Here is a 57,671-nt window from a genome sequence, read left to right as displayed (position 1 = left end):
AAGTTCTCTACTACGCTAACTAGACTTTACCTTGCAAATATTAAAGTTTCTTAGTGGTGGTAAAGAACTTTTTTAAACATAATATTCATAATTTTAAGAGGATTTAATTAATTATTTTTTGCTAGAGTAACAGTGGATAGGGGGTAGATTAATGGTTCTACTGGAAATGAAAGATGTCAGTAAATCATTTTCTGGTGTTCAAGTCTTGCATAATATTAACTTTGAAATTCAAAAAGGAGAAGTTCATGTACTTCTAGGAGAAAATGGTGCAGGTAAATCCACAATTATTAAAATTTTAACAGGAGCCTATCTGAAAGATACAGGAGAGATTACGTGGGAAGGGGAAAAAACTAACATCACCGAACCCAAAGATGCCATTAATATTGGTATTGCAACAATTTATCAAGAACTAAACCTTATACCTCAACTCTCGATAGCGGATAATATCTTCTTAGGTCACGAACGAAAGAGAGGAGGGCGTTTTTCTCTTCTCGATCGTGTCCAAATGAAAGAAAAAGCAAAACAACTAATGGAAAGACTCGGTCAAACGGTAGATCCAGATGAATTAGTAGGCAATTTGGGTGTCGGACAACAGCAATTAGTTGAAATTGCTAAGGCACTTTCGTTAAATGCTAAATTAATTATTATGGATGAACCTACTGCTAGTTTAAGTGGTCAAGAAGTTGAACAATTGTTATCTACTGTTGAAAAGTTACGGGAACAAGGAATGACGTTTGTATATATTTCTCATCGATTAGAAGAAATTAAACGTATTGGTGATCGGATTACAGTTTTAAGAGATGGGACTAAAATTACTACTGTACCTGTAAAAACGACCTCTGTAGATCAGATGATCGAATTAATGGTGGGACGGTCTCTTACTCAAAAATATCCAAAAAAAGTATTTAAGAAAGGGAAAGAAGGATTAAGAATAGAAAATCTAAAATTAAAACATTCCTCTAACAAACTAAACTTTACCGCTTATCAAGGTGAAATTCTTGGTATATCCGGATTAGTGGGAGCAGGACGAACAGAATTAATGAGAGGGATTTTTGGAGCTGATCAAATTGATTCTGGAAAAGTCTATGTATTTGGTGAACAAAAAATTATTCAAAAACCTCAAGATGCTATTAAAGCTGGAATTGCTTTTATTACAGAAGATCGAAAAGGAGAAGGACTTTTCCTGGATCAATCTCTTATTTTCAATAAAACAATATCTAAACTAAGAAGAGTCAAGGAGAAGGGGCTGATTAGTTATAAAAAACAAAAGGAAGTAGCAAATCAATATGTTAATGATTTGAAAATAAGACCCAATAATATCAATCTTATGGCTCGAAATTTAAGTGGAGGTAATCAACAAAAAGTTGTAATTGCCAAATGGTTGTTTACTGAAGCTAGAGTATTTATTTTTGATGAGCCCACGCGTGGTATTGATGTTGGTGCGAAGGTTGAAGTATATAATCTTATAAATAAATTGGTCGATTCTGGGGCCTGCGTTATTATTGTTTCTTCTGAGTTGCCCGAAATTCTTGGTATGTGTGACCGTATTTTGGTTATGCATGAAGGAACAATAACAGCTGATTTAGCACGTAGTAAAGCAAGCCAAGAAGTTATTATGAAAGCTGCGACGGGAGGATGATTAACGATGGAACAACGGTCGAGTTCAATAGAAATGGGAACAAAAACACATCCTGCGGTAAATACAAGAGGAAATAGGAAAGCTATTGTTAACAAGTTTGGGGCACTTTTGGGTTTGGTTGGCTTATGTTTAATTCTTTCAATTCTTACTCCTAGTTTCTTGAAAGAAGATAATTTAATGAATATTGCACGTCAATCATCCATAAACGCATTATTATCATTAGGAATGTTATTGCCTATTTTAACAGCAGGAATTGACCTGTCAGTAGGATCTGTTCTTGCATTTGCGATTATCAGCGCAGGGATGGTAACAGTAACTTGGGGAATGAGTCCGGTATTGGGTATTTTTGTATGTCTTGGAGTAGGGGCATTGGCAGGTTGGCTAAATGGTATCTTGTTAACGAAATTGCGTTTGCCGCATCCGTTTATTTCAACACTGGGAACAATGAATATTTACCGTGGCTTAGCACTAATTATTACGGGGGCTTCACCAATCTTTGGGTTCTCTTATACTATGAACTTTGTAGGCCAAGAAAATGTTGGAATTATCCCTGTCAGTTTCATACTGGTAATTATAGCTTGTATCTTTTTCCATATTTTCCTAACCAGGACATCAACTGGTAAATATATTTATGCGATTGGAGGTAATAAGGAAGCCGCACGGCTTTCAGGTATCCCTGTTGATCGGATGTTAATTCTTGTTTATACAATAAGTGGGTTTATGGCTTCTCTTGGAGGGCTTGTTCTAATTGGAAGAACAAATTCTGCATCTCCTATTGCTGGCTTATCGTATGAATTAGATGCAATTGCAGCAGTAATTATTGGTGGAGCAAGCTTCTTTGGAGGCGTTGGTACGGTATGGGGAACACTGATTGGAGCAATGATCATTGCAGTTCTACGTAACGGTCTAAATTTATTAGGTACCTCATCTGATTTGCAAACGATCATAATCGGATTAGTAATCATAGCTGCAGTATATGTCGATGTGCTTCGTCGTAAATCATCTAAGAAATAAAGATGACGAGTAAAATTTATGCTTAATCATTTTCGCTGAGGAATGTTATGTACGGCACGAATTACTCAAAATCAGTTATTACCGGCTTTTACACAGAAAGAAAATGCAGATGTAACAGCAATCGCAAGTTCTATTTAAAAAAAGGAGGTTATGGAGTGGAAAAGTTTAAAAGACTCTTTTTATTAAAGATACCGATTGTTGCTCTTCTTATATTAATGGCTGCTTGTGGAAAGCAAAGTACAGATCCAGCTAATTCATATAGTTCCGTTTCTGAAACTGACGACTGGGGGAGTAACAAAGGAAAGCCTAAAGTTGCAGTTGTTTTAAAAGCACTAAATAGTGAGTATTTCAAATTAATGGAATATGGAGCAGAAAAAGCATTTAAAGATCTTGATGTAGATGGTAAAGTAATGTCCCCTTCTAATGAAACTGAAGTTGAAAAACAAATTAATATGCTTGAAGATTTGCTGAACAACAAGAGCCTTGATGCATTAATAGTCATGCCAAGTCAGTCTGAAGCGGTTATTCCTGTCTTAAAAAAGTATAAGGAAAAAGATATCCCTGTACTTCTCGTTGATAGTGATGTGGATTGGGAAGGTAAAACAACCTATATTGGTACAGACAATTTCACAGCAGGCCAAAAGGCTGGTGAGTCATTAGTGACTAAGCTTGGTTCTGGAGATAAAGTTGCAATACTTGAAGGTGTTTCAGGTACTCCTAATAGTGAAGAACGTGTTAAAGGAGCTGAAGAGGCTATTAAAAAGGCGGGGCTGAAACTTGTAGCATCTCAGTCAGCTGATTTCAATAGGGTGAAAGCGGTTTCGACTATGGAAAATATATTAACTGCTAATCCTGATTTAAAGGGAGTTATTGCTGTAAATGATGAAATGGCTTTGGGTGCTTTAAGGGCAACTAAAGCTCGAAATATGGATATTCCTATTATAGGAATAGATGGGATTACTGAAGCAGTTGAATCAATTAATGATGGTGTATTGGAAGCTAGTGTTGCCCAAAAGCCAAATGAAATGGCTTATAAAAGTGTTGAAAATGCTTTGAAAGTCATAAAAGGAGAAAAGATTGATAAAAGAATTGACATTGGAATTGATATTATTACAAAAGAAAATAGTCAAGAAAAGCTGGAGGAGTTAAAGGGAATGTTAGGTAAATAGTTATCTTATTATCTAAAATCGAATGGAGAGAGATAATAAATCATGAAATAGTAGACTGATAAATAAAGTCACGGAAGTTTACTAATGATTATATTGTGAATCAGGCAGTAAAATAAGAATGAAAAGGTTGATAGAAATTTCTATGCCTTTCTTAAAACTTCGATTAGAACAGACAAATAGAGGAGGATTAATGAAGTTATGAGTGAAAATCGAATTCGTTGGGGAGTGTTAAGCACGGCTAGGATTGCTCAGAACACAATGATTCCAGCTATTATGCAAGCGAATAATGCAGAAATCATTGCGATTGCTAGCCAAAACCCTAAAGTTTCAGAAGTTGCAGCTAAATTTGCGATTCCAAACGTTTATAATTGCTATGAGGAATTGCTGGATGATCCAAACATAGATGCAGTTTATATTCCACTACCTAACAGTCTTCATATGGAATGGGTAATGAAAGCAGCCGATAAAGGGAAGCACATACTATGCGAGAAGCCGATCGCTCTCTCATCTTCTGAAACTAAGGAAATGATTGAGCATTGTCAAAGCAAACATGTGTTATTAATGGAGGCCTTCATGTACCAATTTCACCCACAGCATCAGGTAGTGAAGGATATTATCTCTTCCGGAGAAATTGGGCAACCCAAGCTCATGCGGGCTAACTTCTCTTTCATACTGGAAGATAGAGTCAACGATATTCGTCTTAATCCTAATTTAGGAGGAGGGAGTGTATACGACATAGGCTGTTACTGTATTCACTCGATTCGGAATATCCTAAATAGCGAGCCAATCAGAGTATATGTTCATGCACCGTCCGACCCCGATTATAAAGTAGATACAATAGCTATCGCCATGTTTGAAATGGATAACGGGATGATGGCCATATTTGATTGCAGCTTTGACATGGTACGTCGTGAAAGATATGAAATTGTTGGTACTCATGGGTCTATAGGCGTTCCGAAAGCGTATAATTTGCCTGAGTATTTTAAAGGTGAGGGCACAATTATAGTGGAAAAGGAGGATGGTACGGAAAGAATTGAAAAGGTATATGGAAATGAATATACCCTTGAAATTGAGCATTTTTCCCAATGTGTAATAAATGGAGTTCAGCCCCTCTATGATGGACAAAATATATTGCAGAACATGAAAGTCATCGAAGCATGCTATGAATCAATGAGGTTGGGGAAATGGGTAACGATAAACTATGAAATATAAGGTGAAATAAAATAATTAAAAATTTCATTCTGTGAGTAATAAGATACTGAAAATTAGTATGGAGAGTGGAATTTTTGCTTCACCACTTAACCTTTTCTTTATTTGTTAACAATTAGTTTATTGAATGGATATGGAGGAAAATGTATGAATAACAGCAGAGTGTATCCGCGTGCATTGGCACATATCGGAATAGGTGTTACTAATTTGGATAAAGCAATTGAATGGTATCAGAAAGTATTAGGTTTCAATCTCTTGTATGGTCCAATCGATACACTGACAGATGATAATTCATTACAAGGAAATATTGCTGCAGATCTAGTTGGGAAGGAAATTAAAAAATTTAGGATTGCACATATGAGTACTTCAAATCAAATTGGTATTGAATTATTCGAGTTTGTAGAACCTAGATCTTATAGACATGAAGGTATAGAACATTACAAAACTGGTCAAATAGGATATTTCCATATTTGTGTGATTGATCCTGATATTGAAGGACTAGTAGCTAGAATAAAGGAGAATAATGGGAGACAGCGAAGTGGGATTTGGGAAATGTTTCCTGAGTCAGGGGGAGGTTATAAAACAACATACTGTGAAGACCCTGACGGAAATATAATTGAAATCTATACTCATAGCCATGAACAAATATACAGTAATCAAAAAGTATAACTAGTGGTAACGGTACGTAAAGCTCCATTCGTACTGCCCTACGAATGGAGTTTTTATGAGAAGGAATCCTCCTTCACTAATGTGCTAAATTTATAAAAATATAAGATATTTACTAAATTTATGTTAAGCGCTTAATTTGGTAAATACCTGCTACAGGACAATTATGCAAGGGGGATAGTTATAAGAAATCAACTATGATGAAATGGTGTCTATGGAATTTTTTAGACCTACTGGTAGGGGATACCGAAAGAACGATAAGCTGGAATAGAAGCAAAAAAAATCATTAAGCAAGTGTTTTTGAAGTATCACAACAAGTTTTAATTAATCGGGCTAACAAATAGTGAAAAAAGGCACTGTATTAGAAGAGAACATTTACACTATTGTACTACTAAAATAAGTTTTAAAAGTATTTATATTAAACAAATGGGGAGAGAATGTAATGAAAAAATCCTGTAGTTTTCTTGTAATTGCACTGCTAACCATTATGTCGATTCTTTCTGGTTGTTCATCTTCTACTTCTGGTAAAGCTGCGAATGAAGGTGGAAAGAGTAAAAACGATCATTATAAATTTGGCATTGTATTAAAACAATTAAATACAGAATACTGGAAAATAGTTATGGCTGGTGCAAAAGATGCTGCAAAAAAGTATGATGTTGATATCGAATTTTTAGGTCCTACTTCTGAAAATCTGTACGAGGACCAGATTAAGATGATTGAAGACCAAATTGCTACAGGAGTTGACGCACTTATCGTAGCACCAAGTCAATCGGAAGCAGTATTACCTGTTCTTAATAGTGCGCAACAAAAGAATATACCTGTTCTTCTTGTAGATTCTGATGCTAATTTTAAGGATAAAGTTTCCTTTATTGGAACAGGTAATCTAAAAGCAGCAAAGTTAGGTGGGGAATTTCTAAGCGATAAGGTGAAAAATGGTGATAAAGTTGCAATTCTTCGTGGTCAAATGGGAAGTAAAACATTTGATGATCGTGTAGATGGTTTTAAATCTGCTTTAAAAGACAAAAACATTAAATTCATTATTCAAGACGCCCAACATGACCGAGAAAAATCAGTAAATGTAATGGAAAATATTTTGACTGCAAATCCAGATGTAAAAGCAGTTTTTGCTGCATCTGATGAAATGGCATTAGGAGCTGTGAAAGCGCTTAAAAACGAAGGCCGTACTGATATTCCAGTCATCGGATTTGATGGAACGCCAAACGGTTTAGCAGCATTACAGAAAGGAGACATGGTGGCGAATGTTGCACAAAATCCGTATATGATGGGTTATTTAAGTGTAGAAACAGCTTATAAAGCTAAGAAAGGAGAAACAGTTAAAAAGCGAATTAATTCAGGTGCAAAAGTTATTACAAAAGAGAATGTCACAGAAGAAATAGGAAAAATCAAAAAATATTTAGGTGAGAAATAATTTAAATTTCGTACCTATGGTGATTAACAATTAACACAAAATACTAATAAAAAACATAAAAAAGGGCACCTCTCTTATGAAATACAAGATGAGGTGTCTCTTTTTTCAATAGAAAACCATATTCATAAATTGGGCTTACAAACTCATTTTCAAGGACGAACTGAGAATAAAAAATCTTCAATTAAATGTGTTTTCAGTTTTTTTATGATTATGGAATAGGATATGGGGGAATTGTAATGAAAAGTAAAGGGTATCTCGCAATATTTTCTTCACTTACTCTTGTTTTATTATTATTGGCAGGATGTGGTCAAAGAAGCACAACCACTTCGAATGAAATTAGTAGTGGAGACAAGAAAGACAATCCTGGAAAACCGAAAGTTGCTGTTGTTTTAAAGTCATTGGAAGCGGAATATTTCAAGTTAATGGAGAGTGGAGCAAAGATAGGGTTTAAAGATTTCGATGTAGAGGGAACAATTTTAGCTCCTTCTAGTCAAACAGAGGTTGAGAAGCAGATTAATATACTCGAAGATTTATTGACTAAAGATCTTGATGCTTTAATTGTAATGCCGAGCCAATCTAAAGCAGTGATTCCTGTGCTTGAGAAATATAAAGCTAAAGGTATTCCTGTTCTTCTGGTAGACAGTGATATCGAATGGGATGGAAAAACAACATTCATTGGTACTGACAATTATACATCCGGCCATGAGGCAGGAAATGTATTAGCATCTCATCTAAAAAAGGGAGATGAAATTGCTATTATTGAAGGAGTTTTAGGAACACCAGTAAGTGAAGATAGAGTAAAAGGGGCGGAAGATGCACTTAAAGAAGCAGGTCTTAAGGTTGCTGCTACACAGACAGCTGATTTTGATCGAGTCAAAGCAGTCTCTGTAGTGGAAAATATTTTAACCGCTAATCCTAACATTAAAGGTATTTTTGCAGCGAATGATGAAATGGCATTAGGGGCTTTAAAGGCTACAACAGCCCGAAATATGTCTATTCCAATTATTGGTATTGATGGTACTAGTGAGGCAATCCAATCAATCAGTAAAGGTGGATTAACAGCTACTGTTGCTCAACAACCATATAACATGACGTACAAGAGTGTCGAAAATGCAATAAAAGTAATTGAAGGCGGGAAGATTGATAAAAAAATTAATAGCGGAAAGGATATTATTATTACGAAAAAAAATGCTTCAGAGAAACTAGAAGAAGTGAAAAACTTACTTAATAAATAAAGTATCGTATGGGATGAATCCATACATTCCCGTTAAAGTTATTTATTCACTAATAATAATTATCTAATTTTTGTTTAAATATGAATTAATTAGGATTATTTTCAGTGCATTACTAAAAATAATCCCTACTTTTATCTTGGATGTTATCGATTAATAACAAAAACGTCTAGCCAGAGCGTTTTATTAATGACTAGACGTTTTTTTTTGATACTGTATGTTATTGTGATTTGAAAGTACTCTATATAACTATGTTAAATAAGAGACTTATTTGAGTGAAGATTTGATACAATGTCCTCAATAAATTTTTTTGATTTTTTTGCATACTCAAAAGGATTACATATTAGAGGGTCTTGTTCACCTTCAATTAATGCCCAATCTTTGTACCCTTGGTCAAGTAATTCTTTAAAAATTGGTTTAAAATCTAAACATCCATCACCAGGAACAGTAAACATTCCTTTACTAATACATTCTCTAATGCTGTAACTATTCTGTTTTGCTTGATCTAATATTTCTTGTCGTACGTCCTTTAAATGAATATACTTTATTCTGTCGTAATATTTCTTTAATAAGGTTAATGGATCATTTCCGCCATAATATCCATGACCTGTGTCAAATAGCAGATAAACTAGATTCGGATCACTCATTTCCATTAATCGGTCAATTTCTTCGGGTTGTTCAACCACTGTACCTGCATGGTGATGGTAGACAAGGTACATGCCATTTTCACGGCAAATTTCACCTGCTTTATTTAGCCCCTCAACCATATATTTCCACCCATCCTCATCTAAACGGATAACCTCAGTTTCATCTTGACCTCTTCTAGGGTCCTGATTCAGAATGGAGCCACCAATTTCCGCAGTACTTACTACTTTACAACCAAATTGTTTCAAAAATTCTACATGGTTACGGTACTCTTGTAACTTACTTTTGTGATTATTCGAATCAGAAAACAATACAGATTTCCATTGAGTAGTTAATTGAAGATTAAAATCTAAAAGGGCCCTTTTTAGCTCTTGGGGATCTTTCGGGAACTTTCTGCTTACTTCGGTTCCTTTAAATCCCAGAGATGCAATTTCGGACATTACTTGTTGATATGAATAATGATCACCATGTTCTAACACATCTTCGCCAACCCAATTTATTGGATGAATACCTAAATTAAATGGAATGTGGGTCATTTTAATTTCCTCCTCTTTAAGTTGCATTTTAATAATTAGTTAAGATTATTTTCTAAGATGAAAATTGAAATCAATTCAAGAAAAAAACTAAGCGCTTAACATATATTATTTATTTTATACCAGTTGTAAAGGTTATTCAATAAAATAATGAATTTGAGATTAAAAAGGCGTAATAATAAGAAAAAGTAAGTAGTCAGTAAAGTTAGAAGGTGTAAGAAAATTAAGAAAAAGTTTAAGAAAACACTTTCAAAAGGAGATGATTTAGTCTATAATAAAAATCATCAAGAGAAGCGCTTAACTAAAAAGTAGCTGTTGTATTTAGAAAGGGGAGATCTCTAATGGAAAAAATCACGATTGGTATTATAGGTGCAGGTAGAATTGGACGAATGCATGCAGAAAATATTATTTCTATACCGAGCATTAAAATTAAAACCATCTCAGATTTATTTGTTGAAAATGCAATTAAATGGGCTGAGCAAATAGGAATTCAAAACGTTACGACAAATTACCAGGATATTTTGAATGATCCCGAAATTGATGCAATCTTTATTTGTTCACCGACAAATACACATGGTGAGATCATTAAAGAAGCTGCTCGAGCAGGGAAACACATTTTCTGTGAAAAACCAGTTAGTTTTTCAACAGAAGAAACAAAAGATGCTCTTGAGGTGGTAAAAGAGGCTGGAGTGAAATTACAAGTTGGTTTCAACCGCCGCTTTGATCCGCATTTCAAAAAGGTTCACGAAACTGTGAAAGAAGGGAAAATAGGAGATCCACATATTATAAAAATCACTTCACGTGATCCAGAGCCGCCTCCAGCTGAGTACATTAAAAATTCTGGAGGATTATTCTTCGATATGGCCATTCATGACTATGACATGGCTCGTTATGTAGCAGGTAGTGAGGTTGAGGAAGTTTATGTTCAAGGAGTAAATTTAGTAGATCCAATTTTTAAGGAACTTGGAGATATTGATACAGCTATGACTATCCTAAAGTTTGAAAATGGGGCTATTGGTATAATTGATAACAGTCGAAAAGCTGTATATGGTTATGATCAGCGTGTTGAAGTATTTGGATCAAAAGGATGCGTAACTGCTCAAAACGAACATCCAACAAATGTAGAAATTAGTACAGCAGATGGAGTTTATAAAGATAAATTAAAATATTTCTTTTTAGAACGCTATAAAGAAGCATATATGTTAGAAACCCATGCATTTATTGATTCAATTCTGAATGATAAACCGCTTGTTTGTAAAGGAAATGATGGGCTTCAGGCTGAATTAATTGCAAAAGCTGCAAAGGAATCTCATGAATTTGGTAAACCTGTCAAAATTAAGAGAGAAAAATTTTTAAAAGTTTAGCTCCCTAAATTAGAAAGTACGTGGGTTTGGATACGATTTAGAAGTGAATATTACAAATTTCACACTCCAAACCCATTAGCCTTTTTCAGATATCAATTTCTTTACTGTAGGTCGCTATAAGATAGCAATCTATAATTTTTTACATTTTTGGTTAAGCGCTTAAGTAAAAATACTCTTCATTTTATTAAGGAGGAATTCAAATGAGTCTATTACTTCAAGAAAAGGTGAAAATGTTAAACCGTAGAGCGACTGAGACAAGAAAACTTATCCTTGAAACAATTCATCACGCTGGAGCTGGCCATGTGGGGGGGCCATTGTCCGCTGTAGATGTGCTAGTTAGTTTATATTTTGAAGAAATGAATATTAATCCAGAAGATCCTCGTGGGGTAGACCGTGATCGTTTTGTCTTATCAAAAGGGCATTCAGCTATTGCGTTATATACTGTACTTGCACAACGTGGTTATTTTCCTATCGATGAATTAAAAACATTTGATGAGATTGACTCACGCTTGCAAGGACATCCAGATATGAAGATCTTGCCTGGTGTTGACATGTCTACAGGTTCTTTAGGGCAGGGGATCTCTGCTGCAGTGGGTATTGCGCTTGGTGGAAAATTGTGTAAAAAAACTTTTCGCACATACTGCATGATTGGAGATGGTGAATCACAAGAAGGGCAAGTATGGGAAGCTGCAGATGTGGCATCAAAGTATCAGTTGGATAATCTTGTTGTTATTATGGACCATAACAAACTTCAGCAGTATGGGTGGGCTGGCACAGTAACAGAGCGAGAAAACCCTGCTTTTTCTCCTGAAAAGCGTTGGGAGGCATTTGGTTGGAATGTAATCAGCTTGGATGGTCATGATATTGAACAAATCATTAAGGGATTTGAAGAAGCAAAGCAAATAAAAGGAAAGCCAACTATTATTATTTCTAACACGATTAAAGGGAAAGGTGTAAGTTTCATGGAAAATAGTTACTCATGGCATGCGCGTGTACCAAATGATAAAGAATTAGAAGCAGCTATTAAAGAAATCGAAATGGGGGTTTAAAAGGATGACAAGCTTAAAAACTGTAGAAAAAGTAGCAATGCGTGATGTGTTTGGTGAAACTTTACTTAAATTATCCTTTGACGATCCGAGGGTTTTTGCTTTGGACGGGGATTTAGCTACTTCAACAAAGGTAGATCGTATTGCAGAAAAAAATGCTCCAAAATTTTTACAAATGGGAATTGCTGAACAAAACATGATGAGTGTTGCGGCAGGTCTTGCCACGACGGGTTTACAGCCATGGGCAACAACTTTTGCGGCATTTTTGTCTAAACGTTCTATTGACCAAATTCAAGTACAAATTGCACAGCCTAATCTAGACGTAAAAATGGTTGGTGCATATAGCGGTTTATTAACCGGCTTAACAGGTAAGACGCACCAAGCCTTAGAAGATATTGCAATTTTCCGCAGTTTGGCTAACATGGTAGTACTGGCACCGGCTGACGGTGTTGAAACAAGGAAAATGATGGAGTTTGCAAATAATCATTATGGACCTGTTTATATCCGCCTTGCAAGGGATCCACTGCCAGTCGTTTTTTCTGAAGATTACAAGTTTGAACTTGGGAAAGCAATAAAGGTAAGAGAGGGGAAAGATGTGACCATTATTTCAACAGGCACACAAACGGGTCGCTCTCTTGAGGCTGCGGAACAACTTGCTGAAGAAGGAATTGAAGCAGCAGTCTTGCATATGCCTTCTATTAAACCACTTGATAAGGAAGCAATCATTAAAGCTGCAGATGAAACAGGTGCAATCGTAACATCAGAAGAACACAGCATTTATGGAGGTTTAGGAAGTGCTGTTGCAGAAGTCCTTGTGGAAGAAAATCCAGTGCCAATGCTTAGAGTTGGTGTCAAAGACCGTAATTCGGAGTCTGGCCCCAATGAGGCTCTACTTCAAAAGTATGAAATTTCAATAGATCATATTGCAGCTCGCGTAAAAGAAGTTTTAAAGAAGAAATAATTCTATGTGAGAACGCAGAAAATCTGCCCTCTATGTTAAGCGCTTAATAAAAAATATAAAATGATGTTAGGAGTGATAAGATGGTAAAAACAATCGAGAAAGAAAGGTTGTTTATTAATGGCGAATGGGTAGCTACAGAAGAATCATATAAAATTTATAATAAGTATACAGGGGAAATTTTTTCTGAAGTGTCTTTAGCAAGCCCAGAACTTGTGAATAAAGCAGTAGAATCCGCGGTTTATGCTCATAAGAAGGTTTCTTTTACACCGGAATCTCGTCATACAGTATTAGTACGTGTTGCTGAACTATTAAAACAGAACAGAAATGAATTCGCAAACACGATCGCGCAAGAGGGTGGGAAGCCTATCTCAGATGCAATTGGGGAAGTAAATAGATCTATAGCTACTTTTCAGATGGCTGCTGAGGAGACTAAAAAATTAGTTGGTGAAATTATCCCTAATTACAATGTTCAAGGTCGTTTTCTATACACCATAAAAAAACCAGTGGGAGTAGTTGCTGCAATTACACCGTTTAACTTTCCTTTAAATCTTGTAGTTCACAAAGTAGCACCTGCATTAGCAGCTGGGAATCCGGTAATTGTTAAACCTGCATCAGATACAGCAATTTCAGCTATTAAATTATGTGAATTATTAGAAGAAGCGGGTGTACCAAAAGGTTATATTCAGTGTTTAACCGGTGGTGGTAGTACAGTGGGAGAACAGCTATTAAACGATGAACGAATTGCACATTACACTTTTACTGGCTCGCCTTCTGTAGGAAAACATATTCAAAAAACAATTGGATTACGTAAGGCGACATTAGAATTGGGGTCTAACTCAGCTACAATCGTTCATGGTGATGCAGAAGTTGAAAAAGCAGCGGAGAAGTTAGCAAAAATGGCATTTGCTAATGCTGGGCAAATTTGTATCTCGGTTCAACGCATCTTAGTTCAGAGTTCGGTAAGGGAACGATTTATGGAAGCATTTTTACAAAATGTTTCAGAACTTAAAGTGGGTGACCCTCTAGATCCTGAAACAAATGTCGGACCAATGATCAGTGAAAAAGAAGCAATTCGTATAGAAGAATGGGTAAATGAAGCAAAACAAAATGGTGCATCTATTTTAACGGGTGGTAAGCGTATTGGTAATATTTATTTTCCAACCGTATTAACAAATGTGAAAAGAGGCATGAAGGTTTTAGACGAGGAAGTATTTGCACCAGTGGTATCTGTACTCTTCTATGATACCATTGAAGAAGCAATCGAACTCGTTAATGATTCGAAATACGGCTTGCAAGCAGGAATTTATACTAAGGATTTAAATTTGTCTTATAAAATTCCTCATTTACTTGAAGTTGGTGGGGTTATCGTCAATGATACATGCTGCTTCCGTACCGATCAAATGCCATATGGTGGTGTTAAAGAAAGTGGAAATGGTAAAGAAGGTCCTGCATATGCTATCCAGGAGCTTGTTGAAACGGTGACAGTGGTGATAAATATAGAAGATTGAATTATTGTCGGTATAAATTTTAGTGAAAACGGTGATTTTTACTAGATTGGACAGGAATGTTAAATGATTTCCTAAAGTTTCTAATTCGCTTTTATCTGCAAAGATTCATTGCAATTCATACAATAAGTCTTTCTATGTGCTACTTTTTTTCGTAAAGCGTTTAACTTTCAAGATGTATTATTCAAAAACTGCTATACTAAATAGTAGTTGATGAATATTGAAATGAGGAAAATATTATGCAACAACCAACGATTTATGATGTAGCCAAAAAAGCAGGTGTTTCAATTGCCACTGTTTCCGGTGTTATTAATAATAACGGAAAATATAGTAACAAAACGAAGGAAAAGGTATTGGATGTAATGGAAGAGTTGAAATATTATCCAAGTTCCGTTGCATCCTCACTTACGGCTAAACGTACCCAAACGATCGGTTTAATTATTCCTGATATTTCAAGCCCATTCTATGCAGAGTTTGCAAGGAGTCTTGAAGATTGGGGAGATGAAAAAGGGTACAGCATAATTATTTGTAGTACAGATTATAATGAGAAAAAAGAAAAAAAATACGTGTCTTTATTACTCCGAAGACGAGTGGACGGAATTATTATTTCTTCAGGTTTTAACAATGTTGATTTAATTAAAGATATAATACAACAAGAAATACCAGTAGTTTTAGTTGCTTATAATATAGATTCATTACAACTTAATACAGTTTCAGTGGATGACTATAGAGGTGGATATCAAGCAACAGCTTACTTAGCTGAACTTGGTCATAAGCGTATTGCAATCATTACAGAAACTGTTCAAAGTAGTGCTGAACGAATTCGCGGATATCAGAATGCGCTAAATGATTATCACTTAATTTATGATGAAAACCTTTTAACAGAGTCGAGAGCCACATTTGAAGAAGGTGAAATACAGGCAGAAAAACTTCTCAATCTAGAAGAACCTCCAACTGCTATTTTTGCTTTTAATGACATCTTAGCAATTGGTGCCATGCGAGCAGTTCTCAAAAGAGGTTTAAAGATTCCCGAAGATATTTCAATAGTTGGGTTTGATAATTCAGTTTTGGCTACTATATGTAATCCCACTTTAACTACAATGGCACAACCGCTCAATGATATGGGTAAAGAAGCAATAGGATCATTAATCTCAGAAATTGAAGGAACGGTAAAAAGAAAACAAAGAATACTATTATTACCTGAACTGGTTAAACGACATTCAACAGGACCTGCAAATTTAAAAAGTAATAAAAGAGAAGTCAAAAATTGAGTAAATTCAATTTTTGACTTCGATGAATCCTAAATTAACAGTAACCATTTCTTTTTATAGCGTAAATTAAAAAGAGGGAAAAAAATGAAAGTTACTATATATGACGTTGCAAAAAAAGCGGGTGTTTCAATAGCAACAGTTTCAAAAGTCATTAATAATAAAGGGAATATTAGTGAAAAGACAAGAAAAAAAGTCTTGGATGTGAAGAAAAAATTAGATTTTCATCCTAATGTAATGGCGTCTGCATTGACGGGCAAAAAAACAAAAACAATTGGATTGTTAATTCCAGATTTGGCTAACCCATTTTTTTCTGATCTTGCACGAAATATCGAAGATAGTGCGAATGAATTGGGATACAATTTAATTATGTGCAGTACAGACTATTTGGCGGAGAAAGAAAACAAATATTTATCACTATTAAAACAAAAAAACGTTGATGGTTTTATTCTGGCGTCCGGATTTGAGGATTTAAGAAAGATACAAGAATTAATGGAGGAAAATATTCCTGTATCAATCATTGCACGTGATTCTCCAATGATTCCTATTAATACAGTAGTAATTGATGACTTTATGGGAGGATATCAAGCTACGTCGTACTTAATTAGCTTAGGACATGAAAATATAGGGATAATCGCTCGTAATATATGGAGTAATAGAGAAAGATTAAGAGGTTATAAACAGGCTTTAGAAGATAACGGAATAAAAGCACCAGGACATATTGAATACGCAGAGGAGATAAGTATAGGTTGGGGGAAAAAAATTACACAAAATTATTTGAATAGTGATAATCCTCCGACGGCTGTTTTTACCTGCAATGACTTATTGGGGATCGGAGCAATCCATGCTGCAAGGGAATATGGTATTTCCGTTCCAGAACAATTATCTGTAATTGGCTTTGATGACACGATGATTGCAACAATAATTGCCCCTTCGTTAACTACTATGGCTCAACCTGTACAAATTATGGGGAAAGAAATAATGGAATTAATGGTAGGGATGATCGAGAGGAATGAGATAATTAAACAAATTATATTAATGCCTGAACTAGTAGTGAGAGAGTCAACGGCAAAAGTCATAAAAAAATATTTTTGAAGAATTTTTATCTTACTTTTTAGCAACGAGTTGATTTTCTGAATAGTTAGACATATAATATTGTTTGTTATTATAAAAACTATTTGTAAAAATTTATAATTCGATTTTATTAAAAAGTCTAATATAATATCAATAATAATTATTTATTTTTTTTTATTTGAAAGTGAAGCGCTTAACTCTCGTTGAAGGGAAAAATTATATGAATGGGAATTGTTTAATTGTTCAATCTGGAGGTCCCACTGCTGTTATAAATAACTCATTAATCGGAATTATTAATGGAGCGCTTGATTCATCTTTTAAGGGCCAGATTTATGGAGCTGTAGGAGGATTACATGGATTGCTCAATGAATCCTTTGTAAATTTAAATGATTTGTCTAACCAGGAGCGTTATCGTTTACGTTGGACACCTGGTGCTGCACTTGGATCATGGCGTTATAAGCTCACACCAACAGATATTGAAATAATATTAAAAGTTATGAAGAAAAGGGATATTCGATATTTCTTTTGTATCGGTGGAAATGGATCAATGAATGTTGCTCAAATGATTGATGAGCAAGCCAAAAAAATCGGATATGAATTAATTGTAATTGGAGTTCCAAAGTCAATAGACAATGATTTAATGGGAACAGATCATTCTCCCGGTTTTGGAAGCGCTGCAAAATTTTTAGCAACTTGTATGCTTGATATTAAGATGGATATGAAAAGTTATATGGTAAGTAATCGCATTACAATCATTGAAACAATGGGCCGTCATGCAGGTTGGTTAGCAGGAGCTTGTTCATTGGTCGGAGATGTAGGGGATAATTGTCAAGATTTAATTTATATTCCGGAAGTGCCATTTGATGTGAATGCCTTGATAAGAAAAATCCAATCTTTAAATTTGGAAAAAAAGAGTGCTGTGGTAGTGGTCTCCGAAGGGATTAAAGATCATCAGGGGAATCTATGTTCAGGAAATAACCTTAACTATGACATCCTTGGTCGACCTAAGCTTGGGGGAGTTTCTTCATATTTAAATAGTATTATTAAAGAGGAAACAGGTATACATTCACATCTTATTTTACCTAGTACCTGGCAGCGAAGTAGTATGTTATTTGCCGCAAAAACAGATGTATCGGAAGCCTATAATGCTGGAATAGAAGCCTGGTCTTTTGCAAAGAGAAATTATACGGGAGTTATGATTGGATTAAAGCGAAAAAATTTAAAAGAATATGAAATTTCTTACGAAACCGTACCGTTAAGTGAGATTGGAGGAAAGGAACGCTTTGTCCCAATAAATTGGTACAATCAAGAAAACTGTTCCATGTCTAAAGATTTTATTGACTATGTACGTCCGATTATCAAGGGCGAATTGATGCTTCCTTCGGATAATGGTCTTCCTGTTTATGGGCGTGTTATATAAATATTTATGTTTAAGGTGAAATAAATTACTTTATTTTTTGGGGTTATATACTCGCTAAATTGGGTTTTTCAGGAAAGTTAACAAAATATCTTATTAGATTTTGCATTATGTTTAACAATTTATTTTGACTTGACTAACATTGAAAGGATGATCAATTATGCCAGTTTCAGAAAACTCATTAGCACTAGGTTCAATTATTTGTGATAAGTGTGGACGCCTTTTGGATACATTTCGTTCAGAGAAAGTTGGATTTTACTATTCACGTTGTAATGAAAAAAAATGTATTGAGCAAGTTTCTAAACTTAAAAATTAGTACTATAAATTAGTTAAAAAACTGAGGTTGAGAAGGTGAAAAATAGTGTCCAATTTGGCTGTTATATTTGATATGGATGGGGTAATTGTCGATACGGAGCCAATTTATAGAAGATATAACCAGGAGATATTTAAGAAACTTGATATTCAGGTAGATGAAATTACACAACGTAGTTATATGGGTGGAACCGCCAAGAGAAAATGGTCAATTATAAAAGAAAAGTATTCTTTGCCGCAAAGTGTAGAAGAGCTTATTGCATTGCAACGTACAATATTTTCACAGAAAGAATGGGATTATAAGCAACTGTTGTTTCCGGAGGTATTACTCCTATTAATGTCTTTGAAAAAACATGGTATACCTACTGCTTTAGCATCTTCTTCCGAAATGAGGAGAATACAAACAGTAATAGATCAATGTGAATTAAGAGATTATTTTAATGAAATTATTTCAGGTGAAGACTTTGAAAGGGGAAAGCCCGATCCACAGATTTTTCTCCATGCAGCAGAAAAAATGGGGGTATCAGTATCAAATTGTATAGTTATTGAGGATTCTTACAATGGTGTAACAGCTGCGAAAACAGCCAATATGTATTGTATTGGGGTCAGACATAAACAAATAAGCATGGATCTATCACAAGCAGATAGGATTGTGACTTCTTTAGCTGAAGTAAACGTTGCTAAACTTAAAGAATTATTTGCCTTAAGGCATTTTTAACTTTACGAATATATAGGGGTCCAGACTATTTAAAATACATTTTATTTTTCAAATAGAAAATGAAATAGAAATTTTTGTTTAGTGTGTGACTTCCAAATTGGAAAAAGGAGATTAAGACTATGGTGTTAAGAACTGCATTGGAATGTCATAAACGTATAGTGAAGTATCGCCGGGATTTGTATAAGTTAGCAAAAGTCAAAGGAATTTCACATATAAATGTCATCGATCTTAGTAAAAAATTAGATAAAGAAATTATATTGCTACAAAAAATCATGCAAGAAGTACGTCCCATTTGGAACTGAGGGAATCAATCAAACACTAAGCTTCATTACTAATTTAGACCAAAAGAACAAAATTAGTCGTACCAGAGTGTCAAATATCTTTTTCGTAAGGCTATAATATTTTTCTAGAAATATAAAAACAAAAGTAATTTAGAAGCTATAAGCGAGGAAAGTTGTGGATTGAGAATCCAAGGACAAGTAATATCGGTGAAACCTAAAAATGGCATGATTGGAGTATTTTTTTACAGATAGTTATCTGACTTTTGCAAATGATTAAGTCTAGTGAAATGAAATGCACCTTATAACCAAAAGTTAAATTTAAACGCTTTAGAATTGAAAACTCCGAGGGAGTGATGAACATACAAATCTTCGCACGGAAAACCCTCGTTTCAACATAAAAATAAGTTTTAATGGTTAGGACTTCTTGTTCTTATTTCCAATGGAAATCAATATATGAAAGAGGTAATAATGTTGACATTACGGGAAGAATCACTAAAAATCCATAAGGAAAATAAAGGGAAACTGGGTATCTATTCAAAAATCGAAGTATGTAACAGGAGAGATTTAAGTCTTGCTTATTCACCTGGTGTGGCAGAGCCTTGTATTGAAATTCATCAAGATGAGGACAAGGTCTATGATTATACGATTAAAGGAAACCTTGTAGCCGTTGTTTCTAATGGTACAGCTGTACTGGGGCTTGGAAATATTGGGCCTAAAGCAGCCATGCCGGTGATGGAAGGGAAAGCATTACTGTTTAAAACATTCGCAGATGTAGACGCATTTCCAATTTGTATTAATACGACAGACACAGAAAAAATTATTGAGATGGTTCAATTATTAGAACCCACGTTTGGTGGAGTGAACTTAGAAGATATTGCTGCTCCTCAGTGCTTTGAAATCGAGGATCGCCTGAGGAAATCATGTAATATTCCGATTTTTCATGACGATCAGCATGGTACAGCTATTGTAACAGCTGCAGGATTAATCAATGCTCTTAAACTTGTAGGTAAGAAAATTGAAGATATTCGTGTTGTAGCAAATGGTGCTGGAGCCGCAGGTGTGGCAATTGTAAAATTGTTACTTAATATGGGTGTAAAAGATGCCATTTTATGTGATACAAAAGGAATTATTTATGAAGGTCGCCCTGTTGGAATGAATTCATTCAAAGAAGAAATGGCGCGGATAACTAACAAAGAAAATAAAAAAGGAACTTTAGCAGATGCACTTGTTGGAGCTGATGTTTTTATTGGCGTATCGGCTGCAGGTGCTGTCACTCAAGAAATGGTTCGTTCCATGAGTCAAAATCCCACAATTTTTGCAATGGCCAATCCGGTGCCAGAAATCATGCCACAAGATGCAAAAGATGCAGGAGCCTTTGTTGTAGGAACGGGTCGCTCTGATTTTCCAAATCAGATAAATAACGTATTAGCTTTCCCTGGAATTTTCCGTGGGGCATTGGATGTTCATGCAAAAGTAATCAATGAAGATATGAAACTGGCAGCTGTATATGCCATTGCTGGCTTGATTTCGGAGGAAGATCTCAACCCCGATTATGTAATTCCTGATCCTTTTGATCCCCGTGTGGTAGCGCATGTTGGAGCGGCAGTATCTCTAGCCGCGATAGAAACAGGTGTTTCACAACTGAATGTAAATAATAAAGAAATTAAAGAGCGCTTTCTAGCGGTAACGAAAGACAAAAACGTTTTCGTATAAAACAGACTACAGTTTTTCACTTGATTAGTAGTTTACAATTTTTATACTATTAATCATTTTTGTAAGAAGAGGATTGGAGGATAAATGATGAAAGTGGCCATTGCATCTGATCATGGCGGTATGTTTATTCGTAAAGAAATTATTTTATTAATGGAAGAAATGAAGATTCCCTATGTAGATTTAGGTTGTGAGAATAGCGAATCTGTTGACTATCCAGATTATGCAATACCAGTAGCTGAGAAAGTAGCTAATGGTGAAGTAGACCGTGGTATATTAATTTGCGGAACAGGCATTGGAATGAGCATTGCAGCCAACAAAGTAAAAGGAATTCGCTGTGCACTTGTCCATGATATGTTTAGTGCAAAGGCAACAAGAGAACATAACGATACAAACATATTAGCTATGGGAGAGCGTGTCATTGGCCCTGGTCTAGCTTGTGATATTGTGAAAATGTGGTTAACAACACCTTTTATAGGGGGGAGACACAAAAAACGTGTCAATAAAATCGTAACATATGAATCAACTCATGAGTTGAAAAGTAACGAAGTCTATATATTGAAAGCGGATTGATTTGCATAATGACTCTTACAAAGATTAAAAATTTGGGTCAATTACTAGGGGGATATGAAAATGGCTTTAACTTCAATGAAAGAGATGTTAAATAAGGCGTTAGCAGAAGGTTATGCGGTTGGGCAGTTTAACATCAACAACCTGGAATGGGCACAAGCAATTTTAGCAGCTGGAGAGGAAGAAAAATCACCAGTAATTCTTGGTGTTTCTGAAGGAGCAGCTCGGCATATGGGTGGTTTTACTGTGGTTACCTCCATGGTAAAAGCACTTATTGAAGAAATGAATATCATCGTACCAGTAGCAATCCATTTGGACCATGGGTCTAGCTTTGTAAAGTGTAAAGCTGCCATTGATGCTGGTTTTACTTCGGTTATGATTGACGCTTCCCATTATTCATTTGAAGAAAATGTAAAAATAACCCGGCAAGTTGTTCAATATGCACATGAATACGGGGTATCCGTTGAAGCTGAACTAGGAACAGTTGGCGGGCAAGAAGACGATGTAATCGCCGATGGTGTTATTTATGCAGATCCAAATGAATGTAGGGAGCTGGTAAAACTTACAGGTGTTGATTGCCTAGCCCCAGCATTAGGATCTGTTCATGGTCCTTACAAAGGGGAGCCTAACTTAGGTTTTAAGGAAATGGAGGATATATGTAAAACAATTGAGCTGCCGTTAGTCTTACATGGCGGTACTGGTATCCCGATTGATCAAATCAAAAAATCAATCTCATTAGGGACAGCGAAAATCAATGTAAACACGGAAAATCAAATTGCTTTTACGAGAGTAGTTCGGGAAGTGTTGGGCACAGACTCTGATGTATATGATCCACGCAAATTTATAGGTCCAGGCCGTGAGGCGATTAAAGAAACTGTTATTGGTAAAATACGTGAATTTGGTTCTTCAAACAAAGCATAAGTCTGTATTTATTGAACTTTGGGCAAGAGTAAAAAAGTCATAAAAAAGTAAATGCATAGAATATCACAAAGTTAATAATTAGGTGATTATATCCTATGAGATGTAAGTTAGATTTTAAGAGTCGTCAGAGAAAGTAGGGGGATTAAAAAATGGCAAAAATAGCACCTTCCATTTGTCTGCTGAATTTGCTAAATTAACATCAAAAGTAAAGCGTTATCATAAATGTAGGAAATGCTCTTTTTTAAATGAATTATCCCTTTTTTGACATTATTTTAAAAAGGTAAGTCAGTTTTAAATAGTCTAAGCATAAATCTTTTGTTCTAACAAAATATGCTTTCATCAGAGCTGATTCAAGAATCCTTAGCTAAACTTGGCTATGAGTATAGTTAGTCATCGTAAAAAAATATGATTCTGATTGATTTGTATGAATGCGGTTTCAATGGAGAAACGAAATTTCTCTGGTTTTTCTGTCACAAGGTACGGAGCAGTGTTGGCTATCATCTCGTGCTTTTCTGGAGTCCTCACGGTAGGGTACAAGAAAATTTATATTAGCGAGAATGGTCATCTGAATGGTTTAATTTCTTTTATTGAATTTGGTTTCAAGCAGAATTATTACATTTGGATGTTACTATCTTAAGCCATTCGAGGGTTTGGAAACCCTTTATCGTAGTCCTTACATAAATTAGCCATAGCAAAAGGCATTTTTGAGCTATTTAGAGTGAAGGAATTCATGACATTGGGAGTCATTTTCTATTATTCAAATAAAATGATTTTATGGAGGAAAATATATGCAAAAGTATTACAAGTGGATTATCTACTTTTTTGGATCGCTTGGAGGATTACTGTTTGGTTATGATACAGGTGTAATATCAGGGGCTCTTTTATTTATTAAGAGAGATTTACATCTTACACCATTTTTAGAGGGAATGATCGTCAGTGGAGTAATGTTAGGAGCTATGATAGGAGCTGGATGGTGTGGAACTCTTTCAGATAAGCTAGGAAGAAAAAAGGCCATCGTCATATCAGGAATCCTATTTTCTATAGGGGCTGTAGGAACGGCTATTGCGCCAAATGTATTCATTTTAATTTTGTTTCGAATCGTACTTGGTCTAGCTGTTGGAGGAGCGTCAGCGTTAGTACCAATTTATCTTTCAGAAATGACCCCTGCTAATATACGCGGTCGTGTAGCATCTTTAAATACCTTTATGAACAGCGTTGGTATATTGCTTGCTTATATTGTAGATTATGCATTTGCATCTTCTGGGAATTGGCATTGGATGCTTGGATTAGCCCTAATACCTTCGTTATTATTGTTATTTGGAATGTTATCTATGCCTGAGAGTCCTCGTTGGCTGTTTTACCGGGGAAAAGAAAAGAAGGCCAGGGAAGTGCTCAGCTATACTAGAGATGAGAATGCAGTAGAGTCTGAAATACAAAATATAAAACAAATTAACAATAAAGAAAAAGGAACTCTAAGAGATCTTGTAGCTCCTTGGTTAAGACCAACTCTAATAGTAGGTATTGGACTTGCAATTTTCCAACAGTTTATTGGAACTAGTACCGTTTTTTATTATACACCAACTATTCTTGTAAATGCCGGGCTTGGTTCATCGGGAGCTATTGCTGGAACAATTGGAATAGGGGTTATGAATTTATTGTGTACGGTTTTTGGAATTCTTTTGATAGATAGAATAGGTCGGAGATTGTTACTTCTCATGGGGAATGTTGGTATGTCTTTAGCTCTTGGTGTATTGGGAATTAGTACGAAATTTTTTGAAGTACCTGCGTGGGTTTCACTTATCTGCTTAGCTTTTTTTATCATTGCTTTTTCAACTAGTTGGGGAATGGTCGTTTGGATAGTGCTTGCAGAAATCTTTCCTCTTAAAGTACGTGGCGCTGCAATGGGAGTTTCAAGTGTTATTCTTTGGGGAGCAAATTTAATTGTATCTTTATTATTTCCTTTATTATCAAAAGCGATAGGAAATAGTTATCTGTACATCATATATTCTATAATTGGTATAGGAGCCTTTGTTTTTGTCTATTTCCTTGTGCCAGAAACTAAAGGAAGAAGCTTAGAAGAAATTGAAAAAGATTTAGTAAATAAAATGGCAATATAGAAAAAATCGGTCAACTGAGTCACTTAAATAGGGGGGAGTATCAGAAAAATACTGTTCCCCCATCTGCCCTTTGACTTGATATTCCTGTTTTACACCTTTATGACACTCCTCCTTTCATCATTTCTTATGAGTTTGGAATGGAAAATATTGGTTTGAGATTAAACAAACCGTTCGAAAAAGTACACTTTTACGAACGGTTTATTTTTGCTCAAAAAGGGCCTTTTTTTACGTTCGTTTAAGTTTGAAAATCATTTACGAACGTTCGTGATTTTTTAACTACTTTTACGGACGTATTTGGTAGAATAAGAGATAAAATGAGCTGGAAAGGGAGTAAAAAATGGACGTTCGCAAATTTGGATACATACGAGTCAGCAGCAAAGATCAAAATGAAGGTCGACAACTTGAGACCATGAAAAAAATGGGAGTCGACCAACGTGATATTTTTATGGATAAACAAAGTGGAAAAGATTTCGACCGTGCCCAGTATCAATTGTTAAAACGTATGATTCGTAAAGGGGATATTCTTTATATCCATTCACTTGATCGTTTTGGCCGGAACAAAAATGAGATTCTTCATGAGTGGAATGACATTACGAAAAATATTCAGGCGGACATCGTCGTTTTTGACATGCCTTTATTGGACACGACACAGTATAAGGATAGCTTGGGGACCTTCATAGCTGATTTAGTTTTACAGATTCTTTCCTGGATGGCACAAGAAGAACGAGATCGAATTCGAAAAAGGCAACGTGAAGGAATTGACGTGGCTTTACAAAAGGGTGTTGCATTTGGTCGACCAAAATCTACCATTACTGAAGGGTTTAAACAAGCCTATTATCGATGGAAATCGGGAGAGATGACAGCTGTACAGGCCATGCAAGAAATAGGGGTTAAAAAGACCACTTTTTATAAGTTAGTTAAGGAGTACGAAAGAGAAGAGAAAAGTATCAATATATAATAGAAGAAACTCGTCAAAATAATCTTTTTTTAGCAAAAGCAAAGGCTTTTTCAATTTAAGAAATTGTGAATTTTTTCACTTAAACTAAAGGAGGTTTGTTTAAGTACATTTCTTCACAAGTTACGAAAAAACCGATTCTTCAAAGTCAGGAAAAATCGGCTAATTCTCTTATTCAATCATAGTAATTATTTTACTTTGTTATATACCTCATCTGAAACTGGTTCCAACCATTCAGGAGTACCAGCAGTGATTGCAATGTGTTCAAACCAACTATCTTTTGCTGCACCATGCCAATGTTTCACACCATCGTGAGTGACAATAACATCGCCTGCTTTTAAGAATTGAGCAGGCTTTCCTTCTTCTTGATACCATCCTTCGCCACCAGTTACCAATAATATCTGGAATCCATTACGATGGACATGCCAGTTATTTCTGCATCCAGGTTCAAAAGTTACATTTCCAACACCAACATTCACTTTAGGGTCAGCAACTAATCCTTTAAGATAACTTTGTCCCACAAAGTATTGTGCGTATGCATCATTTTTCTCACCAGCTGGGAAAATAACTCCATTTTTTACTTCTTCATGTTTTGCCATTTTAATTCCTCCAATAAAATTTAATATTATTAACCAACTTGAACAGTTGGACGGACAATTAATTCATTGATTGCAACATCCTCTGGTTGGTCGATTGCAAATGCGATAGTCTTAGCAATTCTTTCTGCAGGAATGGCTACTTGATAAAAGTCCTCTAAGCCTGCTTTCATGGTTGGGTCGGTTGTCGTTTCTAAGAGCTCACTGCTAATAGCACCAGGAGAAACATTGGTTACACGGATATTCGTGCCACTCATCGCTTCTTCTTGACGCAAGCCTTCAGAAATGGCTTTTACTGCAAATTTTGTACCGCAATAAACCGTTCCGCCTGGGTAAATGTTATGTCCAGCTACAGAAGAAAGATTAATAACGTGACCTGATTTACGCTCTCTCATAGATGGAACGATAGCAGCAATAGCATACAAAACACCTTTGATGTTTACATCAATCATCTTATCCCACTCGTTAACTTTATTTTCAGCAAGAAACGCTTGTGGCATGATTCCAGCATTGTTGACTAGGACATCAATTTTTCCAAATTCTTTAAGTGCATACGCAGCGAGTTCTTCCATTTGTTGACGAGAAGACACATCTGTAACTTTATAAATAGCTTGTCCCCCACTTGTTTGAATCTCATTTTGTAGTTTCTTTAATCGGTCTTCACGACGAGCTGCGAGTACCAACTTTGCACCTTTAGATGCAAGTTCTTTAGCAGTAGCTTCTCCAATTCCAGAAGAAGCACCCGTAATAATGACAACTTTATTTTGAATATTAGACATGATATATAACACCCTTTCTCAATTTTCAGGAATAATTTCATTAACGCATGCTAATGCGTTCAGTGTTCTTGGAAAGCCCATATATGGAAGGCAATGGGTGATGGCAGTGATCAATGTTTCTTTGTCATTGCCCACATTTTTATTACCCTGTACATGTGCCTTAACTTGACCTTCAGCACCACCCAAAGCACTGATGATGCAGAGAGTTAACAACTCTCGTGTTTTTAAATCAAGCCCGCCACGAGTATAGAAATCTCCGAAGCAAAAAGCAGAAAGATAATCCTGTATATGCTTTTGGTTTGTCGGAGTATTTTCCCGCATTTTTGCAATTACATCGCCAAATATTTCAACCTGCACTGCAAGTCCTTTATCAAAACGATTTTCTTCATCTACAATATTTTGACTTTCAATCGGTAAAGCGATATTCTTCATTTTGAAAGCCTCATTAACCTCATTGATAGCACTTAATGTTTTCGGGAATCCGATATACGGAGCACACTGATAAACAGCTTCTTTGATTTCTACAGGTGTAAGACCAACATTCAGTGCCGCACTAACATGTGTCTTCAGTTGAGGCAACGTCTGATTGGTTGCAAGAACTACCAGGGTAATTAATTCACGCTGTTTGTCATCTAAATTACCTTGATGAAAAACTTCTCCAAAAATGAAATGATTCAATATGTTCTGAAAATCAGGATCAGTAGCATGTGCGGCAGTTACTCCCTCGCCAAATAGTTGGTTGAGCTTATCCTTGCTCCTTTCAACACGATTCATTATTATACCTCCTCTATGAAATCAATTAACTCTTTTATTATTTCAAAAATAGTAAAAGTTGATGTGTTAATAAATCGCATATTGATACGTTACCGCACATCTGTATATAATATAAAATGAAAAGAGGGTTACTTCAACAAACAAAATCCTTGATTTGTGTGTTACTGCACAAGTTGATTAAAATTGTGCGATAAATTTTAAGAAAGCTCGGTGGTTACTATAATGCCAAAAGTGGATAGAAGAGTACAAAAATCTCAAGAGGCAATAAAAAAGGCTTTTATTGAACTGTTGTCTGAAAAAAGTTTTGATCATATTACGATACAAGATATTTCTGACAGGGCAAACGTCGGTCGAAGAACCATTTATGATCATTACATCGATAAATTTGATTTACTGGATAAGCTCATTGAAGAACATATAAACGAATTAAGGAAACTGTGCGAATCGGCAGCTGATTTGGATTTTGTCGAGGGGAATCTGATGTGGTTTGAATACTTTGAACGTAATTCTTCATTCTTTTCAACCATGCTAGCAAGTAAAGGAGCCACTACTTTTCGTAGTCATTTTCTAAAGTTTGTGATTGAGGAGTTAGAGAGTGAAGTAGATGTAACCGAAGGTAAGAATAAAGGATTAAATAAGGATTTAATTCTTAAATTTTTTGGAGCAGCTATAGTAGAGTTAGTAACAGCGTGGATTGCCAATGGATTATCTGAACCAACTCAAGTTGTTGCAGAACAGATGGGGATTTTGTTGGATAGAAACTTTTAGTTATAGGATAGTTTTTCAAATTTAAACGAAGATTGTGAAGGAATATACTTAAGCTACCATGAAAATAAACTTCTCTAACTCCGAAAAAAGAAAATACTAAAGAAGACCCTGCTCAATCGTTAAAAAAAGAGGAGAGCATTAATTAATAAGTCTATGAATTGGTTGACTGGATTAAGGTCAGTATCAGTATTGACACTTCCTAAACATTTTCATTCTCTGTGGTGAAGTGACGTTTTTTGCAATTCATGGATGGCTAACGGGTGCTTTAGTTGTCACTTTTCTTTTTAAATGGCATAAAACTTTATCAATAAATGGCAAAAAAGCTACCAATTATTTCTTGGTAGCTTTTTTAAATACCTATTACTAAGCTGTCTCGTGTTTCTTCAACTACTTCTACAGTGATTTTATCCATTTGATTGATTCGTAAAATACGGTCAATTTGCGCAAATAAGCGGTGGATTAATCGAAAATTTCCTTTTGTAATCTTAATAATAGTAGTAATTGCTTCATAATCAGAAAAATCTTCTAACTCTATATCAATACCTAAGTCAGCCCATTTATATTCTGATTTTATGAACACTTTAATCCTACAATAAGAACTCAATAAAATATTATTAAGGATAAACTATTTATGTAGAATGTACCCTAAATGGGCGTATTGATAACAAAATCAATTTTATAAGAGTGAGAGTTTTAATTATAACTTTATCCTAGCATTGGAGTTAGCTCAAAGGTTTATTATAGTTTATATAAGTAAGGAGGAATATTCGATGAATATCAAAAAAGCAGCTGAAATGTTTGATTTAAGTGTTGATACACTCCGATATTATGAACGAGTAGGTGTTATCCCACCTGTTCACCGAAATGCAAGTGGATATCGTGACTATACGACGAACGATTTGAATTGGATTTATTTAGCTAAAAATTTGCGTAATGCCGGATTATCAGTTGAATCCTTAATTGAGTTTGCCCAGTTGGCCCAATTACGAGAAACGCAAAATGTAGAAGAAGCTCAAAAACAGATTTTATTTGATCAGTTGGAGGAGCTGGATAAAAAGTTAGCCGAAATGCAGGAAGTTAGGGAATTACTAGTTTATAAAATTGAAACTTATGGTGAGCATATCGCAAAATTCAAGACAGGTGAAATGGCACCTGATAAAGTCGAAAAATTGTGGGAACGATAAAAATAAAACTTCTTCCTTGCCATGGACTTAACTCCAAGGTTTAGGATAGGTAATGTAATCAAAGTTAGAGGAGGAAAACAACATGCAAACAATCAAATTAAACAATGGTGTGGAAATACCACAATTAGGGTTTGGAGTTTACCAAATTCCATTGGATGAAACAGCTGAAGCAGTTTATCAAGCAATCAAAGCAGGATATCGTTTGATCGACACGGCTTCTATTTATGGAAATGAAAAAGAAACGGGTGAAGGTATCAAACGAGCAATTGACGAAGGGCTTGTTACACGTGAAGAACTTTTTGTCACCTCTAAGTTGTTTATTTTACAAGCACCGGAATCTAAAGCAACTGAGACGATTGAACACTCACTTGATACTATGGGGCTAGACTATCTTGATCTTTATCTTATTCACCAACCTTATGGCGATGTTTATGGAGCATGGAGAGCAATGGTTGCAGCGCAAAAAGCAGGTAAATTGCGTGCAATTGGTATTTCAAATTTCAAATCAGCTAAGATGATTGAATTTGTTGGGCTGAATGAAGTGAAGCCTCAAATCAATCAAATTGAAGTGAACCCTTGGAATCAGAGAATTGAAGATCAAAAATGGCATGAAAAATATGGTGTACAAGTAGAAGCTTGGGCTCCATTTGCAGAAGGACGTCACGATCTATTCACAAATCCTGTATTAGCAGAAATCGGAGAACAATATGGCAAAACTGTTGGACAAGTCGTGCTTCGCTGGTTAATGCAACGAGGAATTGTTGCATTGGCTAAATCTATTCGTCCAGAACGAATGGCTGAAAACATTGATATCTTTGATTTTGAACTTTCAAAAGAAGATATTGAAAAAATAGCTGCTTTAGATATGAAAGAATCAGCTTTCTTTGATCATGATGCGCCACAACAAGTTGAATGGTTCATGAATCGCATGTTGGACACAGAAAAATGATGGAAAATATCCTTATCATTGGTGCAGGCGGTCAAATTCCAGAAGTGCTGATACCACTTTTACAAGAACAAGCTGATCTGAAATTAACATTGTTTGGTCGTCATGCAACTAGTCTACCCTATACGAATGTAACAAAGATTTCTGGTGATGCGGGGAATGTATCAGATTTGGTGAATGCCATGCAAAACCAAGAGATTGTTTATATGAATTTTGACAATAAAAAAATTACAGAAACAGTCATTGAGGCAATGCATAAAACTGGCGTTAAGCGTATCATTCAAGCAGGTGTATTAAGTGTATACGGCGAAGTTGCGGAACCTTTTGCCACATGGAATAGTCGAATGATGGGCGGATCGATTGCTCATAACCGTGGAGTAGAATCACTTGAAGCAAGTGATTTAGATTACACTTATATGCGGATGACTTGGTTATATAATGGCAAACGAAAGGATTATGTCGCAAGCCCAAAAGGAGAACCATTTTTAGGCGCTCAAATTACTAGACATGCAATTGCTCAATTTGTTATCGATAATATTACAGGCAAACGAAACGATACCCGAGCAAGTATCGGCTTATGGGAACCTGGCTCAGAAAATAGATTAAAACCTGATTTTTATTGATTTAAGCGGTGTATGATGTAAATCAATCAGCAGAATGAATAGAAAAAACTGTGACATAGTCCATTATTTGTACTATGTCACAGCCTTTTTATGGATGAAAAGCACAGTACAAAGGTGGAGATTTAGATAATTAAGAAGAATGCTATTTTCTTGCTAATAACAGTTATATGCGTCATTATCGTTGGTTTCATTATTCTACCAAAAACAATAAATCAGAATGAAAAGGAAGGAGCAACCATAAAAAATTCAAAAACATTGATTGTCTATTATTCAAGGACGGGGAATACTAAGGCAGTTGCTGAACTTATCCAAGAAAAAGTTGGTGGAGATCTCGTGCAAATTGAAACAAAAGAGTCAAGACCAACGGATTACAGAATGGAAGTAGAACAAAATGCGCAAGAACAAGAGAGTGCTACCCTACCAGAATTAAAAACAATCATTACTAATTTTGAGAACTATGATCGTATTTTTATCGGAGCACCCACATGGAACATGGCTTTGCCTCAAGCGGTAGTTTTATTTTTAGATAGTTATAATTTTGAGGGGAAAACGGTGATTCCATTTAACACGAATGGCGGTTACGGTTCTGGTTCAACCTTTAGACAGATAAATGCTGGTGCTAAAGGAGCGAAAGTTCTAGAAGGATATACTGTAAAGGGCGGGGAAGAAACTAACGGTATCATGCTTGCAATTAAAGGTAAAAATAAAGCTGAGGTATCAAAGGAAATAGATACTTGGCTAGAAAGAATTAAACAATTAAAGAAATAGAAAGAAGTTAGAAAAGTTGAATAAAGAAAAATTTGGAATCATCTTACCGATTACATTGCTATCCTATTTTTTGATATTAATGGATAATTCGATTATTTTTACCAGTTCAGTACAGATAGGCGAAAGCCTGGGCTTATCTGCCGCAGCACTTTCATGGGTATCAAGTGCGTATACGCTCACGTTCGGAGGCTTCTTACTTCTAAGTGGACGGCTTTCTGATTTGCTGGGAAGAAAACGTATTTTTTTGTTTGGGCTGCTCATTTTTGGGATCAGTTCACTAATCATTGGTCTATCAAGAACAGCTGAGATGGTGATTGCTATGCGTGCGATTCAAGGGATTGGCAGCTCGATTATTGCACCTACAACCCTCGCATTAATCATGGATGCGTATCAGAACAATATGAGACAGCGTGCTATTTCTTATTATGGCGCAACAGCAGGAATTGGTTCGAGTGTCGGTTTATTAGTTGGCGGTGGGTTGACTAGCTTGATTTCTTGGCGAGCTGGTTTCCTGATAAATGTACCGTTCACTCTTCTTCTGTTTTTCTTAACATTAAGGTACGTAGAAAATTCAGAACGACGAAAAGAAAGAATTGATTATCTAGGTAGTTTATTTTCAATCATAGGATTAATTGGTATCATATATGGATTTACAGAAAGCAAAGGTATATTCGTCATTGCCGGTATGATTATCTTAGGCTTATTCATTTTCTGGGAACGAAGCGTTCCATATCCCATTTTGCCATTATCACTCTTTAAAAATAAGATACGATCCGGTGCATATGCCGCACGGCTTTTATTTATGATGGCAATGTTGCCATTTTGGTTCTTTTTACCGCAAATGATGCAGAGTCAATATGGCTTTTCGGCCTTACAATCGGGTCTGGCATTTTTACCTCTGACAATCGTCAATTTTATCATAGCCATGCAATTACCACGATTAACCGCTAAATTTGGAAATAGCAAAGTTTTACTTGTTGGTGAGATAATATTAGTGGCAGGGTTAATTTTACTTGCTTTCTCTAACCCAGCCAGTGGTTATTGGCGTACTATTTCCATTCCTATGGTAATACTAGGTTTGGGGCAAGGACTGATTTTAGCACCGGTCACCTCAGCAGGCGTTCATGAAGCGCCAACTGAACTGGCTGGTATTGCGAGCGGCGTTACAAATACCATGCATCAAATTGGCGGGCCAATCGGCTTATCTTTAATTGTCTCGGCTACTAATGATTTTTCTATTGAAATCTGGTTAATGACGTTATTTACACTCGCTTCTATACTGGTGGTTGCTATTTTTGTGAATGAAAAGAAATAGTGATTACTTCTGAACAGAGCAAAAATGATTAATTTAATGATAAACAAAATAAATCCCTGTCTATCTTTATCTTGGCAGGGATTTATCTTTGACATTGACAAATAAATGAAAAAAATAGTGCCATTTAAAAAGAAAAATGACACTTTAGTGGAGTAAGATAATCTATGCTCCTTAGGGGTTTAAAGCAAAAAAATTAGCCCTCAATCGAGGGCCTAAAAATATATATTAAGGGGGTCTATGAAAGGTCTTGTCCTTTCATACCTGTATCATACCTCATTAAACTTAACTAATTATTAATATATAACTAATTTTTTCGTTTGGTCCAGCCACCCAAAAAAGGAATTTTGTCGCCATCAAAGACGGCCTCTATATCTCCAAAGTGAAAAAATTCTTCCTGATCGGGGTCATCATCTAAAACGGCCCAAAAACCTACCCTTTCGTCGTCTAATTGTGTTATATGGCCATGATAATATAGATCATCTTCAACTTACTTAGATGTCCAATAGCGGACTACAATCGTCACGTAGTCGCCTTCCTGATAAGGGAAATCCGTTAAGCCTAGTCCGTATATGCTGCCGTCTTTGTACTTTACTTTCATTTGTTTCCCCTCCTATTTTCGATTCCAAGGTAATTTCCAATGTTCTCTCAACACTTCTGGAAAACACTTTTTGTAATACCAATTACCATACTCGCCACCTGGAAGCTGCTGCATTTTCGTTTGTGGAAACCACTTTGCACAGTAAGCACACATTTGTTTTACTTCTGATTCTCCCAATGCTTTTCAATTTCCAATTCCTCTTCAATCATTCTTTTTAACTGTGTTTCATCCACATATTTAGGACCTTTAATTAAAACATTTAAAGCTTCTCGATAGGTATAGGCTGTTTTAAAGGATGGACAATCAGAAAGCATTTCGTATTCATTGCTCTTCCATTCCTTTTTTAGTTCCTCATATGCTATATCAAACCAAACCCTTAAACTGTTTATTGCGTGATCGTCTACTGCCATTATTTTGCCCCCTGCGCTTTTGCATATATGGTTGAACGTGGCACACCTGTTTGTTTAGAAATGTCATTTACACTTAATCCATTTTGTTCCCGTTCTGCAAACATCTTTAATGCCCTTTTGATTTCCTTTGTGTCCTGTCCTTTTCTTCCTAAATGCTTCCCTTGTGCCTTTGCCCGTTCTCGCCCTTCTTTGGTCCGTTCATTGATAAGATCGCGCTCGAATTCGGCAATTGCGCCCAACATGGTAAACATTAGCTTTCCAGCGGCAGTTGTAAAGTCAATCTGTTCCTTGATGAATACGACACCGATGTTTTTATCTTGTAATTCATGGACAATGTTGTGTAAATCTCTTGTCGATCTCGCTAGGCGGTCAATCTTATAAACGACTAACTTATCACCTGCTCTTAAATACTCCAATGCTTTCTGGAGCTCTGGCCTTCCAGTATTCTTTCCACTTTTCTTTTCATAAAAAATCTTAGTGCATCCATACTTTTCTAGTTGTTCAACTTGTAAGGAATAATCCTGGTCTATGGTGCTGACCCTCGCGTATCCAACAAGTTCACTCATAGTTTGTAACTCCCGTCTAAAAGATATATAACTTTATGTACATTTATTATAGACTACCTTTTAGATGGATTTCAAGTAAATAAAACAAATAAAATAATGTGTATTTCAACCTATTTTAAACTTACAACTTTTAGACCAAATTCAACGGTCGATTTTTAGTCTGAATTTTTTCTGAAAACTACGGATTCTTTTCTTAGAGCCTATTATCTAAGATTACATGCTACACATAGGCTTTTTTTGTTTGAAATTTTTTCGAATAAAAATAAATAAGAATAGTAGTCTGTTTTATTATCGTTTACGATTGATATATCATCGAAAGGGGAGAAGAATCGTGAAATATATATTTACAGATATTTCTACACATCTGGATTTCGGTTTTGGCGTGACGGCTGGAAAATTTAGAGATGCTGCAGAATTTTTAAATCAAGCTGAAGATTATAATTCAAAAATGCAATCGGATGAACTTCCTACTTTTTATCTGTACCGTCATTCTATTGAACTGTATTTAAAATCACTAATTATCATTTTACATAATAAGTTACAGCTTCCTTACAAAAATGGAGAAGTGACGTTTGATACCAATACCCCTTATGTCTACAATCAGAAAAAGAACCAATGGAATGAACTTACGAAAATTCATGACATAGATACATTGTATTCCTATTTTATGAGTCTAATTGCAGAACACAAACCGTTGCTTAATCAAAAAGCACCTGAGGGTGGTTGGAACATTGAGAAGTCAGAAAATGAAAAATATGTGAATTTGATTCGAAATTATGATTTTGACAGCACCTATTTCCGTTATCCTGTTACCAAAAATTCAAACATGGATCATAAGAAATATGGGGTAGAACGAGTAGATGAGCAAACATTCATGAAGAAACTACAAGAAAATAAGCCAGAGAAGGAATTTACCTTTCTAGTTTTCGATGAAAATGAAAATTTTATAGAAGCTCATCGAAAAATCCCCAGCCGTTTACAAGGCGTTGCAAAAGCTCTAAAAGAGCTATCGTATTATTTGGAAGGTATCCATGCTATGACAAGGCATACACTATGTGACGGATGGTAGACAATAACCAATCCTACTTTCACGATCAAATAAAAATAGTCCTCACCCTATAAGCAGTACTCTTCTTAGAACGGAACGATTAAATTTCGGATCGGATATTAAAAAAGGATGAGGGTCAACTCATCCTTTTTTGTTCTTAAAACAAATCTGTTGGATCTCCGTGGTATGTATATACCTCTTTATCATCGGATATGTCAATTCGTTTCACTTCAAAATTCCCAGGTCTATAGTCTAAATCAATCGTAAACGTGAATTCCACTTTATGAGAAACGGTATCAGACCCTGCAGAGATAAAACGGTCTTCTTCTTTGTCACGTATTCCATTATCTAAATAGAGTGAAAGTTCATGTTCTACATCTAAAGAGCCATAAATGATGATTTCGGATGGATATATTTCTCTTTCGTATGTATTTACACTCATTGATACGATGTATTCTGAATTCGCTGTCCCCAAACCTATAGAAATTCCTGTAAGTTCATTTAGTTCTGTGTCCGAGAGATTACGCACATAATCGTCCAGTTCCCACTCCAATTCCTTCATGAAGGTATCTTCAATAATTTGCTGCACGTAACTTTCGCTTAAATGTGATTCTGCCCAATCTATTAGTTGTATTAGTTGTCTTTTTTCTTGTATATCTTGCTGCTGCATATTTTGAATATTTGCGGATTCCATTGTTAAAAATTCTTCAATGGATTTGTAAGCCGTGAATCGTTGTGTATCTTCCAGTAAATGTGAATGAAGAGATGTTTTATCCGATGCGTAAAATTCTTTAGTGTTGTTGGAAAGAAAGAAGCAATTTTCCATTTTATGTTGTTCCGCGAATTTCGCGTAGGTTAACCAAATGACGGTATCCTTAAACTCTTCTTTCTGATCCGCAAATGGTTTCTTATTATCCAACGCACGTTGTACAATTTCGCTAAACATATCAAATGCTGTATGGGAGATCACAGACATATATCCTTCTTCAATAAGTTGTTGATAAAAACAGATAAGCTCTTCCACGTAAATGGAATCCGTTTGAACCGTGTGGTCCACCTTTGTCTGTAACAATTTGTTGAGTTCATGATGGGCTTTCCCTAATGCTTTTCTTCGTTTTCTTACTTCTTTCTTATAATTGTTGATGACTTCTTGATACACGACATCGGATACGTATAGTTTCCCTTTCACTTCTCTTACCAGTTCTACGAATTTTCGTGAAAAGTTGTTTTGAAAAAATGGATCTGAAAACAGAATATTAGAATCCAAGAAAATGTTCACATCACTCCACCAGCCTATGTAAAAACTTATGTATCTAGCTTTATTGTACATACAACACATGTTTCAAGCCATTAAAAAAGTCAATTTCCTGTTCGTAAGGAAAATTGACTTTTTAGTTGGACATTCAGATTATTTAATCAAATGCGTAATAAATTAGTGGTGCCGAATTTCGGATTCATATTGTAGTATATTAGTTATTGAGTTATTATTATATCTTCTGCTAGATTATAATAGTTTCATTATTTTCAGCATTTCCTACAAATCCATACCATTTAATAATTTTTTAAACTCCTTTAACTCATCAACTGTAAAGGTTATACCCTTTCCCATTTTCTCATGTTCAGGAGACCAATCTCGTATATCATATTTTGGTTCCTTTCCATTCCAGCTAATAAGATTTAGTTCTTTATTCCAACCTTTAGGAGACTGTGATAAAACCCCAATGTTTTCTTTAATTTCAAATTTAATCTCTGCCACTTAATAGCCTCCCTTTAATAAGATCTCCGAACATGTCACCCACCAAGGTAAATCCTCTAACTATGATGTAAAAGCTTATACCGCTGTATCTCCTGAATAGATATCACCGTTCGTATTATAAGTAACATTAAACACCATATCTGAAAGCCATTTTTTAAAAGATTGATTATCATTAAACTGTTTAAATATCTCCATATTGTCTGCCATTAAGTTTATGATCGCTTTATTTAATGCTTTTTCACTCTCAATTTTAGCATTTTGCTTATCAGAGTTTTTCATAGCATTTTGATAATCTTTATCTTTTGCTACCATTTCGGGAATTCCAGCAATATGTTTCTTTACTTGGTCTTCATCTTTCCAAGGAATATTGCCAAACAGATCATGAAAAGAATTTAAAATGTTACTTAATAAATCAAGTTCAGCCTCAGCTTTCCCACCACCAGCAGAAGTTGGCACAGGTCCAATTTCATACTCAGAGGAATCCTGCAATAAAATAGATATTTTAGTCTGAGCTTCAGCACGATAACTATCTAAATCGATTGCTTCAAGTATGCCTTTTGATAAATCATCTTCTTTAGGAGCAGGTAATTTAGGTATTAACATATTTAAAAATATAGATAGCTTTTCCCAATCCGCATTACCATAGGGCAAAATAGAGGCTAAAAATCCATAAGTTCGCGTAAATGCCTTAGCCTTACTTTTAAAATCTATTTGGCCATCTTCATCTAATTCATCTTTATAGTTGTTAGCACAAGTATCCAATACCGGATCAAGCTTATCCCTATCTGCACCACTCAGATACAGTTCAACGATTGTTTCTATGTGATAATCAGTAAAAATGTGATAACCTCTAATATCACTTTCTAAATCATTTAATTTATCCGGATCCGTCTCATCCGAAAGAACAGTCGTGGTGTAATACTTTGAAAAGGCCTCTTTTATGTTTTCTGTTTCATTTGCGAAATCCAAAACAAAAGTATCATATTTTTGTGGATGTGCTCTATTAAGCCTTGATAAAGTCTGTACAGCCTTGATATCAGTTAGCACTTTATCAACATACATAGTATGGAGAAGTGGCTCATCATATCCCGTTTGGAATTTATTCGCAACAACTAAAATTCGATAGGGATCTTTTTTTAGTTTCTTCTCAATTTCATTGCTTGGAAATCCATTTATAGAACTTTCCGTTAGTTTTTTACCACCAAATTCATATTCCCCTGAGAAAGCAACAATTGCTTTGAATGGGCTTTTTCTTTTTTCTAAGTAAGCTTCAATGGAATAATAATATTGAATAGCCCTCTCGATGCTGCTTGTCACGACCATAGCGCGAGCTTGGCCTCCAATTTTACCTTTTGCTACAACCTGATCATGAAAATGATCGATTATAATTTCCGATTTTAATTCTATGGCTGTTTCATTAGATTCAACATATTTCCGTAACTTTTTCTGTGCCTTTTTCTTATCAAATAAAGGATCATCTTCAACTATCTTCGCAATTTTATAGTAACTATTGATTGGTGTATAATCCTTTAGTACATCAATAATAAACCCCTCTTGTATTGCTTGCTTCATAGTATAAACATGAAAAGGTCTGTGCTTTATCTTACCTTCGGAATGGTAAGGAACACCAAACATTTCTAAAGTTTTGTTTTTAGGCGTTGCCGTAAACGCAAAATAACTAGCATTTGTTAGCATTTTCCGGCCTTCTAAAATTTTAAGTATCTTGTCCTCTGTTGTTTCGTCCTCGTTTTCCCCATACTTATCAGATAAAGCCATATTCATTTTAGCAGACATATTCCCACTTTGACTTGAATGAGCTTCATCAATAATGATAGCAAAGTTATTTTTTCTATGCTCATTTCCTATATCCTCAAGAATATAAGGAAATTTATGAACTATTGTTATAATAATCTTCTTGCCATCTTGCAGGAGCTTTTTAAGATCACCAGAACTTTCAGCATGACCAACTGTATTTGCAACTTGCATAAAACTTTTTATTGTATTTTTAATCTGCTTATCAAGGTTAATTCGGTCAGTAACGACAATTACAGAATCAAAGATGTTTTTTCCGTTCTTCGTAATAGATACAAGTTGATGAGCAAGCCAAGCAATAGAGTTTGACTTGCCACTACCTGCACTATGCTGGATGAGATATTTTTGTCCCACACCTTTTTGGCTTACATCCGATAAAATAGCCTTTACTCCAGCTAGTTGATGAAAACGGGGAAATATTTGTGTTCTTTTGATTTTCTTCGTTTCCTCGTCTTTCTCTTCAACGATTTGGGCATAGTTCTCGATGATGTTCGCAAGCTCATCTTTTGTGAAAATCAGCTTCCATAAATAGTCAGTCTTTATTCCATTTGGATTAGGGGGATTTCCCGCCCCATTGTTAAAGCCTTTATTAAAGGGTAGAAACCAAGATTTTTTCCCATCTAGTTTCGTACACATTTTTACTTCGTTGTCATCTACTGCAAAATGCACCATACATCTCCCAAAGTGAAATAAAAGTTCTCGTGGATCCCGATCCGTTTTGTATTGGTAAACAGCATCTTCAACATTTTGTTTTGTTAACCTATTTTTTAATTCACAGGTAATAATCGGTAGTCCGTTTATAAAGATAGCAAAGTCAAGAGCAAGTTTTGTATTGTCTCTTGAAAACATAAGCTGCCTTGTGACACTGAATATATTTTTACTATACAATTCTTTTGCCTTAGCATTTTGTTGTGACGGTGTAAGATAAAACAAATCTAGGGTGACAGGATAAACTTTAATTCCGTTTCTAAGCACATCAATAATGCCATTTTTTGCTATTTCACCTTGCAAACGGTTCAAAAATTTAGTCTTATTTATATCACTGTTAAGAAGACCAAGAATTTCAAGCTTGTCAGGTTGGGTATCCTGTAAAAACTTAAATAGACGGGTTTCATCAATGGCATATTCTTTGTTATAATCACTGTTTTTCCCCTGTTCATAACCATTGCTGTTTAATAGATATTCGACAATAAGTGTTTCAAGCCCTGATTCATTGGTGTTTGTTGGCATTACACCTCACACTCCTCTGGATCTAAAACTTCATCACGGTTCACCGTTTCTTCGTCAAAACCATCAATATCTAAATCTTCCATTACAATTTCATCAATTACCATTTCGCTTACATCAACTTTGCCTGTAACAACATCAGAAATAAGTCGGTTGCGATATTCGGCAATTAAATCTACTTCTTTCATCAGTTTTTCAATTGCAACATTAAATTTCATAGTATTGATATTAATAAAATCCAATATCCTTTTTTGTTCTTCTAATGTGGGTAATGGTATTTGAAGATTCTTGTATTTTTCAGCACTTACATTTTGAATTGTAGCTTGGATAAAAATCTTGTTTAGCCAAAGAGAATAGGCAGTTGACTGTGTAAAGTTATAAACAAATTTAGGTAGTACCATTTCTTGATTCGGAGAGAATCTAATTAAATATCCTGCATAACAAGACTCACCATATTCAGATTTGAATAAAAAAGTCTTTCCAACTGTTGCACCACTTCTAGCAAAAAGAATGTCTCCATCATTCAACATATAGTTTTTAGCAGCATCTACTGATAATGATAGTTTATTTTCATCCTTTAATTTTCCATCTATTGACACATCAGTAATTCTTATATACCTAGGTAAATATTCCGAATACTCTATTCCAGCTTCGTTTGCGCCATACTGAAATGGTTTATTAGATAAAAACTTTAACTTAATTAAATTCCATCCCTCTGGTATATCCCCGAGCCAGTCTATACCACTTGGTTTCATTTTTACATTAGGATTGATACCTTTTGTTACTGCATCGTTAATAACCGCTTGCATTTGCTCTTTTAGGACCAAAATAAGTTTTTTCTTTACCTTTATAAACTTATTTATTTTTGCAAGCTGAAAGTCTAAATATTTTACAATTTTATTCTGTTCTTCAATTGATGGTAGTAAAACTCTTGTTCTTTTTAAAAAAGGGAAATAGAGGTTCCTTTGAATGCTTCCCACCCCTTTTGATGAAAGTACAAATTGATTTACCATTGACAAGTCTCTGAATAAATAGTTAGCAAATGTAGGATTAATTACATCGGACAATTTAAAAACATAATAAGCTGGACTGACTATCCCTCGATACTTAGAAACACCAACGGATCCACGCCAAGCTTGTTGATTGTTTAAAACAAGGTCACCAGGTTCTACTAACTGATATTTTGAAAGATCCTCACTGGGTTTATGAACTTGTGCACCATTAGTCTGATTGTATTTTATTACTCCTGCATTTAAAAATACGGATAGTAGTTCTTCATTTTTATTATTTGTGATTGATTTTTCTTGTGCAATTGCACAAAAAGGATATACTTCCCAATGTATAGGTACATTACTTACGAAAGGAATATTTGAAGTTTTATATGCCTTATAGGGCATTAACTGATTATTCATTACATTTATCCCCCTATAATTTCATAAAGCAAACCTTCAGTTTCTGTTTCAAGTTCTTTAATATCTGCCTTAATTTCATCCATTGTTCGAAGATTGACGGGTTTATAAAAGTATTTAGTAAAACTAATTTCATAACCTATTTGAGTTTTACTTTGATCTATCCAAGCATCAGAAACAAATGCTATTACTTCATCATTAAAATACCGCTCAATACCACCTTCATGTAGTAGTGGTACTTGTTCGGTATCTCTTAAATTTGCATCTGCTTCATATTCCACAATGCATTGTTTACCATCAATTGTAATCTCGAATGTTCCATATAATGGATTAACTTCTACTTTCCCCGATTTGTGTATTTTCTTTATAACCTTTTCTGCGTTTTTATCAACTTGTGCGAGATTATTTTTTATGAGATTTAATCTCTTAGCAGGTAATTTAACATTTAATGCATCTGCCACTGATCTTAATTCTTTTAAAAACAAGTTGTAGTCGCTTATTTTTGCATAGTTTAGTTTTTCTGCTAAGTCATTAAGAACAGTCATAATCTCGCTGTCTTTATTCTCAGCACTAACCTTTGCAAATTTTTCTAGGTTTTCCAGTGCCAAGTCCACGCTTAAACGCAACGGTCTTTCAACTATGATCTTATGGTAGCCGAATTCTCGATTATCAAATATTTTCGACTCCTCTGTCGACTCAAAAGCAAGGAGCATATCTGAAATCTGCTTTCTTATTTCAGGTGTGAATTCGCAATTTTTGTTTCCTAAGTTTTTCCGCAGTGAACTTTTCATGCTTGTTGCATCTATAAGTTGCACTTTTCCTCGACGTTTTTGTGCTTTTCTATTCGTAACAACCCAAATAAAAGTTGCAATACCTGTGTTGTAGAACATATTTTCAGGCAACGCTATTATGGCTTCAAGCCAATCATTCTCGATAATATATCTTCGCAGATTACTTTCACCTTGACCGGCATCACCTGTAAATAAAGAAGATCCATTATGAACTTCTACAATTCGGCTACCAAGCTCCGTATTATGTTTCATCTTGCTAATTTTATTAGCTAAAAACAGTAGTTGCCCATCACTTGAACGAGGAATCATTCTAAAATCTGTTTCTCCATTATGAGATACCACAAAACGAGTATCTGAGATATCTCCTTTCCCACCTAAACGCTCTAAATCCGTTTTCCAACTCTTACCATATGGGGGATTTGACAACATAAAATCAAAATTTGTTGTAGGGAAACCATCATTAGACAAAGTAGAACCATAAGCAATATTTTCAGCTTGTATCCCTTCACCTTTTAAAAGCATATCGGCTTTGGTTATTGCATATGTTTCTGGGTTAATCTCCTGTCCATAGAGGTTTATAGAAATATCTTTATTATGATCCTTTGCTAACTGTTGGAGTCTCTCATCAGCAATCGTAAGCATACCACCTGTACCACAAGCACCGTCATAAACAAGATAGGAACCATCAGTAATTTTATCTACTACAGGTAGAAAAGTAATATCTGCCATAAGCTCGACAACATCTCGAGGAGTAAAATGCTCACCAGCTTCTTCATTGTTTTCTTCGTTGAATTTACGGATAAGTTCCTCGAATATTACACCCATGGTGTGATTATCAAGTCCAGGAATTTTTACTTCCCCATTATTATCAAGAATTGGGTCTACACTCAAATTGATAGTAGGACTTACAAACTTTTCTATAACTGCTCCTAAAATATCCGCTTCAATCATTGTATCTATTTGATTTCTAAACTTAAATTTTTCAAGTATTTCCTGCACATTTGGGGAAAACCCATCTAAATATGCAATAAAATCTGCTTTTAGTTGTTGTTGTTTAGCTCTTGATTTAAGGTCTTTTAGCATAAAAGGGGATGAATTACAAAAAGCTTGACCTGCAACACTGCAAAGTGCTGCCGTTTGGTTTATTACACCTGCTTGATCCAAATTAGTTTTCATTTGTAATACAGCTTTTTTAGTCGGCTCAAGTACTGCATCTAAGCGACGAATAACCGTCATTGGCAAAATAACATCCCTGTATTTTCCACGCACATAAACGTCTCGCAGACAATCATCTGCAATACCCCATATAAAACTTACTATTTGATTATAAATTTGATTATCCATAATTTTTCCTCCAAAATACCTATATAATTTCAATTTTATCATACAACTTCCAGTATTAAAGATGTAACTTTTTAAATCACCACTGTCCTACACATAAAGAATTGGAATTTCTTTTGGTAATAAAGATTATTGGAATGCAGTCATTAGATACCCGAACAGGCTTAAGCCTGTAATATAAGCCTTAAGGCTAATGCTTTAATAATGTTTGATTTATTTCGGAGGAGAATTGGAAATTAACCTTGGAATCGATTGTTAGAAAATTAAAAAAGAGTACATGCAAATTTTGCATCCCTCTAGCATACGCTAGTATCAGCATAGCTGGTATTAGCGTGAGACAACCAAAGGAAGCCTGTCGGGCTTCTTTTTTTATTGGTACAGTAGTACCGGTAGGACTGAGACAAACAGGATTCGACATAAACTTATATAGAAGGGAGGAGAAACCGATTGGCAAAAAAGGTGAAGTCTGTTGCGTTTAATGATGAGGTAGCAGAGGAAAAAGAGATACTGAAACATGTTTCTCGACGCAACTTTTCAAAGTATGTAAAGCAATTGATAAAACAAGATATGGCTGCAAAGTCCTCAGAAAAAATCCAAATAGAACAGGAAACTTCCCCAAAAACTCTTACTTCATCGAAGAAAAACCGTTATAAAAACTACAGATGATAAACAATAAATTTTCCGATCTGCACTAATGCAAATCCTACTCCCATAAGTACGTATGGCACGTTAATTCACCGACCTTTTTTAATTTCAGTTTGAACATATGGAGGGACTCTTATGCATGTTTTGGGGTATTCACTTGCTTTTACTGGAGCAATCTTGGTCCTGTTTAGCCTGTTTTTACAAATCAAGCAATTGTTTAAGAGGTGATTGGATTGAAAAGAGTGGAAAAAGTCGCCTGGAATTCGTTTTTTAACGGAGATATCGTAGTTAAAGAGGAAAAAATAAATAAATGGATTCCAGTTGTCGTGACAGGGTCCATGATTATTTTAAAAACAGGTGTTGTTTTAGCAGCTTCTTCCACACCGGTCGTTGCTGCAGGAGCTGCCGGAGGATTAGCAAAACTTTTGGGTGAACTATTAGTCGTTTGTGATTATATTGCATGGGGTGGCATGCTCGCCAGTGGATTATCTTGGATGTTTAATAATAAAACCGTAGCGATTGAAAGAGCGGTCGGTGTTACAGCTGGATATTTGATTATAAGAAAAAGTTGGGCCTACATCACGTTTTTAAAAAGCATCTAAGGAGGGAGCAACATGAAGGAAACAGTCGTATCCAAAGCAGCGGAAATTTTGGCAGGAAAGATCTTTGATGGCATTCATTTTTTCTCTCAGACCAAAATCGCTGCGTTAGCTCCTCTAATACCTGAAATCGCTGGAATTGCACTTGTTGTTTGTGGAATTATGGCCATGGTCGGAAATACACAAAAATGGCTCGCAAGAGCTGGAATCGTTACTGGAGCTGGAGTCGTTCTGGTGATTCTCTTATGAAGAAAAAAACGATCCAGAGAATACCCTGGAATGAATTCTTTGCGATCGAAGAGGAGAAAATGACCGTTTTTAAACTGATTCCTCATCATTCTCTATCCAATAACCAGGAACATAAATTATGGCGGACCCTGCACGGAATTCATACATCTTTTCGGGACCGAATCAAAAGAGAAGGAAAAACCTTTAGATACCGGATGAAAGAGCGAATTTGGTTCGATTTAACCCTCCGGTCATTTGAAAATGGCAAAAAAGAAATTCAATTTTTTCTATCCTGCCCACAATACTTAGCTGAACATATCAAACATCATGTTGAGCAGCATTTTAAAGGAAAAAGCGCTGGGATTACCTTGGAGGAAGTAGGAATCGAAGAGGCAGCCATTCCAATGGAACAAACGGAAGTATGTGATTTGAGACTTTCCCGGCACAATATGTTTAGTTTAGATGGGGACCAGAGCAGACAAACGACGCCAGTGGCGTTTTTACTTAATTGCATTCATGACATAAAGGAAAATGATGTAGCGAAAATTTCGATTTGTGCCGAGCCTTATAATCGATTAAAATGGAACAGTTTAATGGAAGCTGCGCATCAACAGTTTAAAAAAGGAAAAGTACCAAAACGGTTTCGATTGGATGGAAAAAGCATTTTCGGAGCGATTTTTGCCGTTTTAAATCACGTTTATACCTGGTTTGAAGGCGTGATGAATGAAATCATCGACATTGTGGATTCAATTGGCAGCAAGGATAAACGTCGCATTTTTTATGATAAAAAAAGATACAAACAGCAAGAAGAGATGGAGAAGAAAAGAATATTGCTAGACGGAAAACTTTCCGATTCTACAAACAAAAAGAGACATGCGCCGATTTTCAAAACACATATACGGATTGCGGTCCATTCGAAAAATGAAGTACGAAGGGAGATGACAAAACGCTCCATTGTGACTTGTTACGATCAGTTATCAGATAACAACTCCTTACAAGCCCATTCTCTAACGAAAAAAGAACAAATCGAAAGCCTAAAAGAAATCAATTCCTTCACCCTCCGACCCTACAGTAAAAGCGATTTTGACACCAATATCTTTTCCCACTATGAAATGAGCAAACTCACGCAGCTGCCAACAGCAGATATTCAAAGAGAATTTGCAGAACAACTGGAAACCAAGCGCAATGTTGAGGTTACGATTCCGAAGATCTTCACCAAAGAAGGAGTTTTGATTGGTCATGCAGAGGAACGAGGCGAAGAAATCCCGGTTTATATTCCAACCGATAACCCGGATGAGTTCTTTAAAGGGTACATTTATCAAGGTTCAATGGGAAAAGGGAAAGATACAGCCGTTAAAAATTTTGTTGTAGAAGGCTGCTTGAATCATAATCTTAGTTTTATTGTTCCAGACGCCATTTGCGAGAGCGGTCATCGAGGGATGGCAGATGGTATTCGCGATTCTCTTCCACCGGAAAAGATAATTGATTTGGATTTAACAAGTGAATTTAGGATACCGCTTGATTTATCGGAAGTTGTTAAAAAGCTCGGAAAAGATGGATCAAACCGATTTGCCAGTGAAATAATCAGTTTTTTTGGGGATTTAGAAAACATGGCAAGAAGCAGAAAATATTTGCGCGAAGCTGCCAAAGCAAGCGGTGGGAATTTATTTTTAACGAAAATGATGTTTGAGGATGAAGAATTCCGTGAAATTCGGATTAAGGAATTAAAAGAAGAAGGTCAGCTTCGGCTTGCAATAGAGCTTGAGAAATGGGGAACGAACGATGATCTCGGAGGCAAGGTCGATAGTGTATTAAATCGCTTGGATGAGTTTTTTGGTGATGACAATTTATATGATATTTTCGGTCAACCACCGATTCAAGAGCTTAATTTTGAAAAATGGATGGAAGAAGGAAAAGTGATTATTATCCGGGTCCCAAACAGAATATTATCCGAAATTGCCGTAAAAACGTTAATGCACTGGATTACATTAAAAGTGTTTATGACCTGTCAGTTAATGGAGAAAGAAAATCGTGGAGCAGGGACGTTTATTGTCTTTAATGAGCCTCATCAATACATGAATAAAGGTTTAGAGAAGCTAATGAAAAGAATCGCCCTGGAAGGGCGTAAGGAGCGTCTGGGAAGCTTATTTGCTTTTCATCATATTGGACTATTACCGGATAAATTGGCTGAGGATCTGCAAGCAGGAGGCGTGAATTGGTTTTTATTCGCGAACGATTATAAGAAGGTATTCGAGATGAAAAAAGCAGAGCTTGACCCTAATTTTACCGTAGAAGAAGCTCTAAATATTCCAAGTTTTCACGCAATCAACATCCTGAATTTTAGAAAGAGAAGACAGCCTGCTTTCCTTGTTAAAATGCTTGCACCATCAACGGACCGTTATCCACCATACGATAATTCCTTCCTGACAAAAAGACATGCGCAAATGTATGGTCGTCACTGGAAAGAAGTCGAGAAAATGACTACTCAAGAAATCGGGTAAAAAAATCCTCTGGCCCGACGATAAAAAAGCCATTTTGCACATTGTGCGAGTAAACGTCAAAAAAGGTCAAAAGGATCTCGTTCATTCCGCGAGATCCTTTTTTGTCGAAAATACCGAAAATGATAAATTTGGAGAACTTATCATCCGATCCATTATAGCAAATTCGGCAAAAAAATTCTCTGACCCATCGGAAAAAATGCGCTTAAGTAGCTTGGGCGAAGAGATTGTCTAAGGTGGACGTTTCAATTTACCCCCTTAGAACGCGAATAGAGGGCGACTTGTCCCATTTACAGCTATTCGAATCATTTTCTTTTATAATTCTTCTTCATTTTTAAGCTGAATCTGAATATCTGTTGTTTCAGCAGGCTGATGGTACTCTTGAATGATTTCTACTACTTTATCAAACTGCTTAACAATCTGCATATCCTTTACAGGTGTGTTTCCCATTGCCCATCCCATAAAAATTGTAAACACTATCCCTAGAAAAGGCTTCAAAATTTTGTGCCAAATTGTTTTTTCTTCCTCCGTTACATTTTCATTGCTTTCAATATAATTTTCAGTAACGGTCATATATATATTCACTTTGATGGCTGCATCAAAGAAGTAAGGACGAACCAATTTTACTTCTTCATTACCCTCTGCATGACTACTATATGATTCCAGTTCTTCTTGAACCTCTGATATAGAATGTTCATCAACCGATTCAAGAATATCACGATAAAGTGGCATATGGGGAAGTGAAATCTGCTTTAATAATTCTCTGTTTTTTGCTAATGCTTTCTGAAAAGAAATGACAGAATCCGCCATCTTTAATTGCGTCATAATCGGAAAGCTTGGTACCGTTAAACTTGTCCTAAGCAGTGTAGCTACAGATTCTTGATTCTTAATTATCCCTTCTGCCACTAACTGATTGGAAAGGGCACTAAATCTTTTTTGCATATCTCCTATTGCCTGAAATGCTTTGGAAAAAGAAACAGCAGCCTTTGTACTACTTGTGAGATTCTCCCGAAACTGTCTCATATTCTCTGTCAACTCATTCGTTACTGTCACATTCGACAGTTTTAATTCAAGATTCTTAAGAAACTCATTTAAATTCTGTGATTCTTTTCCCGCTGTAATCTTTAAATCCCGTGATTCTTCTCCCACCGTAACCCCTCCTATAACTACACCTATTTTACTATAAATAGTAATATTTTGGATTGATTTTCAATTCCATTAATCTTGACTCATTCTTGACTATTTTCGCAAGTTCGTTATAAGGGACACAACCTAAGGAGGTGCCCTAATGTACGAACTTAACGAGGAATTGCTCACTTTAAAACAGGCGATTGAGTTAACCGGTCTCATAAAGATTTCAAGCAATAAGAAGACGAAACTATACAATATATAGTGTTCGTCTTCTTTTTAATACTTTATTTTGTACCTTGGAGTATGGCGATTTAGTTTGTCAAAGCTCTCTTAAGAGTGTTTTTTTCGTTGTTAACTGACTAAAAAAGACAAAATAAAAAGAGCCTTTTAGCTCTTACCCTAGTATCAGCCCCATCCTACGCTTGATACCACTGATGGCCACGCTTGCCATCCGACCCAATTTTCATTATAAATGAAAACGCTTACAACTTCAATATATTTTTTAACTTATTAAAGTAATAAAGTTCTAGATTTTCAACCAAAAAAGCCGACAATTATCATATAAAATTAATCCTATATAATGGAATGACCATTATTGGCTTAATAGCGTAACTTAAAGTCAATCAAGTTAATGTTATGGTCTTTGAATAGATTAGGATCTTTTTCTCGATAATACCTATCAGCAGATAGACAAAGGTACTCACACAATTTGTCGATATTTACTCTGACTATTTTTGTCTTTAATATTTTTGAGTTATTATTAGGTTGGTGTCCCCAAGATGAACCATTTAAGTCTGCTCCACCTACTGCTAATTCAAATTTGTATGAATAATAAAAATCTGCGTCTTCTTTGTCGCCCCAGTTTTTTATATCCGAATTTCCGGCATGTAAGAAAGTACAACGTAGAGAATAACACATCTCTCCTGTAAAATATGGATTTTTTGCCTTAGAGAAATCTTCTGTCCAACCTGTGTTGTCTGCAAAATATTGGTTTACCCAATCATCAAACCATGCTACATATTGTTTTCTTATATTGCGTTCTCCATTTTTTTCTTTAAATCTGGATATTCAATTTGCCCACAAATATCAGGTAAAGTTAAAGATAGTGCAAATGCTGATAAATAACTTTTATTATTAAGAGCAAGGTTAATGTCCTTTATTTTATCTAACATATTATCTCCCTATTGTATTTATTTAAATTATTTTGGATGGCGCCTAAAAATATTGAATTTACACTTTCATTATAGCATTAGAGAAAAAAAACCATGGCACGTTGACTCTCCCAGGATAAACCATTTGTATGTAAGATGGGATTACCTCCTAGCCTTAGAAAAAAGCACCTTAAAGTCACAAAGAGGAGCAAACTATTATAGCTCCTCCCCCTACATGTCGATGTCCCAGAAATCAGAAATTTCCGCTCTGGGGTCTACCCTCTTGATTGCCTTCATAATTTTTTGAACTACTGTAAAACTCGGGGTGTGTTGGCTATTGTTACAAAGGCGAGAAATTGTATTTCTGCTTACATTAGCTGCTTCCTCTAGTTCCTGTTGCTCTATCCCGTTCCGATCTAACCATTTCCCTAGATTAGTACGTTTCTTTCGTTTTCCTTTCATCGTTTTTCAAATCTTCCTTTCTAAGGTTCTATGTATCTACAATTCTGTCCACGGGTTGATTGATTTATACATGCTTACCAAAAAAGGTGCATATGTAACGGAGATGGTGCATATTATTTAATAAAATAAGTTTTAAAAAAATTTTTGTAAATATTTTGTGGAATATAGCATACATATGTATTGCAACATTTGCTAGTAAAATAGCATGTATAATTGGCAAATGTTGCATTCGGCGTTTCCTGAATTTATTGATGAAAATAGACTTTATAAGTCGATTAAAGGAAAAACCATCTCAAAATGAGATGGTTTTTTTGTAGAAGTATGCCCTTGAATCGTGATAAAGACTAAGATAAAATAGTCAGACAATTCCCGCCTTTTTAGTACCCAATGCCTTAAGGCAAAATTAGTTGCCTTAAGGCAACAACGACTTAACAAAGAGACCCTCAATCGTCATCATCATCAAATAAGTATTTTGAAGCAAAGCTAAGAGCTTCTTGTGATACTTCTTGATTTACTGTTTCTTCTATTTCTGTACTTTCTTCCATTATTATTTCTGATTTCTCTTCCGTTATTAGTTGTTGCCCAATGGTAGGCACAGGACCAACAGTTGAGGCATTTATTGGAGCACTGCCAAAATAAATCGGTGCATTTTGCAACGCAGGAGTAATTGTCTTGGTTAATAAAAAATAAGCCAAACTAGACATCATATCCTGAAATTCTTTACTGTCCAGTGTTTTCCGTTGCTCTTCTGTTAAAAAAGCTGGTATTGGTAAGTGTAAATAATGATTATCGTTTACCTGTTTTCCTTCTGAAAACATATTGTTCCAGAGGTCAATGATTTTAGAGGTAAATTCTCTACCGTGCTCTTCTTTTAGTTCATTTAACGTATCCAGCACAATATCTGGTGTAGTGTTTGGAAAGCGGATCGTAAATAAAGATCCACCTTCGTATTTCGTTGATTTTTTCATAAAAATCACCTTTAAACTGAAACAATTTCAAGATTCTTATGTTTAGCATAAAGTTGTAGTGCTTTCCAATATGCACGAGAAATCATCCAGACTGAATCATCTGGGTTTATGAATTCAAGAGGATAATTAATATCTTTATTTAAGTCTAAAATATACTCTTTTAGGAGTGCAGAACCACCACCGACTAAAAATGCCTTTTCAAGCTCAGGTGCAGCTTCCCATGTATTTTCAATATGTTTGAATTGTACTTTCGCTGCCTTTTCTAGGATAGGAGTAATTTCTTTTTCAGCAGAAACTTTTCGTCCTTTTACTAATACCATTTTGTCATTTTTGATTACATCTAAAACATGCTGCAAGCTTGGTAATTTCACTTTATGAGTCTTATCAATCGCTTCTAGGATTTCTTGAAGATATTTTAATGTACCCTCGTCAATTCCCTGGCTTGCCTTATTATGAATTTCTCCGTCCGCTTTAAATACTGCTGTGTCAGTTGAGACGCCACCAATGTCATTAATCATGATACATTTGTTGTTTAAATATCCATTCCGAGTTTGTAAGGAATCATCTGTTGTTAAGTCTAAAAATGCGGCATACCCTTCCCCATTAACTAAAACATCTGAAAATGTAATTTTTACGGATTTCCCTTGTAACTTAGGAGTCTGTAAGAATGTTACTACATGCTCTTTCTCCATTAATCGTTGTTTAAGTACTTTTTTCTTTTTGTCTTTCACTTCGTCAAGCGGTAACCCTGTGCTTAAAAGAAAATTCGCTTCATATACACCGTTCATAGAAGGAAAATGTTTCACAGCGTCGATAGCTAGTGCTGTTAATAGCACAACAAGTGATTGATCACTCTCAGCCTTGATAGAACGGATTCCCATACGATCATTGTGGTCATAGCCAGTTGCAAGATTACCGACAGCATAAATTCCCGTTTCATTAGATAAAGATGGTGAAGAAATTTTTACATGTAAGCCGTTCAATGTATCTTTCTCTAATTCTATGATTTTACGATCTTCTTGCTCTTTAGCTACTACATTAGGAATATATAACCTTTCAATTCCACCAAAAATCCCTTTTAAAGCATCGTTCCCAATGTCAACAGAAGCATAACGGGTAGTTATTTTCATTTATATCCCTCCACAAGAATTATTTACCATTTGTTATTCATTGTACCCTGTTTTGTATAACAAATCAATATATGCATTGGAATAAAGTTGTACATTTGTATAACTTGATAAAAATATTCCTTTTAATATAAGTATTTAATATGTTATACAATTGTTTGCTATTGAATAAATTTCAATTGAGTATCCCCTTATTTTATAAGGATTTTTTTAACTATTTTTAGATATCGTTTAACATTTTAAGTTAAATGTATAACTGATTTTTACAGGAGATTGAAATGGGCTTAAAATAACTCGATTTAAATTTAAATTAAGGTTAAAACGCCTAAATATCAACGTTTCATATGGTGTTTGTGTTGTATGTAGAAAGTAAGTGATTGATGTAAGTTTGAATGTTGTTTGAATCTAAAATAGACTTAATATAAGGGTTTCACATTTTTTCTGCAATTTTGTTAAACTAAAATAGAATTAAATTGTGTAATTTTAAAGGTGGATTGAATCTAAAAAACTCTATATATCAGCTTTTAAAGTAAGTAAGTATTTGATATAAAGAAGATATGTAAATGATATGAATTTAAAGTTAATTTGAGTCTCAAACGACTCGGAATTTGTTAGAAATTGGAAGGGTGATGAGTCATGAATGAAGTAGAATGGTTGTCCATTGGTCCAACTGCTGAGAAGTTTGGCATAGAGATTCCACGTTTGCGCACATGGTGTGATAGAGGCTTAATTGAGGTGGATAAACGGTCAACCGGAAGGTGGATTCCTTCAACAGAGTTCCCCAAGATTGAAAAGATAAAAGAAATTTTTGATCGTGGTGGTAATGTCACCTATGAAGATGTAAAAGAAGAGTTAATTAAATCTAACTTGTATAAACAATACAAGGATAATGAGGAAGAGGAAAAAAAGGTTCAAGAAATGGCTGAATTGATGGAAAAAGCTTTTGAAAAATCAGGAGCAGGAGAGTTCTTTATGTCAATTGCATCTGAATTTGCTGCCTTACGGTCTGAGATTAGCAGTCTAACAAAGCTTGTTGAACATCAGAGCCACCAGCAAGGCCAATATTTGTTAGAAGATAAAACTCGAATGGATAAACTAGAAGAAGATAATAAAGCACTTAAAGGTTTAGTACAGCAGTTTATAAGTTCAGATAAAGAATTAAAAGAGTCATTTACTAATTACATGAAAGAACGAGAATTGGAAAAGGAAAAACATGCTGAATTAGAAGCTAAATTAAGTTCAATTGAGACTAAAATCAATGATAAGCCGGAAAAAAAAGGCTTATTTTCAAGGATTTTTGGCTAAGTGGATTAGCATGTCATGTAAATTTTTCCTTTATCTCTTGATAAATGACTGAGATTAGCAGTATAGTAGTAGTAGCTAAATATGAACGGAAAAGGCAAAAAGCTCAAGCGTGTTATAGTGTAGCGCCAACTACCTATAACCGTCCACCGTACTCCAACTACGGTAAACACCTGCCCGAGCTTTTCACCATTATATATATCATATTCGATATATTTTATGATTTTCCTAGTGAAAATTTAAATTTTCCTAGTGAGAATTATATAATAATCTTCATTCATTTGCAATACATTAGAAGATTATGTAAAGGTGTCTTGGTCAGGAAAAAACGTTTATTCTAGGAATCTATTTAATCTATATTCCTCTTTAAAAGCGTTGTTTACCGAAGCCCCCACGGTAAATGACGCTTTTTGTGTTTCCGAAAAGGAAGGAGACACAACATGTCCTCATATTCACGTGCTCTGTTTGGTGCACAACTTTCCGAAGTTCCCAAAAAACAAGCTGAAAAGCAGCTTCATCAATATGATCAGGATCACGGCTGGGTTTTTGTGAGTCAAGATTGTAAAGATTTTAAAGCAGTACGTACATATAAGACTTTATTTGCTGTTACTCAAGAGGCTACATATTTTACACCTAACACGTTTTACCGAAATGACCAAAGAAAAGAATCATCATTACGCTGGTTAAATGCTCTTGTCATTGACATCGATGTAAAAGGACAGCCTGAAAAGGTTGGAATGACCGTTCCAGACGTATTAGATCAAATAGAGTGTGCAGGGCTACCTGAACCATCTTTGATTGTACAAACGCCTTCAAAGGGCTTTCATGTCTATTTTTACTTTGCTTTTGCAAAGCGCGCTTTTCCCAAAACCATCGAGTTTTATAAACGAGTACAGCGAGAAGCTGCTATACATCTAGGGGGAGACCTTTACGCGATAGGGGCTGAGCGCTGGTTCCGTGTGCCAACGGCTGAAAATATCGTTTACGAGTCTGATAATCGTGTGCCATTTCAAGAGCTGGTAGACTGGATGATTATTCAACAAGAAGGGCAGCCTTTGCCGTCTAGAAAGGTTGCTATTGGCCGAGGTGATTTATTATCTCACCCAGCCATTTTAAGGCTTCTTGAAGGGGTTGAGAAGGGAAAACGGGATAATACCTGTTATACGCTTGCTTTGGCATTTAAAGCGTCAGGATACAGCAAAGAAGAGGCTGAAACACGCCTACGTGACTGGAACGATAGATTAGAAGAACCTATGAGATTATTAGATATAAAACGTAAGGTGCGCAGTGCATTCCAACAAGGCTCAAAAAAAGGACCTGCAGCATCTTATATTCGCATGCTTTCAGGAATGGATTTTTCATATCGTCCATTAGAAGGAGCAAAACCCCGTGAAGAACGGCAACGGTCACATTATTACGAATGGGAAGAGGATGTCATTCGCTTTTTAGAGCAACAAGGCGGGTCTATTTGCTGTACCCAAAGACAGATTTCTGACACCCTTGGTATGAGCTTCAGTACGTTTAAAGAGGTTGTAAAGAGATTATTAGCTTCTAATCGTATTCAGTTAACCGTAACAGGCAAAGGACGAGGAGCCAAAACGACTATAACGCTTGCGCAAATGGAAAATCATGGTACAGACCGTAGTTCAGCTCCCATTCAAAATGAGCCAGTATCGTATACACTAATAGATACGGTGGTGGGTGGGAATTCCTCTGAACTTGAGGTGGCTTCTGTAATTTCACCACACACCTATGCTACTGGACTCTTAGGCTATTTATCTTTAACACGCCAGGCTTTTATCCGTAGAATAGCTGTTTCTAGTGGTCTACCTGCTGATCTTGTGGCTTATGTCTATTTTTATTTAAAGGAGGAGTTTGGGGATTTCCCTCATGTTATTTTGTATGACTTGTTAACTACTTCTGGGGTATGCTCTTATACTCGCATTGATGATTTATTATGTTTTGTACGTGATGGATTAGCTGAATATATGCATGGGGTGAATTCTGAGGACGTTGCTCGTAGTGGGTAGCATACATAAGAAAAACAATAAAGAACATTATGCTAAAGCATAAAAAATACAGCTTAAAGCTGTTCGATAAAATAAGAATATTTTAGATTCGCTTGCTACACTCGGATAGATTATCTAACTTGTGGTAAAAAGGATGCTCTAATTTCATGAGGGATTTACTAGCTATATAGGGAAGTTGAAGACCTAAATATAAGGGTTGGTAAGAATTAAAATTGAGATTTATATACAACATTTATGCATATATGAAAATTGTTTTTGGGTGAGGGACGTAGCCTCGGAGCGAGGTTAGCGGTAGGTAAGCGATAGCGCAGCAGGAGTAAGAACCAGTTTATAAAAAAGAAAACCTATTTTGTGGACTGTGCAAATTCTAAAGATGTCTGGGGGACTAATAGGAAAATTTTTACATGGGTATATGGTATGATTTCCCTTGTAATACATTGCCATAAATTCCATATTGTAGTACACTAAAAGCAACAAATAAAACCGCAAATAAGATGAATTTTAATAGATAAATAATTTGATAATCAATTTATCTATTATTTCGGTTTTTAAATCGCCGCAATTCCAAATAACACAAGGGCGGAATGGCTCCTGTTTAGTCTCGTTGGCCGCAGAAGACCTCGCCCATACTACGTAAACATGGCCGAGGTCTTCTGCTACTCGTCTAAAGGCGGAGCCAACCTGTTGTGTGATTTGGAATTGCTTAAAGAGTATTTAGAGATTGGGGGTTGGTAAAGAGTGTAGTTTAAGGGTAAAAATTTAAGTTCCAGAGTTAAGTTCGAGTTCTAAAAAGTTCAAGATCAAAGTTAAGTTCAAGGTCAAAAAGTTCAAAAAAAGATGAAGGAAAATGAAGATTGTAGTTCAAGAGAAAGTAGTTCGTTAATGGTTGTTTAGTTATCATTCTGATGTATAAAAATGATGCTCTGTGTATTTTAATGCATTGGAGGTGGTTAATGTTTTTGGGTTAAATAAATGGATAAGTGCTTATTTAGGTGTACTTGTCATTTTATATGGGATTGTGTTCTGGTTTTCTATAAAATTACTGAAATTGTTTGTGTTTTCAT

51 protein-coding genes and 1 pseudogene are annotated in these 57,671 nt (G+C 35.4%); 35 read left to right on the top strand and 17 right to left on the bottom strand.

What is annotated here, in order from left to right; all coding sequences use genetic code 11:
• Positions 1 to 151 precede the first annotated feature (151 nt).
• From M3183_RS17485 to M3183_RS17455, 7 genes are all read left to right on the top strand, one after another.
• Positions 152 to 1,639 carry a sugar ABC transporter ATP-binding protein gene (locus M3183_RS17485; RefSeq protein WP_251471775.1) on the top strand — a complete coding sequence of 496 codons (1,488 nt, stop codon included), beginning with the start codon at positions 152 to 154 and terminating at the stop codon, positions 1,637 to 1,639.
• 33 nt (positions 1,640 to 1,672) lie between these two features.
• Positions 1,673 to 2,653 carry an ABC transporter permease gene (locus M3183_RS17480; protein WP_251471793.1) on the top strand — a complete coding sequence of 327 codons (981 nt, stop codon included), beginning with the start codon at positions 1,673 to 1,675 and terminating at the stop codon, positions 2,651 to 2,653.
• A gap of 155 nt (positions 2,654 to 2,808) precedes the next feature.
• Positions 2,809 to 3,822 carry a sugar ABC transporter substrate-binding protein gene (locus M3183_RS17475; RefSeq protein WP_251471774.1) on the top strand — a complete coding sequence of 338 codons (1,014 nt, stop codon included), beginning with the start codon at positions 2,809 to 2,811 and terminating at the stop codon, positions 3,820 to 3,822.
• A 198-nt stretch (positions 3,823 to 4,020) separates the two neighbouring features.
• Positions 4,021 to 5,034 (top strand): Gfo/Idh/MocA family protein, encoded by a 1,014-nt coding sequence (locus tag M3183_RS17470; RefSeq protein ID WP_251471773.1) that lies wholly within the window; start codon positions 4,021 to 4,023, stop codon positions 5,032 to 5,034.
• A 144-nt stretch (positions 5,035 to 5,178) separates the two neighbouring features.
• A complete protein-coding gene (locus M3183_RS17465; protein ID WP_251471772.1) occupies positions 5,179 to 5,700 on the top strand; it encodes a VOC family protein in 522 nt (173 codons plus the stop codon).
• A 439-nt stretch (positions 5,701 to 6,139) separates the two neighbouring features.
• Positions 6,140 to 7,126, top strand: a complete 987-nt coding sequence (locus M3183_RS17460; protein ID WP_251471771.1) for a sugar ABC transporter substrate-binding protein — start codon at positions 6,140 to 6,142, stop codon at positions 7,124 to 7,126.
• 236 nt (positions 7,127 to 7,362) lie between these two features.
• On the top strand, positions 7,363 to 8,361 hold the full coding sequence (locus M3183_RS17455; protein WP_251471770.1) for a sugar ABC transporter substrate-binding protein: 999 nt from the start codon (positions 7,363 to 7,365) through the stop codon (positions 8,359 to 8,361).
• A gap of 251 nt (positions 8,362 to 8,612) precedes the next feature.
• On the opposite strand, the gene iolE is transcribed toward M3183_RS17455, so the two are convergent.
• A complete protein-coding gene (iolE, locus tag M3183_RS17450; RefSeq protein WP_251471769.1) occupies positions 8,613 to 9,539 on the bottom strand; it encodes a myo-inosose-2 dehydratase in 927 nt (308 codons plus the stop codon).
• A 338-nt stretch (positions 9,540 to 9,877) separates the two neighbouring features.
• Between iolE and iolG the strand changes: the two genes are divergently transcribed.
• From iolG to M3183_RS17380, 15 genes are all read left to right on the top strand, one after another.
• Positions 9,878 to 10,900, top strand: a complete 1,023-nt coding sequence (gene iolG, locus M3183_RS17445; protein ID WP_251471768.1) for an inositol 2-dehydrogenase — start codon at positions 9,878 to 9,880, stop codon at positions 10,898 to 10,900.
• A gap of 200 nt (positions 10,901 to 11,100) precedes the next feature.
• Positions 11,101 to 11,949, top strand: coding sequence for a transketolase (locus tag M3183_RS17440; RefSeq protein WP_251471767.1), 849 nt, complete (start codon positions 11,101 to 11,103; stop codon positions 11,947 to 11,949).
• A gap of 4 nt (positions 11,950 to 11,953) precedes the next feature.
• Positions 11,954 to 12,907: a transketolase family protein gene (locus tag M3183_RS17435; RefSeq protein WP_251471766.1), complete on the top strand. Its 954-nt coding sequence runs from the start codon at positions 11,954 to 11,956 to the stop codon at positions 12,905 to 12,907.
• 80 nt (positions 12,908 to 12,987) lie between these two features.
• Positions 12,988 to 14,415: an aldehyde dehydrogenase family protein gene (locus M3183_RS17430; RefSeq protein ID WP_251471765.1), complete on the top strand. Its 1,428-nt coding sequence runs from the start codon at positions 12,988 to 12,990 to the stop codon at positions 14,413 to 14,415.
• 236 nt (positions 14,416 to 14,651) lie between these two features.
• The gene (locus M3183_RS17425) at positions 14,652 to 15,683 is read left to right on the top strand and encodes a LacI family DNA-binding transcriptional regulator (protein ID WP_251471764.1); all 1,032 of its coding nucleotides are present in this window, start codon (positions 14,652 to 14,654) and stop codon (positions 15,681 to 15,683) included.
• 84 nt (positions 15,684 to 15,767) lie between these two features.
• The gene (locus tag M3183_RS17420; protein WP_251471763.1) at positions 15,768 to 16,775 is read left to right on the top strand and encodes a LacI family DNA-binding transcriptional regulator; all 1,008 of its coding nucleotides are present in this window, start codon (positions 15,768 to 15,770) and stop codon (positions 16,773 to 16,775) included.
• Positions 16,776 to 16,974: 199 nt separating this feature from the next.
• A complete protein-coding gene (locus M3183_RS17415) occupies positions 16,975 to 18,174 on the top strand; it encodes a diphosphate--fructose-6-phosphate 1-phosphotransferase (protein WP_251471792.1) in 1,200 nt (399 codons plus the stop codon).
• Between the two features lie 157 nt (positions 18,175 to 18,331).
• Entirely contained in the window at positions 18,332 to 18,487 is a 156-nt protein-coding gene (locus M3183_RS17410; RefSeq protein ID WP_251471762.1) for a GapA-binding peptide SR1P, read from the top strand.
• A 45-nt stretch (positions 18,488 to 18,532) separates the two neighbouring features.
• A complete protein-coding gene (locus tag M3183_RS17405; RefSeq protein ID WP_251471761.1) occupies positions 18,533 to 19,201 on the top strand; it encodes an HAD family hydrolase in 669 nt (222 codons plus the stop codon).
• 119 nt (positions 19,202 to 19,320) lie between these two features.
• On the top strand, positions 19,321 to 19,503 hold the full coding sequence (locus tag M3183_RS27470; protein WP_396953734.1) for an aspartyl-phosphate phosphatase Spo0E family protein: 183 nt from the start codon (positions 19,321 to 19,323) through the stop codon (positions 19,501 to 19,503).
• A gap of 447 nt (positions 19,504 to 19,950) precedes the next feature.
• On the top strand, positions 19,951 to 21,195 hold the full coding sequence (locus tag M3183_RS17400; RefSeq protein WP_285880212.1) for an NAD(P)-dependent malic enzyme: 1,245 nt from the start codon (positions 19,951 to 19,953) through the stop codon (positions 21,193 to 21,195).
• An 87-nt stretch (positions 21,196 to 21,282) separates the two neighbouring features.
• Positions 21,283 to 21,765 carry a ribose 5-phosphate isomerase B gene (gene rpiB, locus M3183_RS17395; protein WP_251471790.1) on the top strand — a complete coding sequence of 161 codons (483 nt, stop codon included), beginning with the start codon at positions 21,283 to 21,285 and terminating at the stop codon, positions 21,763 to 21,765.
• A gap of 60 nt (positions 21,766 to 21,825) precedes the next feature.
• A complete protein-coding gene (locus tag M3183_RS17390) occupies positions 21,826 to 22,683 on the top strand; it encodes a class II fructose-bisphosphate aldolase (protein ID WP_251471760.1) in 858 nt (285 codons plus the stop codon).
• Between the two features lie 788 nt (positions 22,684 to 23,471).
• Positions 23,472 to 24,800 carry a sugar porter family MFS transporter gene (locus M3183_RS17385; protein ID WP_251471759.1) on the top strand — a complete coding sequence of 443 codons (1,329 nt, stop codon included), beginning with the start codon at positions 23,472 to 23,474 and terminating at the stop codon, positions 24,798 to 24,800.
• A 337-nt stretch (positions 24,801 to 25,137) separates the two neighbouring features.
• Positions 25,138 to 25,758 carry a recombinase family protein gene (locus tag M3183_RS17380; protein ID WP_251471758.1) on the top strand — a complete coding sequence of 207 codons (621 nt, stop codon included), beginning with the start codon at positions 25,138 to 25,140 and terminating at the stop codon, positions 25,756 to 25,758.
• Positions 25,759 to 25,943: 185 nt separating this feature from the next.
• Here the strand turns inward: M3183_RS17380 and M3183_RS17375 are convergent, their stop codons facing one another.
• The 3 genes from M3183_RS17375 to M3183_RS17365 are packed head-to-tail and all read right to left on the bottom strand — an operon-like array spanning position 25,944 to position 27,904.
• Positions 25,944 to 26,354, bottom strand: coding sequence for a cupin domain-containing protein (locus M3183_RS17375; protein ID WP_251471757.1), 411 nt, complete (start codon positions 26,352 to 26,354; stop codon positions 25,944 to 25,946).
• Positions 26,355 to 26,383: 29 nt separating this feature from the next.
• Complete coding sequence (locus tag M3183_RS17370; protein ID WP_251471756.1) at positions 26,384 to 27,130, bottom strand: SDR family oxidoreductase; 747 nt, start codon at positions 27,128 to 27,130, stop codon at positions 26,384 to 26,386.
• A gap of 18 nt (positions 27,131 to 27,148) precedes the next feature.
• Positions 27,149 to 27,904 (bottom strand): carboxymuconolactone decarboxylase family protein, encoded by a 756-nt coding sequence (locus M3183_RS17365; protein ID WP_251471755.1) that lies wholly within the window; start codon positions 27,902 to 27,904, stop codon positions 27,149 to 27,151.
• A gap of 222 nt (positions 27,905 to 28,126) precedes the next feature.
• Between M3183_RS17365 and M3183_RS17360 the strand changes: the two genes are divergently transcribed.
• A complete protein-coding gene (locus M3183_RS17360; RefSeq protein ID WP_251471754.1) occupies positions 28,127 to 28,672 on the top strand; it encodes a TetR/AcrR family transcriptional regulator in 546 nt (181 codons plus the stop codon).
• A gap of 349 nt (positions 28,673 to 29,021) precedes the next feature.
• Here M3183_RS17360 and M3183_RS17355 read toward each other — a convergent pair.
• Positions 29,022 to 29,237 (bottom strand): annotated as a pseudogene (locus tag M3183_RS17355) (AAA family ATPase); the annotation flags it as partial.
• A 205-nt stretch (positions 29,238 to 29,442) separates the two neighbouring features.
• Here M3183_RS17355 and M3183_RS17350 point away from each other — a divergent pair.
• From M3183_RS17350 to M3183_RS17330, 5 genes are all read left to right on the top strand, one after another.
• Positions 29,443 to 29,856 carry a MerR family transcriptional regulator gene (locus M3183_RS17350; RefSeq protein ID WP_251471753.1) on the top strand — a complete coding sequence of 138 codons (414 nt, stop codon included), beginning with the start codon at positions 29,443 to 29,445 and terminating at the stop codon, positions 29,854 to 29,856.
• Between the two features lie 82 nt (positions 29,857 to 29,938).
• A complete protein-coding gene (locus M3183_RS17345) occupies positions 29,939 to 30,805 on the top strand; it encodes an aldo/keto reductase (RefSeq protein ID WP_251471752.1) in 867 nt (288 codons plus the stop codon).
• The gene (locus tag M3183_RS17340) at positions 30,802 to 31,425 is read left to right on the top strand and encodes an NAD(P)H-binding protein (RefSeq protein WP_251471751.1); all 624 of its coding nucleotides are present in this window, start codon (positions 30,802 to 30,804) and stop codon (positions 31,423 to 31,425) included. The genes M3183_RS17345 and M3183_RS17340 overlap by 4 nt, the downstream gene beginning before the upstream one ends.
• Before the next feature lie 150 nt (positions 31,426 to 31,575).
• Positions 31,576 to 32,193, top strand: a complete 618-nt coding sequence (locus M3183_RS17335; RefSeq protein ID WP_251471750.1) for a flavodoxin — start codon at positions 31,576 to 31,578, stop codon at positions 32,191 to 32,193.
• A 16-nt stretch (positions 32,194 to 32,209) separates the two neighbouring features.
• Positions 32,210 to 33,508: an MFS transporter gene (locus tag M3183_RS17330; RefSeq protein WP_251471749.1), complete on the top strand. Its 1,299-nt coding sequence runs from the start codon at positions 32,210 to 32,212 to the stop codon at positions 33,506 to 33,508.
• Between the two features lie 756 nt (positions 33,509 to 34,264).
• On the opposite strand, the gene M3183_RS17325 is transcribed toward M3183_RS17330, so the two are convergent.
• Both M3183_RS17325 and M3183_RS17320 read right to left on the bottom strand, forming a co-directional pair.
• Positions 34,265 to 34,516, bottom strand: a complete 252-nt coding sequence (locus tag M3183_RS17325) for a hypothetical protein (RefSeq protein ID WP_251471748.1) — start codon at positions 34,514 to 34,516, stop codon at positions 34,265 to 34,267.
• Complete coding sequence (locus tag M3183_RS17320) at positions 34,516 to 35,082, bottom strand: recombinase family protein (RefSeq protein WP_251471747.1); 567 nt, start codon at positions 35,080 to 35,082, stop codon at positions 34,516 to 34,518. The genes M3183_RS17325 and M3183_RS17320 overlap by 1 nt, the downstream gene beginning before the upstream one ends.
• Positions 35,083 to 35,413: 331 nt before the next feature.
• Here M3183_RS17320 and M3183_RS17315 point away from each other — a divergent pair, with 331 nt between their 5' ends.
• Positions 35,414 to 36,151 (top strand): hypothetical protein, encoded by a 738-nt coding sequence (locus M3183_RS17315; protein ID WP_251471746.1) that lies wholly within the window; start codon positions 35,414 to 35,416, stop codon positions 36,149 to 36,151.
• A gap of 136 nt (positions 36,152 to 36,287) precedes the next feature.
• Here the strand turns inward: M3183_RS17315 and M3183_RS17310 are convergent, their stop codons facing one another.
• From M3183_RS17310 to M3183_RS17290, 5 genes are all read right to left on the bottom strand, one after another.
• Positions 36,288 to 37,409, bottom strand: coding sequence for a PIN domain-containing protein (locus tag M3183_RS17310; RefSeq protein WP_251471745.1), 1,122 nt, complete (start codon positions 37,407 to 37,409; stop codon positions 36,288 to 36,290).
• Between the two features lie 255 nt (positions 37,410 to 37,664).
• Positions 37,665 to 37,886 (bottom strand): YdbC family protein, encoded by a 222-nt coding sequence (locus M3183_RS17305; RefSeq protein ID WP_251471744.1) that lies wholly within the window; start codon positions 37,884 to 37,886, stop codon positions 37,665 to 37,667.
• 75 nt (positions 37,887 to 37,961) lie between these two features.
• Positions 37,962 to 40,928 carry a type I restriction endonuclease subunit R gene (locus tag M3183_RS17300; protein WP_251471743.1) on the bottom strand — a complete coding sequence of 989 codons (2,967 nt, stop codon included), beginning with the start codon at positions 40,926 to 40,928 and terminating at the stop codon, positions 37,962 to 37,964.
• On the bottom strand, positions 40,928 to 42,337 hold the full coding sequence (locus tag M3183_RS17295; protein WP_251471742.1) for a restriction endonuclease subunit S: 1,410 nt from the start codon (positions 42,335 to 42,337) through the stop codon (positions 40,928 to 40,930). Before M3183_RS17295 ends, M3183_RS17300 begins: the two co-directional genes overlap by 1 nt.
• Before the next feature lie 5 nt (positions 42,338 to 42,342).
• A complete protein-coding gene (locus tag M3183_RS17290; protein WP_251471741.1) occupies positions 42,343 to 44,469 on the bottom strand; it encodes a type I restriction-modification system subunit M in 2,127 nt (708 codons plus the stop codon).
• Positions 44,470 to 44,913: 444 nt separating this feature from the next.
• Here M3183_RS17290 and M3183_RS17285 point away from each other — a divergent pair, with 444 nt between their 5' ends.
• The 4 genes from M3183_RS17285 (at position 44,914) to M3183_RS17270 (ending at position 48,439) form a co-directional block, all read left to right on the top strand.
• The gene (locus M3183_RS17285) at positions 44,914 to 45,132 is read left to right on the top strand and encodes a hypothetical protein (protein WP_251471740.1); all 219 of its coding nucleotides are present in this window, start codon (positions 44,914 to 44,916) and stop codon (positions 45,130 to 45,132) included.
• Positions 45,133 to 45,344: 212 nt separating this feature from the next.
• Positions 45,345 to 45,713: a hypothetical protein gene (locus M3183_RS17280; RefSeq protein WP_251471739.1), complete on the top strand. Its 369-nt coding sequence runs from the start codon at positions 45,345 to 45,347 to the stop codon at positions 45,711 to 45,713.
• A 12-nt stretch (positions 45,714 to 45,725) separates the two neighbouring features.
• Positions 45,726 to 45,959 (top strand): hypothetical protein, encoded by a 234-nt coding sequence (locus M3183_RS17275; protein ID WP_251471738.1) that lies wholly within the window; start codon positions 45,726 to 45,728, stop codon positions 45,957 to 45,959.
• Positions 45,956 to 48,439 (top strand): ATP-binding protein, encoded by a 2,484-nt coding sequence (locus M3183_RS17270; RefSeq protein WP_251471737.1) that lies wholly within the window; start codon positions 45,956 to 45,958, stop codon positions 48,437 to 48,439. The genes M3183_RS17275 and M3183_RS17270 overlap by 4 nt, the downstream gene beginning before the upstream one ends.
• Before the next feature lie 312 nt (positions 48,440 to 48,751).
• Here M3183_RS17270 and M3183_RS17265 read toward each other — a convergent pair whose 3' ends face one another.
• The 5 genes from M3183_RS17265 to M3183_RS17245 form a co-directional block, all read right to left on the bottom strand.
• Complete coding sequence (locus tag M3183_RS17265; protein WP_251471736.1) at positions 48,752 to 49,585, bottom strand: hypothetical protein; 834 nt, start codon at positions 49,583 to 49,585, stop codon at positions 48,752 to 48,754.
• 1,010 nt (positions 49,586 to 50,595) lie between these two features.
• The gene (locus tag M3183_RS17260) at positions 50,596 to 50,739 is read right to left on the bottom strand and encodes a hypothetical protein (protein ID WP_251471735.1); all 144 of its coding nucleotides are present in this window, start codon (positions 50,737 to 50,739) and stop codon (positions 50,596 to 50,598) included.
• 210 nt (positions 50,740 to 50,949) lie between these two features.
• Positions 50,950 to 51,180, bottom strand: a complete 231-nt coding sequence (locus tag M3183_RS17255) for a helix-turn-helix domain-containing protein (protein WP_251471734.1) — start codon at positions 51,178 to 51,180, stop codon at positions 50,950 to 50,952.
• A gap of 443 nt (positions 51,181 to 51,623) precedes the next feature.
• Positions 51,624 to 52,148 (bottom strand): hypothetical protein, encoded by a 525-nt coding sequence (locus M3183_RS17250; protein WP_251471733.1) that lies wholly within the window; start codon positions 52,146 to 52,148, stop codon positions 51,624 to 51,626.
• 11 nt (positions 52,149 to 52,159) lie between these two features.
• Positions 52,160 to 53,278 carry a ParM/StbA family protein gene (locus tag M3183_RS17245; protein WP_251471732.1) on the bottom strand — a complete coding sequence of 373 codons (1,119 nt, stop codon included), beginning with the start codon at positions 53,276 to 53,278 and terminating at the stop codon, positions 52,160 to 52,162.
• 633 nt (positions 53,279 to 53,911) lie between these two features.
• On the opposite strand from M3183_RS17245, the gene M3183_RS17240 reads away from it, so the two are divergent.
• Together M3183_RS17240 and M3183_RS17235 are read left to right on the top strand one after the other, a co-directional pair.
• Complete coding sequence (locus tag M3183_RS17240) at positions 53,912 to 54,580, top strand: hypothetical protein (protein ID WP_251471731.1); 669 nt, start codon at positions 53,912 to 53,914, stop codon at positions 54,578 to 54,580.
• A gap of 437 nt (positions 54,581 to 55,017) precedes the next feature.
• Positions 55,018 to 56,607, top strand: coding sequence for a primase C-terminal domain-containing protein (locus tag M3183_RS17235; RefSeq protein ID WP_251471730.1), 1,590 nt, complete (start codon positions 55,018 to 55,020; stop codon positions 56,605 to 56,607).
• The last annotated feature ends 1,064 nt before the right edge of the window (positions 56,608 to 57,671 follow it).

Origin of the sequence: Neobacillus mesonae, from assembly GCF_023715155.1 — a bacterium.
GTDB lineage: Bacteria > Bacillota > Bacilli > Bacillales > Cytobacillaceae > Neobacillus > Neobacillus mesonae_A.
The sequence above is the reverse complement of the archived record's forward strand: the minus strand, read 5'-3'. Positions and strand labels throughout refer to the sequence as shown.

Excerpts from the sequence above, each read along its gene's own strand:
- M3183_RS17235 (WP_251471730.1), top strand. The coding sequence starts at position 55,018 with ATGTCCTCATATTCACGTGCTCTGTTTGGTGCACAACTTTCCGAAGTT.
- rpiB (WP_251471790.1), top strand. The coding sequence starts at position 21,283 with ATGAAAGTGGCCATTGCATCTGATCATGGCGGTATGTTTATTCGTAAA.
- M3183_RS17345 (WP_251471752.1), top strand. The coding sequence starts at position 29,939 with ATGCAAACAATCAAATTAAACAATGGTGTGGAAATACCACAATTAGGG.
- M3183_RS17480 (WP_251471793.1), top strand. The coding sequence starts at position 1,673 with ATGGGAACAAAAACACATCCTGCGGTAAATACAAGAGGAAATAGGAAA.
- M3183_RS17380 (WP_251471758.1), top strand. The coding sequence starts at position 25,138 with ATGGACGTTCGCAAATTTGGATACATACGAGTCAGCAGCAAAGATCAA.
- M3183_RS17350 (WP_251471753.1), top strand. The coding sequence starts at position 29,443 with ATGAATATCAAAAAAGCAGCTGAAATGTTTGATTTAAGTGTTGATACA.
- M3183_RS17410 (WP_251471762.1), top strand. The coding sequence starts at position 18,332 with ATGCCAGTTTCAGAAAACTCATTAGCACTAGGTTCAATTATTTGTGAT.
- M3183_RS17320 (WP_251471747.1), bottom strand. The coding sequence starts at position 35,082 with ATGAGTGAACTTGTTGGATACGCGAGGGTCAGCACCATAGACCAGGAT.
- M3183_RS17415 (WP_251471792.1), top strand. The coding sequence starts at position 16,975 with ATGAATGGGAATTGTTTAATTGTTCAATCTGGAGGTCCCACTGCTGTT.
- M3183_RS17390 (WP_251471760.1), top strand. The coding sequence starts at position 21,826 with ATGGCTTTAACTTCAATGAAAGAGATGTTAAATAAGGCGTTAGCAGAA.
- M3183_RS17440 (WP_251471767.1), top strand. The coding sequence starts at position 11,101 with ATGAGTCTATTACTTCAAGAAAAGGTGAAAATGTTAAACCGTAGAGCG.
- M3183_RS17400 (WP_285880212.1), top strand. The coding sequence starts at position 19,951 with ATGTTGACATTACGGGAAGAATCACTAAAAATCCATAAGGAAAATAAA.
- M3183_RS17245 (WP_251471732.1), bottom strand. The coding sequence starts at position 53,278 with ATGAAAATAACTACCCGTTATGCTTCTGTTGACATTGGGAACGATGCT.
- M3183_RS17260 (WP_251471735.1), bottom strand. The coding sequence starts at position 50,739 with ATGTTAGATAAAATAAAGGACATTAACCTTGCTCTTAATAATAAAAGT.
- M3183_RS17340 (WP_251471751.1), top strand. The coding sequence starts at position 30,802 with ATGATGGAAAATATCCTTATCATTGGTGCAGGCGGTCAAATTCCAGAA.
- M3183_RS17425 (WP_251471764.1), top strand. The coding sequence starts at position 14,652 with ATGCAACAACCAACGATTTATGATGTAGCCAAAAAAGCAGGTGTTTCA.
- iolG (WP_251471768.1), top strand. The coding sequence starts at position 9,878 with ATGGAAAAAATCACGATTGGTATTATAGGTGCAGGTAGAATTGGACGA.
- M3183_RS17360 (WP_251471754.1), top strand. The coding sequence starts at position 28,127 with ATGCCAAAAGTGGATAGAAGAGTACAAAAATCTCAAGAGGCAATAAAA.
- iolE (WP_251471769.1), bottom strand. The coding sequence starts at position 9,539 with ATGACCCACATTCCATTTAATTTAGGTATTCATCCAATAAATTGGGTT.
- M3183_RS17430 (WP_251471765.1), top strand. The coding sequence starts at position 12,988 with ATGGTAAAAACAATCGAGAAAGAAAGGTTGTTTATTAATGGCGAATGG.
- M3183_RS17485 (WP_251471775.1), top strand. The coding sequence starts at position 152 with ATGGTTCTACTGGAAATGAAAGATGTCAGTAAATCATTTTCTGGTGTT.
- M3183_RS17460 (WP_251471771.1), top strand. The coding sequence starts at position 6,140 with ATGAAAAAATCCTGTAGTTTTCTTGTAATTGCACTGCTAACCATTATG.
- M3183_RS17250 (WP_251471733.1), bottom strand. The coding sequence starts at position 52,148 with ATGAAAAAATCAACGAAATACGAAGGTGGATCTTTATTTACGATCCGC.
- M3183_RS17375 (WP_251471757.1), bottom strand. The coding sequence starts at position 26,354 with ATGGCAAAACATGAAGAAGTAAAAAATGGAGTTATTTTCCCAGCTGGT.
- M3183_RS17420 (WP_251471763.1), top strand. The coding sequence starts at position 15,768 with ATGAAAGTTACTATATATGACGTTGCAAAAAAAGCGGGTGTTTCAATA.
- M3183_RS17290 (WP_251471741.1), bottom strand. The coding sequence starts at position 44,469 with ATGGATAATCAAATTTATAATCAAATAGTAAGTTTTATATGGGGTATT.
- M3183_RS17385 (WP_251471759.1), top strand. The coding sequence starts at position 23,472 with ATGCAAAAGTATTACAAGTGGATTATCTACTTTTTTGGATCGCTTGGA.
- M3183_RS17365 (WP_251471755.1), bottom strand. The coding sequence starts at position 27,904 with ATGAATCGTGTTGAAAGGAGCAAGGATAAGCTCAACCAACTATTTGGC.
- M3183_RS17455 (WP_251471770.1), top strand. The coding sequence starts at position 7,363 with ATGAAAAGTAAAGGGTATCTCGCAATATTTTCTTCACTTACTCTTGTT.
- M3183_RS17370 (WP_251471756.1), bottom strand. The coding sequence starts at position 27,130 with ATGTCTAATATTCAAAATAAAGTTGTCATTATTACGGGTGCTTCTTCT.
- M3183_RS17240 (WP_251471731.1), top strand. The coding sequence starts at position 53,912 with ATGAATGAAGTAGAATGGTTGTCCATTGGTCCAACTGCTGAGAAGTTT.
- M3183_RS17325 (WP_251471748.1), bottom strand. The coding sequence starts at position 34,516 with ATGGCAGTAGACGATCACGCAATAAACAGTTTAAGGGTTTGGTTTGAT.
- M3183_RS17300 (WP_251471743.1), bottom strand. The coding sequence starts at position 40,928 with ATGCCAACAAACACCAATGAATCAGGGCTTGAAACACTTATTGTCGAA.
- M3183_RS17465 (WP_251471772.1), top strand. The coding sequence starts at position 5,179 with ATGAATAACAGCAGAGTGTATCCGCGTGCATTGGCACATATCGGAATA.
- M3183_RS17270 (WP_251471737.1), top strand. The coding sequence starts at position 45,956 with ATGAAGAAAAAAACGATCCAGAGAATACCCTGGAATGAATTCTTTGCG.
- M3183_RS17255 (WP_251471734.1), bottom strand. The coding sequence starts at position 51,180 with ATGAAAGGAAAACGAAAGAAACGTACTAATCTAGGGAAATGGTTAGAT.
- M3183_RS17295 (WP_251471742.1), bottom strand. The coding sequence starts at position 42,337 with ATGAATAATCAGTTAATGCCCTATAAGGCATATAAAACTTCAAATATT.
- M3183_RS17275 (WP_251471738.1), top strand. The coding sequence starts at position 45,726 with ATGAAGGAAACAGTCGTATCCAAAGCAGCGGAAATTTTGGCAGGAAAG.
- M3183_RS27470 (WP_396953734.1), top strand. The coding sequence starts at position 19,321 with ATGGTGTTAAGAACTGCATTGGAATGTCATAAACGTATAGTGAAGTAT.
- M3183_RS17435 (WP_251471766.1), top strand. The coding sequence starts at position 11,954 with ATGACAAGCTTAAAAACTGTAGAAAAAGTAGCAATGCGTGATGTGTTT.
- M3183_RS17470 (WP_251471773.1), top strand. The coding sequence starts at position 4,021 with ATGAGTGAAAATCGAATTCGTTGGGGAGTGTTAAGCACGGCTAGGATT.